The sequence below is a fragment of the Halorubrum sp. SD690R genome (assembly GCF_005435035.1).
GTDB classification, from domain to species: domain Archaea; phylum Halobacteriota; class Halobacteria; order Halobacteriales; family Haloferacaceae; genus Halorubrum; species Halorubrum ezzemoulense.
Map to the genome: position 1 here is coordinate 54,739 of NZ_SGTV01000002.1, position 53,424 is coordinate 108,162.

The 53,424-nt window shown below is 71.1% G+C and carries 60 protein-coding genes (2 of these 60 cut by a window edge); 35 read left to right on the forward strand and 25 right to left on the reverse strand.

All coding sequences use genetic code 11. The features are described from left to right. Window positions 1–820: the 5' portion of an asparaginase gene (locus tag EXE41_RS01650; RefSeq protein ID WP_137690140.1), read on the reverse strand. Its footprint begins 302 nt before the window's first position; 820 of the gene's 1,122 nt are visible here — the first part of the coding sequence; its start codon is at window positions 818–820; its stop codon lies off the left edge, out of view. A 305-nt stretch (window positions 821–1,125) separates the two neighbouring features. Here EXE41_RS01650 and EXE41_RS01655 point away from each other — a divergent pair, with 305 nt between their 5' ends. From EXE41_RS01655 to EXE41_RS01665, 3 genes are all read left to right on the forward strand, one after another. Continuing rightward, the gene (locus EXE41_RS01655) at window positions 1,126–1,347 is read left to right on the forward strand and encodes a hypothetical protein (protein WP_049930415.1); all 222 of its coding nucleotides are present in this window, start codon (window positions 1,126–1,128) and stop codon (window positions 1,345–1,347) included. Between the two features lie 189 nt (window positions 1,348–1,536). Beyond that, window positions 1,537–3,195: a DUF255 domain-containing protein gene (locus EXE41_RS01660; RefSeq protein WP_137690141.1), complete on the forward strand. Its 1,659-nt coding sequence runs from the start codon at window positions 1,537–1,539 to the stop codon at window positions 3,193–3,195. A 122-nt stretch (window positions 3,196–3,317) separates the two neighbouring features. Continuing rightward, the gene (locus EXE41_RS01665; RefSeq protein WP_049930418.1) at window positions 3,318–4,124 is read left to right on the forward strand and encodes a TrmB family transcriptional regulator; all 807 of its coding nucleotides are present in this window, start codon (window positions 3,318–3,320) and stop codon (window positions 4,122–4,124) included. A 40-nt stretch (window positions 4,125–4,164) separates the two neighbouring features. Here the strand turns inward: EXE41_RS01665 and mptA are convergent, their stop codons facing one another. Next, window positions 4,165–5,091, reverse strand: a complete 927-nt coding sequence (gene mptA, locus EXE41_RS01670; RefSeq protein WP_049930419.1) for a GTP cyclohydrolase MptA — start codon at window positions 5,089–5,091, stop codon at window positions 4,165–4,167. 194 nt (window positions 5,092–5,285) lie between these two features. Here mptA and EXE41_RS01675 point away from each other — a divergent pair, with 194 nt between their 5' ends. The 3 genes from EXE41_RS01675 (at window position 5,286) to EXE41_RS01685 (ending at window position 6,445) form a co-directional block, all read left to right on the forward strand. Continuing rightward, window positions 5,286–5,579 (forward strand): 50S ribosomal protein L21e, encoded by a 294-nt coding sequence (locus EXE41_RS01675; protein ID WP_049930420.1) that lies wholly within the window; start codon window positions 5,286–5,288, stop codon window positions 5,577–5,579. Window position 5,580: 1 nt separating this feature from the next. Beyond that, window positions 5,581–5,937 (forward strand): RNA polymerase Rpb4 family protein, encoded by a 357-nt coding sequence (locus EXE41_RS01680; RefSeq protein WP_086216979.1) that lies wholly within the window; start codon window positions 5,581–5,583, stop codon window positions 5,935–5,937. Between the two features lie 73 nt (window positions 5,938–6,010). Then, a complete protein-coding gene (locus EXE41_RS01685; RefSeq protein WP_049930422.1) occupies window positions 6,011–6,445 on the forward strand; it encodes a universal stress protein in 435 nt (144 codons plus the stop codon). 43 nt (window positions 6,446–6,488) lie between these two features. On the opposite strand, the gene EXE41_RS01690 is transcribed toward EXE41_RS01685, so the two are convergent. Both EXE41_RS01690 and EXE41_RS01695 read right to left on the reverse strand, forming a co-directional pair. Next, window positions 6,489–7,229, reverse strand: coding sequence for a class I SAM-dependent methyltransferase (locus EXE41_RS01690; protein WP_049930684.1), 741 nt, complete (start codon window positions 7,227–7,229; stop codon window positions 6,489–6,491). Next, the gene (locus EXE41_RS01695) at window positions 7,187–7,990 is read right to left on the reverse strand and encodes a hypothetical protein (RefSeq protein WP_137690142.1); all 804 of its coding nucleotides are present in this window, start codon (window positions 7,988–7,990) and stop codon (window positions 7,187–7,189) included. The genes EXE41_RS01690 and EXE41_RS01695 overlap by 43 nt, the downstream gene beginning before the upstream one ends. Window positions 7,991–8,092: 102 nt before the next feature. On the opposite strand from EXE41_RS01695, the gene EXE41_RS01700 reads away from it, so the two are divergent. The 8 genes from EXE41_RS01700 to EXE41_RS01735 all read left to right on the forward strand — a co-directional run bounded on the left by EXE41_RS01700 (window position 8,093) and on the right by EXE41_RS01735 (window position 15,022). Continuing rightward, window positions 8,093–8,743 (forward strand): DUF655 domain-containing protein, encoded by a 651-nt coding sequence (locus tag EXE41_RS01700; protein ID WP_086215641.1) that lies wholly within the window; start codon window positions 8,093–8,095, stop codon window positions 8,741–8,743. A gap of 115 nt (window positions 8,744–8,858) precedes the next feature. Then, on the forward strand, window positions 8,859–9,758 hold the full coding sequence (locus EXE41_RS01705; RefSeq protein ID WP_137690143.1) for a 16S ribosomal RNA methyltransferase A: 900 nt from the start codon (window positions 8,859–8,861) through the stop codon (window positions 9,756–9,758). Window position 9,759: 1 nt separating this feature from the next. After that, the gene (locus EXE41_RS01710) at window positions 9,760–10,956 is read left to right on the forward strand and encodes a mechanosensitive ion channel family protein (protein WP_049930427.1); all 1,197 of its coding nucleotides are present in this window, start codon (window positions 9,760–9,762) and stop codon (window positions 10,954–10,956) included. Next, a complete protein-coding gene (locus EXE41_RS01715; RefSeq protein ID WP_094553121.1) occupies window positions 10,953–11,546 on the forward strand; it encodes a HemK2/MTQ2 family protein methyltransferase in 594 nt (197 codons plus the stop codon). Before EXE41_RS01710 ends, EXE41_RS01715 begins: the two co-directional genes overlap by 4 nt. 81 nt (window positions 11,547–11,627) lie before the next feature. After that, entirely contained in the window at window positions 11,628–12,644 is a 1,017-nt protein-coding gene (locus EXE41_RS01720) for a 5-methyltetrahydropteroyltriglutamate--homocysteine methyltransferase (RefSeq protein ID WP_137690144.1), read from the forward strand. Further along, the gene (locus tag EXE41_RS01725) at window positions 12,644–13,717 is read left to right on the forward strand and encodes a methionine synthase (RefSeq protein ID WP_137690145.1); all 1,074 of its coding nucleotides are present in this window, start codon (window positions 12,644–12,646) and stop codon (window positions 13,715–13,717) included. Before EXE41_RS01720 ends, EXE41_RS01725 begins: the two co-directional genes overlap by 1 nt. 233 nt (window positions 13,718–13,950) lie before the next feature. After that, window positions 13,951–14,157, forward strand: a complete 207-nt coding sequence (locus EXE41_RS01730; protein ID WP_233125165.1) for a hypothetical protein — start codon at window positions 13,951–13,953, stop codon at window positions 14,155–14,157. Between the two features lie 115 nt (window positions 14,158–14,272). Then, window positions 14,273–15,022: a sugar phosphate isomerase/epimerase gene (locus EXE41_RS01735; RefSeq protein ID WP_137690146.1), complete on the forward strand. Its 750-nt coding sequence runs from the start codon at window positions 14,273–14,275 to the stop codon at window positions 15,020–15,022. A 9-nt stretch (window positions 15,023–15,031) separates the two neighbouring features. Here the strand turns inward: EXE41_RS01735 and EXE41_RS01740 are convergent, their stop codons facing one another. The 3 genes from EXE41_RS01740 to EXE41_RS01750 form a co-directional block, all read right to left on the reverse strand. Continuing rightward, the gene (locus EXE41_RS01740) at window positions 15,032–15,847 is read right to left on the reverse strand and encodes a hypothetical protein (RefSeq protein WP_137690147.1); all 816 of its coding nucleotides are present in this window, start codon (window positions 15,845–15,847) and stop codon (window positions 15,032–15,034) included. Window positions 15,848–15,924: 77 nt separating this feature from the next. Continuing rightward, window positions 15,925–17,178, reverse strand: a complete 1,254-nt coding sequence (gene eis, locus EXE41_RS01745) for an enhanced intracellular survival protein Eis (RefSeq protein WP_137690148.1) — start codon at window positions 17,176–17,178, stop codon at window positions 15,925–15,927. Between the two features lie 92 nt (window positions 17,179–17,270). After that, window positions 17,271–18,371 (reverse strand): NADH:flavin oxidoreductase/NADH oxidase, encoded by a 1,101-nt coding sequence (locus EXE41_RS01750; RefSeq protein WP_137690149.1) that lies wholly within the window; start codon window positions 18,369–18,371, stop codon window positions 17,271–17,273. Between the two features lie 113 nt (window positions 18,372–18,484). Here EXE41_RS01750 and EXE41_RS19180 point away from each other — a divergent pair, with 113 nt between their 5' ends. Continuing rightward, on the forward strand, window positions 18,485–18,646 hold the full coding sequence (locus EXE41_RS19180; RefSeq protein ID WP_167373079.1) for a hypothetical protein: 162 nt from the start codon (window positions 18,485–18,487) through the stop codon (window positions 18,644–18,646). A gap of 57 nt (window positions 18,647–18,703) precedes the next feature. Here EXE41_RS19180 and EXE41_RS01755 read toward each other — a convergent pair whose 3' ends face one another. The 5 genes from EXE41_RS01755 to tbsP form a co-directional block, all read right to left on the reverse strand. Continuing rightward, on the reverse strand, window positions 18,704–19,282 hold the full coding sequence (locus tag EXE41_RS01755) for a response regulator (RefSeq protein ID WP_086219550.1): 579 nt from the start codon (window positions 19,280–19,282) through the stop codon (window positions 18,704–18,706). 300 nt (window positions 19,283–19,582) lie between these two features. Next, the gene (locus EXE41_RS01760; protein ID WP_086215652.1) at window positions 19,583–20,860 is read right to left on the reverse strand and encodes an aminotransferase class V-fold PLP-dependent enzyme; all 1,278 of its coding nucleotides are present in this window, start codon (window positions 20,858–20,860) and stop codon (window positions 19,583–19,585) included. Window positions 20,861–21,045: 185 nt separating this feature from the next. After that, window positions 21,046–21,384: a cupin domain-containing protein gene (locus EXE41_RS01765; RefSeq protein ID WP_086219552.1), complete on the reverse strand. Its 339-nt coding sequence runs from the start codon at window positions 21,382–21,384 to the stop codon at window positions 21,046–21,048. A gap of 99 nt (window positions 21,385–21,483) precedes the next feature. Beyond that, the gene (locus tag EXE41_RS01770) at window positions 21,484–23,175 is read right to left on the reverse strand and encodes a YcaO-like family protein (RefSeq protein WP_137690150.1); all 1,692 of its coding nucleotides are present in this window, start codon (window positions 23,173–23,175) and stop codon (window positions 21,484–21,486) included. 103 nt (window positions 23,176–23,278) lie between these two features. Then, entirely contained in the window at window positions 23,279–24,100 is an 822-nt protein-coding gene (gene tbsP, locus EXE41_RS01775) for a transcriptional regulator TbsP (protein ID WP_137690151.1), read from the reverse strand. 242 nt (window positions 24,101–24,342) lie between these two features. On the opposite strand from tbsP, the gene glyA reads away from it, so the two are divergent. Then, window positions 24,343–25,590 carry a serine hydroxymethyltransferase gene (glyA, locus tag EXE41_RS01780; RefSeq protein WP_137690152.1) on the forward strand — a complete coding sequence of 416 codons (1,248 nt, stop codon included), beginning with the start codon at window positions 24,343–24,345 and terminating at the stop codon, window positions 25,588–25,590. A 93-nt stretch (window positions 25,591–25,683) separates the two neighbouring features. Beyond that, entirely contained in the window at window positions 25,684–26,094 is a 411-nt protein-coding gene (locus tag EXE41_RS01785) for a DUF3054 domain-containing protein (protein ID WP_049930450.1), read from the forward strand. On the opposite strand, the gene EXE41_RS19850 is transcribed toward EXE41_RS01785, so the two are convergent. Further along, window positions 26,095–26,220 carry a hypothetical protein gene (locus EXE41_RS19850; RefSeq protein WP_256370411.1) on the reverse strand — a complete coding sequence of 42 codons (126 nt, stop codon included), beginning with the start codon at window positions 26,218–26,220 and terminating at the stop codon, window positions 26,095–26,097. A gap of 152 nt (window positions 26,221–26,372) precedes the next feature. On the opposite strand from EXE41_RS19850, the gene EXE41_RS01790 reads away from it, so the two are divergent. From EXE41_RS01790 to EXE41_RS01805, 4 genes are all read left to right on the forward strand, one after another. Next, window positions 26,373–26,627: a hypothetical protein gene (locus EXE41_RS01790; RefSeq protein ID WP_137690153.1), complete on the forward strand. Its 255-nt coding sequence runs from the start codon at window positions 26,373–26,375 to the stop codon at window positions 26,625–26,627. An 89-nt stretch (window positions 26,628–26,716) separates the two neighbouring features. Next, a complete protein-coding gene (locus EXE41_RS01795; RefSeq protein WP_137690154.1) occupies window positions 26,717–27,718 on the forward strand; it encodes an ornithine cyclodeaminase family protein in 1,002 nt (333 codons plus the stop codon). 36 nt (window positions 27,719–27,754) lie between these two features. Next, window positions 27,755–28,285 (forward strand): YfcE family phosphodiesterase, encoded by a 531-nt coding sequence (locus EXE41_RS01800; RefSeq protein ID WP_137690155.1) that lies wholly within the window; start codon window positions 27,755–27,757, stop codon window positions 28,283–28,285. Between the two features lie 68 nt (window positions 28,286–28,353). Then, complete coding sequence (locus tag EXE41_RS01805; RefSeq protein ID WP_137690156.1) at window positions 28,354–30,075, forward strand: aldehyde ferredoxin oxidoreductase family protein; 1,722 nt, start codon at window positions 28,354–28,356, stop codon at window positions 30,073–30,075. Between the two features lie 30 nt (window positions 30,076–30,105). On the opposite strand, the gene EXE41_RS01810 is transcribed toward EXE41_RS01805, so the two are convergent. Beyond that, the gene (locus EXE41_RS01810) at window positions 30,106–31,821 is read right to left on the reverse strand and encodes a GAF domain-containing protein (protein WP_137690157.1); all 1,716 of its coding nucleotides are present in this window, start codon (window positions 31,819–31,821) and stop codon (window positions 30,106–30,108) included. Beyond that, window positions 31,818–32,528, reverse strand: a complete 711-nt coding sequence (locus tag EXE41_RS01815; RefSeq protein WP_086215660.1) for a DUF5806 family protein — start codon at window positions 32,526–32,528, stop codon at window positions 31,818–31,820. Before EXE41_RS01815 ends, EXE41_RS01810 begins: the two co-directional genes overlap by 4 nt. Before the next feature lie 90 nt (window positions 32,529–32,618). On the opposite strand from EXE41_RS01815, the gene EXE41_RS01820 reads away from it, so the two are divergent. From EXE41_RS01820 to EXE41_RS01835, 4 genes are all read left to right on the forward strand, one after another. After that, the gene (locus tag EXE41_RS01820) at window positions 32,619–32,987 is read left to right on the forward strand and encodes a universal stress protein (protein WP_049930461.1); all 369 of its coding nucleotides are present in this window, start codon (window positions 32,619–32,621) and stop codon (window positions 32,985–32,987) included. After that, window positions 32,984–33,580 carry a GNAT family N-acetyltransferase gene (locus EXE41_RS01825; RefSeq protein ID WP_049930463.1) on the forward strand — a complete coding sequence of 199 codons (597 nt, stop codon included), beginning with the start codon at window positions 32,984–32,986 and terminating at the stop codon, window positions 33,578–33,580. Before EXE41_RS01820 ends, EXE41_RS01825 begins: the two co-directional genes overlap by 4 nt. A gap of 50 nt (window positions 33,581–33,630) precedes the next feature. Further along, on the forward strand, window positions 33,631–34,254 hold the full coding sequence (locus EXE41_RS01830; protein WP_049930465.1) for an adenylate kinase: 624 nt from the start codon (window positions 33,631–33,633) through the stop codon (window positions 34,252–34,254). Window positions 34,255–34,374: 120 nt separating this feature from the next. Beyond that, on the forward strand, window positions 34,375–35,277 hold the full coding sequence (locus EXE41_RS01835) for a DUF106 domain-containing protein (protein WP_049930467.1): 903 nt from the start codon (window positions 34,375–34,377) through the stop codon (window positions 35,275–35,277). A gap of 60 nt (window positions 35,278–35,337) precedes the next feature. On the opposite strand, the gene EXE41_RS01840 is transcribed toward EXE41_RS01835, so the two are convergent. The 3 genes from EXE41_RS01840 to EXE41_RS01850 all read right to left on the reverse strand — a co-directional run bounded on the left by EXE41_RS01840 (window position 35,338) and on the right by EXE41_RS01850 (window position 38,146). Further along, window positions 35,338–36,360 carry a carbohydrate kinase family protein gene (locus EXE41_RS01840; RefSeq protein WP_137690158.1) on the reverse strand — a complete coding sequence of 341 codons (1,023 nt, stop codon included), beginning with the start codon at window positions 36,358–36,360 and terminating at the stop codon, window positions 35,338–35,340. Between the two features lie 4 nt (window positions 36,361–36,364). Continuing rightward, window positions 36,365–37,606: a DHH family phosphoesterase gene (locus EXE41_RS01845; RefSeq protein WP_137690159.1), complete on the reverse strand. Its 1,242-nt coding sequence runs from the start codon at window positions 37,604–37,606 to the stop codon at window positions 36,365–36,367. A 75-nt stretch (window positions 37,607–37,681) separates the two neighbouring features. Beyond that, window positions 37,682–38,146, reverse strand: coding sequence for a universal stress protein (locus EXE41_RS01850; RefSeq protein ID WP_086219566.1), 465 nt, complete (start codon window positions 38,144–38,146; stop codon window positions 37,682–37,684). 277 nt (window positions 38,147–38,423) lie between these two features. Here EXE41_RS01850 and EXE41_RS01860 point away from each other — a divergent pair, with 277 nt between their 5' ends. Continuing rightward, window positions 38,424–39,062 (forward strand): IS6 family transposase, encoded by a 639-nt coding sequence (locus tag EXE41_RS01860; RefSeq protein WP_089309163.1) that lies wholly within the window; start codon window positions 38,424–38,426, stop codon window positions 39,060–39,062. Window positions 39,063–39,079: 17 nt separating this feature from the next. Here EXE41_RS01860 and EXE41_RS01865 read toward each other — a convergent pair whose 3' ends face one another. After that, a complete protein-coding gene (locus tag EXE41_RS01865; protein WP_137690160.1) occupies window positions 39,080–40,663 on the reverse strand; it encodes a heme-binding protein in 1,584 nt (527 codons plus the stop codon). Between the two features lie 134 nt (window positions 40,664–40,797). Between EXE41_RS01865 and EXE41_RS01870 the strand changes: the two genes are divergently transcribed. Both EXE41_RS01870 and EXE41_RS01875 read left to right on the forward strand, forming a co-directional pair. Continuing rightward, window positions 40,798–41,100: a hypothetical protein gene (locus tag EXE41_RS01870; RefSeq protein WP_137690161.1), complete on the forward strand. Its 303-nt coding sequence runs from the start codon at window positions 40,798–40,800 to the stop codon at window positions 41,098–41,100. A gap of 127 nt (window positions 41,101–41,227) precedes the next feature. Next, entirely contained in the window at window positions 41,228–41,833 is a 606-nt protein-coding gene (locus EXE41_RS01875; RefSeq protein ID WP_086215664.1) for a PadR family transcriptional regulator, read from the forward strand. Window positions 41,834–41,869: 36 nt separating this feature from the next. Here EXE41_RS01875 and EXE41_RS01880 read toward each other — a convergent pair whose 3' ends face one another. Next, the gene (locus EXE41_RS01880) at window positions 41,870–42,673 is read right to left on the reverse strand and encodes an SDR family oxidoreductase (protein WP_199240849.1); all 804 of its coding nucleotides are present in this window, start codon (window positions 42,671–42,673) and stop codon (window positions 41,870–41,872) included. A 116-nt stretch (window positions 42,674–42,789) separates the two neighbouring features. Between EXE41_RS01880 and EXE41_RS01885 the strand changes: the two genes are divergently transcribed. The 4 genes from EXE41_RS01885 (at window position 42,790) to EXE41_RS01900 (ending at window position 45,855) form a co-directional block, all read left to right on the forward strand. Then, on the forward strand, window positions 42,790–43,011 hold the full coding sequence (locus tag EXE41_RS01885) for a hypothetical protein (RefSeq protein WP_049930479.1): 222 nt from the start codon (window positions 42,790–42,792) through the stop codon (window positions 43,009–43,011). Between the two features lie 212 nt (window positions 43,012–43,223). After that, window positions 43,224–44,249, forward strand: coding sequence for an ABC transporter substrate-binding protein (locus tag EXE41_RS01890; protein WP_089308288.1), 1,026 nt, complete (start codon window positions 43,224–43,226; stop codon window positions 44,247–44,249). Beyond that, complete coding sequence (locus EXE41_RS01895; protein ID WP_049930481.1) at window positions 44,249–45,052, forward strand: ABC transporter permease; 804 nt, start codon at window positions 44,249–44,251, stop codon at window positions 45,050–45,052. The genes EXE41_RS01890 and EXE41_RS01895 overlap by 1 nt, the downstream gene beginning before the upstream one ends. Continuing rightward, window positions 45,040–45,855 (forward strand): ABC transporter ATP-binding protein, encoded by an 816-nt coding sequence (locus tag EXE41_RS01900; RefSeq protein ID WP_089308287.1) that lies wholly within the window; start codon window positions 45,040–45,042, stop codon window positions 45,853–45,855. Before EXE41_RS01895 ends, EXE41_RS01900 begins: the two co-directional genes overlap by 13 nt. Window positions 45,856–45,887: 32 nt before the next feature. Here EXE41_RS01900 and EXE41_RS19185 read toward each other — a convergent pair whose 3' ends face one another. Next, entirely contained in the window at window positions 45,888–46,061 is a 174-nt protein-coding gene (locus EXE41_RS19185) for a hypothetical protein (protein ID WP_167373077.1), read from the reverse strand. 58 nt (window positions 46,062–46,119) lie between these two features. After that, window positions 46,120–46,344 (reverse strand): hypothetical protein, encoded by a 225-nt coding sequence (locus EXE41_RS01905; RefSeq protein WP_049930485.1) that lies wholly within the window; start codon window positions 46,342–46,344, stop codon window positions 46,120–46,122. A gap of 157 nt (window positions 46,345–46,501) precedes the next feature. Here EXE41_RS01905 and EXE41_RS01910 point away from each other — a divergent pair, with 157 nt between their 5' ends. Together EXE41_RS01910 and EXE41_RS01915 are read left to right on the forward strand one after the other, a co-directional pair. Beyond that, the gene (locus tag EXE41_RS01910; RefSeq protein ID WP_137690162.1) at window positions 46,502–47,662 is read left to right on the forward strand and encodes a BMP family protein; all 1,161 of its coding nucleotides are present in this window, start codon (window positions 46,502–46,504) and stop codon (window positions 47,660–47,662) included. Further along, complete coding sequence (locus EXE41_RS01915) at window positions 47,662–50,091, forward strand: methyl-accepting chemotaxis protein (protein WP_137690163.1); 2,430 nt, start codon at window positions 47,662–47,664, stop codon at window positions 50,089–50,091. Before EXE41_RS01910 ends, EXE41_RS01915 begins: the two co-directional genes overlap by 1 nt. Window positions 50,092–50,162: 71 nt before the next feature. Here the strand turns inward: EXE41_RS01915 and deoC are convergent, their stop codons facing one another. Continuing rightward, window positions 50,163–50,810 carry a deoxyribose-phosphate aldolase gene (deoC, locus tag EXE41_RS01920; RefSeq protein WP_094583360.1) on the reverse strand — a complete coding sequence of 216 codons (648 nt, stop codon included), beginning with the start codon at window positions 50,808–50,810 and terminating at the stop codon, window positions 50,163–50,165. 198 nt (window positions 50,811–51,008) lie between these two features. After that, window positions 51,009–51,371, reverse strand: a complete 363-nt coding sequence (locus EXE41_RS01925; RefSeq protein WP_049930686.1) for an Hsp20/alpha crystallin family protein — start codon at window positions 51,369–51,371, stop codon at window positions 51,009–51,011. A gap of 244 nt (window positions 51,372–51,615) precedes the next feature. Here EXE41_RS01925 and EXE41_RS01930 point away from each other — a divergent pair, with 244 nt between their 5' ends. Then, the gene (locus EXE41_RS01930) at window positions 51,616–52,956 is read left to right on the forward strand and encodes an aminotransferase class III-fold pyridoxal phosphate-dependent enzyme (protein ID WP_049930491.1); all 1,341 of its coding nucleotides are present in this window, start codon (window positions 51,616–51,618) and stop codon (window positions 52,954–52,956) included. 24 nt (window positions 52,957–52,980) lie between these two features. Here the strand turns inward: EXE41_RS01930 and EXE41_RS01935 are convergent, their stop codons facing one another. Continuing rightward, window positions 52,981–53,424 carry the 3' portion of a non-canonical purine NTP pyrophosphatase gene (locus EXE41_RS01935; protein WP_086220136.1) on the reverse strand. The gene runs 222 nt beyond the window's last position, so the window shows 444 of its 666 coding nt (coding positions 223–666); the start codon falls outside the window, past its right edge; the stop codon is at window positions 52,981–52,983.

The window sequence follows — 53,424 nt, forward strand, 5'->3', positions numbered from 1 at the left end:
GCGCGCGTTCGAGCGCGCCCGCACCGACGCCGGTGCCCGAGTGGATCACCGGGACCTCAGGCACGCCCTCAGCACCCTCGACGGCGTCTGCGAGGGGATCGACCGAGACGCCGCGCTCGGGGGTGCGGACGACGCGCGAGGCGGCGCGGGTGAACGTCGCGACCGGACCCGCGCCCGGCGAGGTCATCGTCGACAGCGCGTTGCTGTGGCCCTTCACGACGTCGCGGGCGGCGTGGAGTTCGTCGTCGAACGCGACGTGGACGCCGCGCGAGAACCGGCTGTCCGCGGCCGCCCGAACCGCGAGCGCGAGGTTCGCCGGTACGTCGCTGGAGGGCTCGTCGAGCCGGCGCTGCGCGCCGGTGACGACGACCGGCACGTCGAGGTCCGTGAGGAGGTCCAGCGCGAACGCGGTGTCCGCCAGGGTGTCCGTCCCGTGGGTGACGACGACGCCGTCGGCAGCCTCGTCCGCGCTCACGCCCGTCCGGTCCGGGCCTTCGCCCACCGCCTCGCGCGCCGCCGCCGCGGTCGCGAGCACGTCGCGCCACCGGACGTCGAACCCCGGCCGCGAGCAGACCTCTCTGGCCGTCACCCGCGCGTGGTCGCTCACGGCCGGCACCGCCGCCACGAGGTCGTCGCCGGTCTTCTCCGGCGCCGCACCGTCCTCGCCCGGTTCCGAGGCGATAGTGCCGCCGCAGGCCACCACCGCCACGCCCGGGCGACCGCCGTCGGTTCGCGCCGCGGGTCGCTCTCGGTCGCTTCCGGTGCCGCCGCGCCGGCCGTTCGAGTCGCCGCGCCGGTCGCGGTGATCGGTCTCGGTCATACCGGTCCTCGCTCCCCGACGGACAAAGCGATTGGTACCGCGGCAGGCGCTCGGCTCGGCGCGCGCCGGACCGCGACCGGGGTCGACTACCGGCGGCTCGCGGCGGTCGGACTGCTCCGCGGGCCCAGACGCTCCGAAACCCTCGGTTCGGCACAGATCTCGAAACAAAGGATTAGCGGAGCCGATAAACAGTTAAAATATCTCTGAGCGGGTTTTAAAACGTCCAAACCGACCGAGAAACGTGGTGAAATTCGTCGAACCCTCGTCGGGCTATATGTGGTCCCCCTTCCTACGGAGAGGTGTCCATGTCAACCCCCGCTCCCACGCAGATCGCCTCCGGCGAACGGCTCGCCGGGCTGATGACCGGCACCGTGAAAGCCGCCGCCTTCTGGGCGGCCATCGCCATCCCGGCCGCGTACCCCGCCCTCCTGTACGCGGGCCTCGACGGCGGCACCGGGCAGCTGTTCGTCGCCCTGCTGTTCGCGAACGCCCTCGCGCTCGCGCTCGGTCACGACCACAAGCGCTGAGACCGCCGCCGCCGACTCGACCGCTCGCCGACCGCCGAGGCGTCGCGTGGACACCGACGCTGCGCCCTCCCGCCCTCCTCCGGGCCGTTCTCCTATCTCCGGGCCCTCCTCCCGGCCGCTCCCGCGCGCTTTCGGGCCGCGCCGTTCCGCTCTCGAAGCGCTTACCCCCGTCCCGGGCCGACTGCGGGTATGAGCGACGAGACCCGCGTCGAGTGGCGCGACTGGGGCCCCGAGGCGTTCGCCGAGGCCGACGAGCGCGACTGCCCGGTGCTGCTCTCGCTGTCGGCCACCTGGTGCGAGGGCTGTCACGAGATGGACGCGATCACCTACGCGGAGCCGCGGATCGCCGCCAACGTCAACGAGGGGTTCGTCCCCCTCCGCGTCGACGTCGACCGCCACCCGCGGGTGCGCGAGCGCTACAACATGGGCGGGTTCCCGACGACCGCCTTCCTCACGCCCGAGGGGAGACTGCTGACCGGCGCGGGCTACCTCGACGTCGACGGGATGCGGCAGGTCCTCGAATCGGTCCGACAGATGTGGACCGACAAGGGCCGCGACGCGGGGCGCGTCCCCCGGGCGCTCGACGCCGACCTGCCGCCCCGCGGCGACGTGACCGACGGGATAGAGAGCCACCTCGCCGGGCAGCTAGAGGCGAAGTACGACGCCGAGAACGCCGGCTGGGGGACAGACGCGAAGTTCCCGCTCCCGCGGACCGTCGAGTTCGCGCTGAAGCGGGACCGGAACCGCGCGCTCCGGACGCTCGACGCGGTCCGCGACCACCTCACCGACGACGTCGACGGCGGATTCTTCCGCTACGCGGGGACGTCCGACTGGGGGGACGTCGCCTACGAGAAGCCGCTCGACACGAACGCCGCCGTGACCCGCGCGTTCGCGAACGCCTTCCTCTACACCGGCGACGAGGCGTACCTCGACCCAGCGCTCGACGCCGTGGACTTCCTCACCGACGACCTCTGGACCGGCTACGGCGTCGGCGGCAGCCTCGGTCCCGGGCTCGGCCGCGCCTACTACGCCGCCCCCGCCGAGGACCGCGCGGACCTCGACGACCCCCGCCGCGACCTGACCGTGTTCGCCGGCGGCAACGCGCTCGCCGCGGACGCGCTGCTCGCGGTGGCCGCCTACACCGACGACGAGGGGGCCCGCGAGTACGCTGACCGGATCCTCGACGGCCTCGAACGCGACCTGATCGACGCCGACAGCGGCGCGGTCACCCACTACCGCGGCAGCGACGAGGCCGGCGAGTCCGACCTGTTGGAGGACGCCGCCCGCGTGGTCGGGGCGTACGTCCGCGCTGCCGGCGTCCGCGGCGAGGGGGCCGACGTGGCCTGCGCGGTCGCGGACCGAGCGATCGACCGGCTCCACGTCGAGGGGTCGTTCGTCGACGGGCCGCGCTCGGGGGCGGGACTGCTCGACCGGTCGTTCCGCCCGCTCGACGCCAACGTCGAGATGGCGACGGCGCTCCTCGACCTCGCGGCGCTCACCGGCGAGGACCGCTACCGCGAGGTCGCCCGCGAGACGGCCGAGGCGTTCGCCGGCGCGACCGAGCGCCTGAGCGTTCAGGTCGCCGCGTACGGGAGCCTCGCCGCCCGGCTCCGGCGCGGCACGACCGTCATCGCGGTCGGGACCGAGCCCGGGAGCGACCTCCACCGCGCCGCGTGGCGGGTCGCCGACCACGAGAAGGTGATCGCACCGAACGCACACGAGGCCGACGCGCCCGCGCCGCGGACGGTGCCGGAAGGAACCGCGGTCGTCCTCGCGGGCGACGAGACCTCCGAGCCGGCGGAAACGCCCGACGAGTTGATGCGTCGCGTCGGCGACGTCCTAGCGTAAGTCGCGCCGATACGCCGGGCAAAAATCGCCGCGTCGCGCCGGTGGCGGCGAGGACGCCCGATCGGTCGGTCCGGATCGTAAACGGGCGACGCGTTTATACGGGTGCCGCGGCATCCCCGGGTATGGCATCTCTCCGCGACCTGGGGCTCTCAGAGTACGAGGCCCGGGCGTACCGCGCGCTCCTCCGGACCGGTCCGACGACGGCGAAGGACCTCTCTCGGGCCAGCGAGGTCCCGATGGGGCGGATATACGACGTGCTCAACAGCTTAGAGCAGCACAGCCTCGTCCGCAGTCAGGCCGCCAGCCGACCGAAGAAGTACGTCGCGGTCGAGCCCGACGCCGCGCTGGACCGCCTGCTTGACGAGAAGAAACAGGAGCTGCGGACGCAGGCCGAGCAGTACGAGTCGGTGGTCGACGACCTCTCCGCCGAGCTCGACGCCGGCGAGCCGGTCGACGGCCAGTTCTGGACCGCGGCGGTCGGCGCCGAGGAGGCGACGGACCTCCTCTTGGAGCGGATCGCCGCCGCGGAGCGCAGGGTGGTCGTGGTCGCGGGCGCGCCGGCGACTGGCTTCGACCTCGGCACGATCGGCGAGCGCGTCACCGCCGAGCTGGAGTCCGCGCTCGAACGCGGCGTGGAGATCCGGGTGCTGCTGTCGCCGGCGACGGTCGACGAGCTCCCGCGGAGCGTTGGCAGCCGGTACACCTCCGAACTCGCCGACATGGACGGGTTCGAGGTCCGGACGTCGCCGAACGTGGACGGGACGTTCAACGTGTTCGACGAGATCGAGGTGTGCATCGAGGTGCCACACCCCCTGTCGGCGGACGAGCCGTTCGCGATGATCGACGTGAAGGACATCGACTTCGCGACGAGCGTGAAAGAGCAGTTCGAGCCGCGGTGGGCGGAGGCGGAGCCGCTGACGTTCGGGTGAGCTGACACCGAGACGGGACGCGGCGCGCGGTGCGAGACGCTTACCGGCCGAGTTCGCCGCGCAGGTCGCCTAGTCTGACCTCGCGTTCGGCGTGGGCGTTGTGCTGGTGGATCGACTCGTCGTTCGACTGTTTCATGCGGATCACGGCGTCGTCCGAGAGGTGCGGGAACTCCTCGACGGTGCCCTCGGCGAGCGCGCGGACGCAGTCCTCGACGAACTTCGCGTCGGCGTGGGCCTCGTAGGTCATGTGGTCCTCGTCGGGCCGCTTCGCCATGTTGTAGATGCGCGCGCTCATCGAGTCCCGGGCGACGTCGATCACGTCGCGGAGGTCGACGTCGGGGTGGCCGTCGGTCGTGATCGTCAGGGTCGCGTGGCCGCGCTGGGAGTGGCCCGGCTGCGGGACGGCGTCCAAGAACTCCTCGGTCGTCTCCTCGTCGATGCCGAGTTCGGCGAGCTTGTCGCGGGCCCGCGACTCGCTCATCCCCTGCGAGCAGGGGCAGACGGTCATCCCCGTCACTTCGGCGCCGATCTCCTCGCGCGTGCCGTCCTCGGTCGCCTCGGCGCTGGCGACGATCGTCGCCGTACTCTGCGTCTCGATGTCGGAGGCGGGCGTGTTCTCGCGGGTGACGAGTTCCGCCGTCATCGACACCTCGGCGGTGGTGGTGTAGTCGTGTTTCTCGAGGAGTCGCTCGGCGGCGTCGCCGCAGACGTCCTCGACGCGGTACGCCTCCTCGCGGGTGATGTCTTCGAGGATCTCGTCGACCGTCGCGAGGTTCCGCGACATGTCGATCCCCTTGCGGCCGCTCGGGAGGTCGACGAACACCTCGAACTCCGCCATGAGGACGATGGGTCGCTTGTCACCGCGCGCCAGCTTCACGAGCTTCTCCACGCCGGTGACCCCGACCTGCGACAGCCCGACGGTGACGTCGGGGGCCGAGGCCTGTACGTCCGGCAGCTGATGACTCATTACGAACATGATAGGGACTCTCGGGATTAGCCCTTTCGGAAGGGGGAGGTACGTCGGGTAGTCGCGCGCGTGCGTCCCGGCCGCGCACGACGCGAAAGTGAGGGGCACCGCCGATCCGCGCGTGTGAGACCTCCACGCCCCGCGGGCCGTAACGCACGATTTATAACGGCGGCAGCGGAAGGTGTTCCAAGACCATGCCGAGTTCCAATGGGCCGCAGAAGGCGACTCGCGACAAGCTCTCGAACAAGCCCCGCAACCGCGGCACCTCCCCGCCGCAGCGAGCGATCCAGGAGTTCGAGGAGGGGTCGCAGGTCCACCTCAAGATCGACCCGAGCGTCCCCAAGGGGCGCTTCCACCCGCGCTTCGACGGCCGGACGGGCACCGTCATCGGCAAGCAGGGGTCGGCGTTCAAAGTCGAGATTCCGGACGGCGGCAAGACGAAGACGCTCATCGTCACCGCCGCTCACATGCGGGCGCAGCAGAACTGAGATGACGATCTTCAAAGAGAAGCTCGACGAGGAGTACGTCACCACCTCCGAGGCGAAGGAGATCCTCGTGGAGATCGAAGACGAGCGCGCGGCCGACGAGGACCGCGATCTCCGCTACGAGCTGGCCCGCGCGATCGAACACGTCAACCGCTTCGCGAACCTCGACGCCGACGAGTCCCGCGAGCTCGTCGAGGAGCTGACCGACCTCGACCAGGTCGACGTGCCGACCGCCGTGAAAATCACCGACCTACTCCCGGAGGACCGCACGGAGCTCCGCTCGGTGTTCGCCCAAGAGCGCTACTCGCTCGACGGCGAGGAGCTCGACGAGATCCTCGACGTCGTCGCGAAGTACGCCTGACCGCGAGATTCTTCCGGCCCGGTGGGGGTCCGTCGCCACGTTTTTTCAGATTTCCGCCCGTATGTCGAGCCGCATGTACCAGACCACCCTCGTTCCGACCGGCGAGGGCGTCGCCGCCCTCGACGCGGTCGACGACGCGATCGACGTCACGGCGGCCGACGGGACGGTACACGTCCTCGGCGTCGTCGAAGAGATCCCGATGTACGACCGGTCCGGCAAGCCGGAGAAGTTCGACGACGACGACCCCGAGCGCCGCGACGAGCTGGAAGCGGCGGTCGACCGGGTCGCGACGGCCGTCGCGGACGCCGGCATCGACAGCGAGACCGCGGTCGAGTCCGGCGTCCCGGCCCACGAGATCGCGGCGTACGCCGACGCCGTCGACGCGGACGCCGTCGTGATGGGCAAACGCGGCCTCGACGCGGCGGCCGGCGACCTGCTCGGGAGCACGACCGAGCGCGTCATCCGGAACGCCGACGCGACGGTCGTCTCCGTCCCGGTCTCCGAGTGAGCACGCGCGGCCGCCCCCGCCCCGCGTCGTCGGCCCCCGTGCGTCACCGGTTCCGGCCGGTCTCAACGGCGATCGTCCCGAAGAGCCGCTGATCGCGCTCCCGGACCGCGGCGCCGTCGTCGAGCGCGCGACGCGCGGCGGCGGTGCGCTCCGCGAGCCTGCCGAGCGGGTCGTCGCCCCGCGCGTCGAAGAGGCGACCGTTCACCGCCACGAACGCCCGGAGCGCGGCGTTCGCCGCTCCGTTCCCCTCCGGGACAAACGCCGCGACGACGACGGCGTCCGCGAGGTCGCACCAGCGGCTCACGACCCGGTACGGGTCGGCGAACAGCGACGTGACGAACGTCGCGAGGACGCCGTCGGCGGCCGCGACGGGCGGGCGCTCGGCGTCGCCCTCGACGAGCGAGACGTTCCCCCAGTCGTGCCGCTCGACGAGCCCGGCCGCGCGGTCGAGCATCCGCGGCGAGACGTCGACGCCGACGACGCGCCCGCTCGGCCCCACCGCGTCGCGGAGCGCGGGGAGGTTCACTCCCGGCCCGCAGCCGAACTCGACGACCGTGTCGCCGGGGGCGAGGTCGAGCGCGCGGACGCAGGCGGCCCGGACGCCGCCGACGGACGCCGTAGCTCGCGCGAACCAGTCGTAGACCCGCGCCCACGCGTCGTAGCCGCGGCGGATCCGACGCAGTCGACGCGGATCCGTTTCCGGATCGCCGGCCACCACGGAGTCGCCGTCACGGTCCCGGGTCACGAGTCGACGCCGACGGCCGCCGGCGGGGTCTTCGGCCACCACCGCGCCGGCCCGTCGCGCGCGACCGTCGAGCGACACCGCTCCGAGTCCGTACAGCCCCGCGGCCGCTGGTAGGCGATCCCCCGCTCGGCCAGGTACGACACGTACCCGTCGTCGACGCGGTCCAGCTTCTCGTGACAGACCCACCGGTCGCCGCACGTCCCGGCGGCGACGCTCCGGTACGGGCAGGTGAACGTCGTCTCCTCGATGCCCGCCTCGGACGCGGTCTCGTCGATCCGCACGCCGACGGAGCGGTACGCCAGCCGGAGTCGCCGGACGACCGCGCTCGGCGACGACGCGCCGAGGAACAGGACGTGCGCGAGCGCGTATCCGAAGTCGTGGAGCAGCCGCTCGCCGCGCGTCAGCGACGCTCGGTCCCCTTCCAGCCGCGTCCGGAGCGTGCCGTACCACTCCGCTATCTCGCGGACCTCGTCGCGCAGCGCCGCCGCCTCCGCGAGCGCCTCTCGCCGCTCCGTCAGGGGCGTCGCCCCGTCGGAGAGACGGAACGACGGCACCGCCTCGACGTGTTCGAGCACGCGCTCGCGGAGGCAGTCGCCGTCCGCGTGCGCCGCGGCTCGACGGCGGAGCTCGGGGTACCAGTCCCGCGTCAGCGCGCCGTACGCGCCGTCGAGGAGCTCGTCGACCCGTGCCGCGTCCTCCGCTCCGCTCGCTCCGCCGCGATCCGTTCCGCCCGCCCCGGCGGTCGCCCCCGGGAACGCCTCGACGAGTCGCATCACCGCCGCCGGCTCCGGTTCTGCCATGGTATTACGTGTCACTCGACGCTATTGAATCCGCCCGGCGGCGGCCGCCGTCGCCGCGGCCCCGGCAGCGGTTTTTTCACCGCTCGGAGCGTTAAACGATACATGGACAACGCCGACGGCGACGGGACGCCGGAGGACGACCGAACGGGCGGCGACGCCGCCGCGGACGCCGGGGAGACGCCGGACGAAGACGCCGCCGGCGACGGAGGGGACGGACCGACCGCCGTCCTCCTCGACGTGCTGCCGAACGGGCGTCCCGACGACGACCGCCCGCAGTCCCGCAAGTCGCCGGTGGCGTACGGGCTCGGCGACGACTCGTTCGCGCTGTACGAGCTGATGCTCGCCGCCGACGCGGACGTCTCCGTCGGCGACCGGCTCGGGCTGGACGGGCCCAACGTCGGCCGCTACCGAGAGGTCTCCTTCGACGGCCTCACCCGGAACGCGGCCGCGGAGATCGAGTACGCGGCCGAGGCGATCGTCGAGGCCGACGAGGAGCGGTTCGTCGACTTCTACAACGAGGCGGGCCCGATCACCCTCCGGCTCCACCAGCTGAATCTGCTGCCGGGGATCGGCAAGAAGCTGCGGAACGACCTGCTCGACGAGCGGAAGCGCGGGCCGTTCGAGAGCTTCGCCGATGTCGAGGAGCGCATCTCCGGGCTCCACCGTCCCCGAGAGGTGATCCTCGAACGGATCGTCGAGGAGATCCGCGAGGACGACCTGAAGTACCGGACGTTCGTCGGCCGCGAGGAGTGAGCGACGGGCGGCCCGTGCCCCCCGCGACCGTGGGCACGACCGGGAGTCGCCGCGATCCGCCGCCGCGACGCCCCCGAAACGAGACTTTTACCCGAACACCGCGTGTATCCCGGCCATGACCGACTCACCGACGGGTGAAGCCGCCGGCTACGGGAGCCGCGATCCCGACGCGCTCGCGCGGCGGGCCGGCGCGCGGGCGGACCCCGACCGCGACCAGCACTTCCTCGTCGACGACCGGGTCCTCGACCGGATCCCCGGCTACCTCCCGGCCGACGCCGACGGGAGTCACCTCCTCGAGATCGGCGGCGGCGCGGGCGCGCTCACGGACCGCCTGCTGGCGGCGGCGACGGCCGACGGGACCGCGGACTCCGGCCGCGTCACCGTGATCGAGCGCGACAGGGCGTTCGCCGACTTCCTCCGCGAGGAGTTCGCCGCCGCCGTCGCCGACGGCCTCCTCGACGTGGTCGAGGGCGACGCGCTCGACGTCGACCTCCCGCCGTTCTCGGCCTGCGTCGCCAACCTCCCGTACGGCGTCTCCTCGGAGATCGCCTTCCGCCTGCTCCCCGAGAAGAAGCCGCTCGTGTTGATGTTCCAGGCGGAGTTCGCCGACCGGATGGTGGCGTCGGCGGGCGAGTCCGAGTACGGCCGCCTCTCGGTGTCGGCGCAGCACTACGCCGACGTAGAGATCGTCGAGCGCGTCCCGAAGGAGGCGTTCGACCCGCAGCCGGCCGTCGAGAGCGCCGTCGTGCGCTGTGCGCCGCGGGACCCCGACTACGTCGTCGGCGACGAGGCGTTCTTCCTCCGGTTCGTGAAGGCGCTGTTCACCCAGCGGCGCAAGACGGTGCGGAACGCGGTGCGGAACACGGCGCACATCTCCGGGCTCGACGAGCCGGAGGCCGTCGTCGACGCGGCCGACGAGGAGCTGTTGCGCAGTCGCCCGGGGAAGCTGGACCCGGCGGCGTTCGCCGCGCTGGCGGAGCTGGCCCGCGAGCGCGGCTCGCCCACGGGGGCGTGACATGACCGGGTGGATCGGCCTCGTGGCGGCGGTTCAGCGCGCGCTCACGGGCAACGCGGAGCGGTTCGCCGCCTCCGCGGGTATCGTCGCCGCCGTGCTGATCGTCCGGTACCTCACGCGACGGCTGCGCCACGGCGACCGAGACCTCTCCTCCACCCAGCGGCTCCTGCTGTCGGCGGGGGTCGGCGTCGCCACCGCCGCAGGGGCGATCACGCTGATCGCGGTGTGGGACCGGAGCGGCGCGCTCTTCGAGACGGCGCAGTCGGCGCTCAGCGCCGATCAGGTGTCGAACGTCGTCCTCAGCGTGATCCTCTTGGCTATCGCGTACGCGCTCACCGACTTCCTCGGGGGCGTCATCCGCGAGATCGGTGCGGAGAGCGCGTCGATCTCGCAACACCAGCAGGAGGTGATCCTGCGAATCACGCAGCTGACCGTCTACACGTCGGCGGTCCTCGCGGTGGTGGGGCTGTTCACCGACAACGTCGGCAGCCTCCTCGTCGGCGCGGGGTTCCTCGGCATCGTGGTCGGCATGGCGGCCCGCCAGACGCTCGGGGCGATACTGGCCGGGTTCGTGCTGATGTTCTCCCGGCCATTCGAGGTCGGCGACTGGGTCGAGATCGGCGACCACGAGGGGACCGTCACCGAGATATCGATCATGAGCACACGGCTCCGGTCGTTCGACGGCGAGGTGATCACGATGCCGAACGACGAGGTCCGGTCGGGGTCGATCGTCGACCGATCGCGGCGGAACCGGCTCCGGGTGGAGGTCGAGGTCGGCGTCGACTACGACACCGACGTCGAGCGCGCGGTCGCGGTCGTCGAGGAGGCGGTCGCGGGCGTCGAGGATGTCGCCGAGATGCCCGAGCCGAACGCCGTGACGAAGCGCTTCGACGACTCCGCGGTCGTCCTCGGCCTGCGCTACTGGATCCGCAACCCGAGCATGCGGAAGCGCTGGCGGACCCGGACCGCCGCGATGAACGCGATGAAGGGCGCGCTCGAGGACGAGGGGATCGTCATCCCGTTCCCGCAGCAGACGCTCTCCGCTCGCGCCGAGGGCGCCTCCGGGCCGCAGTTGGACGCGGCGGTCGAGGGCCGGGCGGCGACGCGGCCCGGCTCCGCCGACCCGAACGGCGCCGATGTCGACGCCGACGACGCCGGCGAAGCGACCGACGGCGACGCCGGGGAGGCCGACCGATGACCGACGACGCGAGCGAGGGCGACCTCGCGGCGCGCCGGGGTCTCGACGACGCCGTCGTCTACCAGCCGGCCGAGGACTCCGGCCTGCTCGCGGAGGCGGCGGTCGCGGAGGCGCGCGGCCGCGTGCTGGAGGTCGGAACGGGGTCGGGCTGGGTCGCCGCGCGGGTGGCGAGCGAGCGCGACCTCGACGTGGTCGGCAGCGACCTCAATCCGCACGCCGCGCGACAGGCGCGCGACCGCGGCGTCGGGGCCGTCGTCGCCGACCTGCTCTCGCCGTTCCGCGCGGACGCGTTCGACACGGTGTGTTTCAACCCGCCGTACCTCCCGACCGACCCCGAAAACGAGTGGAGCGACTGGATGGAACACGCGCTCTCGGGCGGCGAGTCCGGCCGGGAACTCATCGAACCGTTCCTCGCCGACGTGGGGCGCGTCCTCGCGCCGGGCGGGGTCGTCCTCCTGCTCGTCTCCTCGCTCACCGGGTACGAGGAGGTGCTCGCACTCATCGAGGACGCCGGGTTCGACCACGAGGTCGTCGTCGAGGAGTCGTTCCCCTTCGAGACGCTCACGGTACTGGCGTTGCGTCGGGCGTAGCGGGGTCGCTCGGCAACTGATTACTATAAAACATAACGCGCATTAGCAAATATTATACGACGGTATATCCAACGATCGGTGATGACCGAACGTGTCGCGGCGACGCCGGGGCTGTATCCGCTCCCGGACCGGGCGAAAGAGACGCTCTCGGACCTGAAGGGCCACCAGAAGGGGGACCTCCTGAGCGGCGACGAGAGCGAGGCGATCGTGGCGGCGTACGACGAGGTGCGCGCCGAGTACGTCGACGACCAGCTGGACGCCGGCCTCGACCTGATCTCCGAGGGGCAGGGCCGCTGGGACGACATGATCGCGCACCCGCTGACCGTCAGCGACGCCGTCGAGACCGGCGGCATCGTCCGGTACTACGACAACAACAACTTCTACCGGGACCCGCGCGTCGTCGACGAGCTCGACTTCTCGGGCGACGTGGCGGGCGAACTGGAGAAGGCGACCGACCTGCTCGCCGACGCCGACGGGGTCGACGACGCGTCGCTCGCGGCGACGCTTCCCGGGCCGTACTCGCTCGCCGACCTCGCGACCGACGAACACCGCGGCGACGAGGCCGATTTCCAGGCCGCCATCGCCGAGTTCCTCGCGGGCGAGGTCGAGGCGTTCCCCGACCACGAGACGCTGTTCCTCCTCGAACCGTCGCTCGTCACGAACCCGCCCGCCGAGGGCGAGGAGGCGGGCGCGACGGACGCCATCTCGACGGTCGCCGACGCGACCGACGCCGACGTGGTCGTCCAGACGTTCTACGGCGCGCTCGGCGAGAAGCTGTACGCGCACCTCGTCGACGAGGCGGGCGCGGACGCGCTCGGGCTTGACCTCGTCGCCGGCGACCGGGACGACACCGTCTACAACGTCCAGGAGTTCGGCTCGACCGACTCGCTGTCGCTCGGGCTCGTCGACGGGCAGAACACGCTGGTCGAGGAGCCGGAGACGATCGCGGAGCGCGTCGAGTGGTTCGAGTCGCAGATCCCGCTGGAGGGGTTCGACCGGACGTACCTCACGCCGAACACCGAGCTGTTCTACCTGCCGACGAACAAGTACCGCGCGAAGCTGAACGCCCTCGCCGACGCCGCGGAGGTGCTCGATTAATGGTCCGAAACCCGTCCGCCAACCGCGACCAGTTCCGTCCGGACGACCACCCGAACGACGCGTTCCTGCTCACGACCGTCGTCGGCTCGTACCCGAAGCCGAAGTGGCTCAACCGCGCCGACGAGCTCGTCGACGACCCCGACTCGAAGTTCGACGAGTCCGACCTCGAAGAGGCGCACGACGACGCCTGTCGGCTCATCACGCACGAACACGAGCGCGCCGGGCTCGACACGGTCGTCGACGGCGAGATGCGCCGCAACGAGATGGTGGAGTTCTTCGCCGACCGCATCGACGGCTACGAGTTCAACGGGCCGGTGAAGGTGTGGGGCCACAACTACTTCGACAAGCCGAGCGTGGCCGAGGAGGTCGCGTACGACGAGCCGTGGCTCGTCGACGAGTTCGAGTTCACCTCGAACGCCGCAGAGCGCCCGGTGAAGGTCCCGATCACGGGGCCGTACACGCTCGGCTTCTGGGCGTTCAACGAGGCGTACCCCTCCACCGAGGAACTCGTGTACGACCTCGCGGACCTCGTCAACGAGGAGGTCGAGAAGCTGGTCGAGGCGGGCGCGCGCTACATCCAGATCGACGAGCCCGCGCTGGCGACGACGCCGGAGGACCACGCCATCGTCGGCGAGGCGCTCGAACGCATCGTCTCGGGCATCGACGAGGACGTCCGGATCGGCCTCCACGTCTGCTACGGCGACTACTCGCGGATCTACCCCGAGATCAACGACTACCCGATCGACGAGTTCGACGTGGAGCTATGTAACGGCGACTTCGAGCAGATCCCGACGTTCACCGACCCCGAGTTCGAGCCCGACCTCGCGCTCGGCGTCGTCGACGCCCACACCGCCGAGGTCGAGCCGGTCGAGGAGATCAAAGCGAACATCCGACAGGGCCTCCGCGTCGTCCCGCCGGAGAAGCTCACGATCTCGCCCGACTGCGGGCTGAAGCTCCTCCCGCGCGACATCGCGTACGGCAAGACGGAGAACATGGTGACCGCGGTCCGCGAGGTCGAAGCGGAGATCGACGCCGGCGACATCGACCTCGACAACCCGCTCGCGGACGACTGAGGCGTCGTCGAGCGTTCGTCTCGGCACCGCTCCTGTGACTCTCGGTCCGCCCTTCGAGTCGGCGATACCCTCGCCTGTTCACTGCGGGCCGAACGCTGAATTCCCCCGCGCTAAGCCCGGTGCGAGATCGGCTGAGTCCGTTCGAGCACAGTTTCCGAGCGGCCGCTTTCCCCCCCGAAAGCGGTCAGATCGAAGCCAAACGTTTCGTACAGAGACCACATACGACTCCGATCGTGAACACCGTTCGGCTGCTGGCGAACCCCGTCGTTCGATGGGCGATCGCGTTCCTTTACCTCGGCGCGTCGTTGACGTTGCTCATCGTGCTCGGAGACCTCCCGAGGCCGGATCAGATCGTGGTGACGATAACCTGTGTAATCGGCTTCTTCGTGGTTCCAATCGCGCTGAAGGGGTACGTGGATTCGGCGCCGGACCGGTACTGACAGACGCGATTCCGGGTATCCGAGCGGACTGGCCGTGGAGCGGCCGCGTTCGGTCGCAACTGCGCCACCGAACCCACGCCGCTATTTATAAAAGCTCGCCGCACCCACCGCCGACATGGACATCGGCGTGACGGTCGGTGACGACCTCGACCGCCTCGCGGCGTCGCCGGCGCGGTTCGACTTCTGCGAACTCGGCGTCGGCGAGCCGACGCTCGTGCCGGACGAGGTCGACCCCGGCCGCCTGACGGACGCGCTCGGCGGCCGCGACCTGCTCGTCCACCTGCCGTACAGCCAGCGACTGGCCAGCTACGTCCCCGAGGTGAACGACGCCATCGTCGACTACCAGCGCCGGCTCCTGACCGCGGCCGGCGACCTCGGCGCGGAGAAGGCGGTCCTCCACGCCACCTCCGCCGACCGCGACGACGTGGCGTTCCGCGAGACCGCGGCCGACCAGCTCCGGCGCGTCGCCGACGTCGGCCGCGAGGCGGGCGTCGAGGTCGTCGTCGAGAACGTCGGCCACCAGCACGCGGGGCTCCAGCTCTCGGTCCTCGGCGACCTCGCCCGCGAGACCGACACGCCGATCTGCTTCGACGTGGGCCACGCGTACATGGAGGGCGGCAACAAGGCGATCAGGCGGTTCCTCCGCAGCCACGGCGACCGGATCTCGCACCTCCACTGTCACGACGTGCGCCGCCGCGGCGACACCCACCTCCCGGTCGGGGCCGGCGAGGTCGACTACGACCTCGTCGCGTCCGAGCTCGACGGCTTCGGCGGGACGGTCGCGCTGGAGGTGTTCACCGACGATGCGGCGCTGCTCCTCGACTCGGCCGAGCGCGTCGCCGACCGCCTCGGCGCGTCCTTTTGACTTCGCGGCTCAGTTCGCTCCGCCGGCCGCGCCCTCGTCGTCCGCTCCGGGCGCGTCGTCGCTCGCGTCGGCCGCATCGCCGCTCGTCTCGGCCGCGTCGCCGTCGACCTGCTGTTTGATCGACTCCAGCTCGGACTCCACGTCGACCTCCGGCGGCTCGTCGGCGGCGTCACCGCTCGCATCGCCCTCACCGGGCGCCTCGTCGCCCGCGTCGTCGCTCTCGCCGGGTTCGGTCACGTCGATCCGGACGGGGTTCGCGCCGTCGCCTCGGTCGGACCGCTCCTCGGCGTCCCCTCGGCTCCGCGCGTTGCGGTCGCCGTCGGGGTCGCCGCCCAGCCGCCGGTCGCGCGCCGCGTCCGCCTCGCGGCGCCCCTCGTCGATGCGGGACTCGATCTCCGCGGTGAGGTCGCGCGCGTCGGCGATGATCGAGCGCGAGGCGGCGTCCTCGGGGAGGTCGGCCTCCGAGAGCGCGGTCCGCAGCTCCGAGAGGGAGCGCGAGAGCCCGGCAGTCGCGCCGTCGCGCACGTCCGCGAGGCGGTCGCCCGCCCCCTCTGCGCCCTCGGCGACGCTCCGCCCCGGGTCCGCGAGCCGGAGCGTCCCCCGGAGCAGTTCGAGCGACTTGATCGTCGTCTCCAGCAGCGCGATGACCGTCGGGATGGTGTACTGCTCGGTGAACCGCACCAGCTCCGAGAGCCGCGGCGGCCGCGGGGGACCCCGGCGGTCGCGCTCGCTCTCTCGGAGGTCGGCCCGGAGCTCGCCCAGCACGTCCTCGAGCTCGTCGAGCCGCTCCTCGAGATCGTCGTCGCGTCGGTCGCGGGAACTCATGCCACCTGCTACGGCGCGCGCGGATAAAAAGCCCGGCAGCGGTCGCGCCCGGCCCAGACCGGCCGCACCGCCGCCGGTCAGAAGGCCTCGCGCAGGAACGTCGGCCGCGGCGGGAAGAGTGCGCCGAGGTCGGCGGCGAGCCCCTCGCCGAAAGCGTCGTCGCCGACGTCCAGCGCGGCGTGCGCCCGGAGGTCGTCGACGCCGCGGTACCCGGCGTACAGCTGCGAGAGCGGGCCGATTCCCGCCGCTACGTCGGCGTCGTCCGGGCTTCCGGGGTCTCCGCCGGCGTCGACCCGCTCGGCGTCGATCTCGCCGCCCGCGACTGTCACCCGGATCGGTCGGTCGTGCCAGTCGACGAGCGGGTCGTCGACCGCGAGCGTGAACTCGGCGTCGAGATCCGGGTCGGGGGCCAGCTCTCGCAGCGCCGCAGGGACATCGACGAGCCGGAACATCGGTCCGGCGCGAACCTCCTCGGTCACCGCCCGCGGGTCGTCGACGCGGTCGAGGAGGCTCACGTCCGCGGGGAGGCGGAGCCGGACGCGCTCGACCTGCGAGTCGTGGTCCCGACAGAAGCGGAACACCTCGTCCCACGCGGACGGGTCGGCGACGGCGGCGTCGGAGACGACCATCGCCTTCCCGTCGCCGTCGTCGCGCTCGGTGAACGTGTACGACAGCAGCGCGCGGAGGTCGTCGTCCCGTCCGAGGCCGTAGACGAAGGGATCGGTCTGCCACCCGCGGAGGATGTTCTCGCGCCACCACGCCGCCGTCCGCGCCATCGTGAAGTCGTACCGGTCCGCGGTCGCGGCGAGGAGGTCTGCCGCCGCCTCGTAGTCGCCCTCGTCGAGCCGCCGGAATTTCCCCGTTTCGTCACCTCCGTCAGTCGCGTCGGCCGCGAACGCCAACTGTTCCGGCGGCGTCTTCACCCACCGATATCGACTCACCGTCCCCCACCCGTACCGGCGGTAGAAGGGGTGTTCGAACGGCCACAGCACGGAGTACCGAATCTCGTCTTCCCGGTACTCCGTCAGCGACTCGCGGAGGAGCCGCTCGATGTGACCCTGGCGCCGGTGTTCCGGCGGGGAGGCGACCGCGGAGAGGCCGGCGGCGTCACGGTCGCGCCCGCGGATCCGGAGCGTGAAGTCGTGGTGGCCGCACACCGCGACCGCCTCCTCGCCGTCGAACAGCCCCCGGTACTCGGCGAGGTGCTCGCGGTCGTCGTCGTCGGCCTCGGGGTCGTACGGCCCCTGCTCGGGAGAGAAGGCGTACCGCATGAACGCGCTGAACTCGTCCTCGCGCTTCTCCGGGAAGGGCCGGTAGTCGAGGTCGCCCATACGCCGTCGGCACCCGGGAGCCTCATAAGTGTTCCCGGCGCCTGCGTGTGGTTCTCACGCCACCGCCGCCCGCGGCCGGTCGCGCGGCCGGCTTAGTCGAACCGGCCGCGGCGGTACTGGACCGGCCACTCGACGTCCGCGCCGAGTTCGTGGGCGGCCTCTAGCGGCCAGTGCGGATGGCGGAGCAGCTCGCGGCCCAACGCCACGAGGTCGGCCCGCTCGTTCCGCACGAGGGCGTCGGCGTGGGTCGGCTCCGTGATCCCGCCGACCGCGGCGACGGGCACGTCGGTCCCCTCGCGGATCGCCTCGGCGTACGGCACCTGGTATCCCGGCCCCGCGCTCGGGAGCTCCTGGTCCGGGTGGATGCCGCCGCCGGAGACGTCTATCAGGTCGGCGCCGGCGTCGGCGAGGAGGGGGGCCAGCCGCACCGAGTCGTCCACGTCCCACGACTCGCGGTCGGGGAGCCAGTCGGTCGCGGAGATGCGGACGAAGACGGGTTTCCCGTCCGGCCAGACGTCGCGGACGGCCGCGACGACCTCGCGCAGGAGTCGCGTGCGGTCCTCGAAGCTTCCACCGTACTCGTCGTCGCGGTCGTTGGTGACGGGCGAGAGGAACTGGTGGAGGAGGTAGCCGTGGGCCGCGTGGACCTCCGCGACCTCGAACCCGACGTCGCGCGAGCGTTCCGCGGCGGCCGCGAACGCGTCGATCACCTCGTCGATCCCCGCCTCGTCCAGCCGGCGGGTGTCGGCGAGTCCGTCCTCGCCGACCTCCGCGTGGGGGTAGGGCTCGCCGGTCGCGGAGACGGTCTCCCACCCGTCCGCCTCGTCTCCCGGAATGGGGTCGCCCCCCTCGGCCGGCGGCCGGTGTGAGGCCTTCCGACCGGCGTGTGCCAGTTGGATCCCCGGCGCCGCACCCTGCGACCGGACGAACTCGACGATCGGTTCGATCGCCTCGGCGTGCTCGTCGGACCAGATCCCGAGGCAGTCCGGCGTGATCCGTCCGCGGGCCTCGGCCGCGGTCGCCTCCGTCATCACGACTCCGGCGCCCCCGGCGGCGCGGGCGCCGAGGTGGACTCGGTGCCAGTCGGTGGCCAGGCCGTCGTCGGCGGAGTACTGACACATCGGCGACAGCATGATGCGGTTCCGGAACTCGGCGTCGCGAAGCGAAAGCGGCGTGAACAGCGTGTCGGTCACGGATCGGCGCACGACCGCCGCGACGTAAGGCCCTCCGATCCCCCGCCCGGATCGCCGCCGCTGGTTTAGGCCGACCGAAATCTATATGCCCGCCGCTCCCTGAGCGGGGTGTAATGACAACGGGAGACCGGATCGAGCCGGACGCCGAGCCGGCGACCGAGGAGCGACCGACGGTCGCCGCGACCCGCTGCTCGGAGGAGCGGACCGTCTTCGCCGAACAGGGCAACACCGACGCGTGGATCGCGACCGACCTCACCGTCGATCTCGAACGGTAACGCGTCCTCAACGGCGCTCGACCGGCGCGGCGTCTCCTCCCGCCCAGCCCGTCGAGTTCACTCTTCCGAGCGGAGCGTCTCTCCGGTCGAACCGGCGGTCCGCGGCGTCGCAGCCGTTCCCGTGCCCCCTTCTTCCCTGCGCTGCGCGTCGGCGAGCGCGCGGATCCGGTCGAGGATCGCGTCGTATCGCCCGCGGTCGGATCCCTTCTCGAAGTAGGCGTCCGCGCCGGCGCCGAACGCCGCCGCCTCGCACTCCTCGCTCGGACACGTGCTGTGGAACACGACCGGGAGCGCCGGGTCGACCTCGCGCAACCGTTCGGTGAGGTCGACGCCGTGCCCGTCCGGGAGCCGCTGTTCGGTCACGACGCAGTCGACCGCGACCCGCTCGCCGCCGACCTCGATGCCGGTCTCGATGGCGTCGACCCCGTCGGCGAGGCGCTTCACGGACCGGACGTGGACGCGGTCCGTGATCCGCTCGGCGAACGTCTCGAAGAGCTCCGCGGAGCGGGCGTCGGGCTCGATCTGGAGGACGGCGATCGGCGCTTCGCGGTTCTCCTCGCTGACGGTCGTTTCGACTCGGTCGGTGGCTGCGGTCGTGTCCGCGTGTGTTTCGGACGGCGGTGTCTGGTCGGTCATGGGTTGTGGCGCTGGCGACGACTCGTCGAAGAATAACTTACTACGACGGTTGTAATCCTTCTACCAATGGTAGCCGCGGGAACGGTATAATAATTCCGCGATCACCGTTGTCACGCCCATCAAACGTGATTATCCGGTAGTATTAGGTGAAAATTCCCGGACGTACGGAGGATTTCTCTCTCTCTGGGCCGCACGCGGCGCGACGCCGTGGGCGCGCGGCTCACGCCGGAGTGCCCGTTGACGGGATCGAGCGTCGCCGAAGGGCCCGTTACGGCGTCGAACGCCGCCGGCCGAGAGGCCTCAGGCGAACAGGTCGCGCGCCTCCCGGACCGCGTCGACCAGGGCGTCGACCTCCTCGACGGTGTTGTAGAAGTAGAAGGAGGCGCGCGCGGAGGCGGCGACGCCCATCTCGTCGTGGAGCGGCTGCGTACAGTGGTCCCCGGCTCGGATCGCGACGCCGTAGTCGTTGAGGATGCTGGAGAGGTCGTGGGCGTGGACGCCGTCGACGTTGAACGCGACGAGGCCGCCGCGGTCGTCCCCGGGCGGGCCGTATATCTCGACGCCGCCGAGTTCGTCGAGTTCGTCGTAGGCGTACTCGGCCAGCAGGTCTTCGTGGGCCTCGATCCGGTCCATACCGATCGCTTCGACGTACTCGATCGCGGCCGCGAGGCCGATCCCCTGAGCGATGGATGGGGTTCCGGCCTCGAACTTCCACGGCAGGTCCTCCCACGTGGAGTCCTCGAAGGAGACGCGCCGGATCATGTCCCCGCCGTAGAGGTACGGGCTCATCTCGTCGAGGATCTCCTCGCGACCGTAGAGGACGCCGATCCCGGTCGGGCCGCACATCTTGTGGCCGGAGAAGGCGAGGAAGTCGACGTCGAGCTCGTCGACGTCGACCGGGCGCGTCGGCACCGACTGCGCGGCGTCGGCGAAGACGTACGCGCCGTGATCGTTGGCCAGGTCGGCCAGCTCCCCGATCGGGTTCACGGTGCCGAGCGTGTTCGAGACGTGGACGACCGACACCATCTCGGTGTCGTCGTCGACGAGCTCCGCCGCGTGGTCCATGTCGAGCCGCCCCTCGTCGGTGACGTCGATGAAGCGCACGTCGGCGCCCGTCCGCTTGCCGATCTGCTGCCAGGTGACGAGCGAGGCGTGGTGTTCCATCTCGGAGAGGACGACGTTGTCGCCGGGGCCGAGCTCCTCCAGCCCCCAGGCGTACGCGACGAGGTTCATCGCCTCGGTCGTGTTCTTGGTGAAGACGATCTCCTCGCGGCCCGCCGCGCCGATGAAGTCGGCGACCGCGTCGTGGGCCTCCTCGTACGCGACGGAGGCCTCCTGGCTCAGCTGGTGGATCCCCCGGTGGACGTTCGCGTTGTAGCTCCGGTAGTAGTCGGAGATGGCGTCGACGACCGGGTCGGGCGTGTGCGAGGTCGCTGCGTTGTCGAGGTAGACCAGCGGGGTGTCGTCGCCCGCGCCCTCGCCGGCCGTCTCCGGGTCGCCGCCGACCTGCCGATCGAGGATCGGGAAATCGGCGCGGAGCGCCTCCACATCGAACGGGTACTGTTCGTGGACTCCCATTATCTGTTATCAGGCCCCGAGCACTAACACACCTTCGGTCCGGTACGTCTTGCGGGTATCGCAGACGCGCGATATCGGCCGGTCCGCGGCGGGGTACCCCCCGGATCCGCCCCGCGGCGACTTGCGCCTCGGACCGCCCGGCACCTCCTCGGACCCGCCCCCGCTCCGACGACTCCCGCGGCCGTCTACTCCCCCCAGTCCGGATTCGCCCGCGGCGGCGAGAAGATGTCGAAGCCGACGACCGGCTCGTCCGTCCGGTTCTCGGCCGCGTGCGGCTCGCCGCCGGGGATCACGTAGGTGTCGTCGGGGCCGACGACGCGCTCCTCGCCGTCCGCGACGAACGTCAGCCGCCCGGCCGTGATCACGCCGACCTGCTCGTGCGGGTGGTCGTGTTCGGGCACCGTCTCGCCCGGTTCGATCTCGAACCGCTGGATGCTCACGTCGTCGCCGACGGCCCCCTGCGTGAGGAACACGCCGTCGACCGCCTCGACCGCCTCCGCGTCCGCGTCGGGTGCGACGTCCATACGGTCCCCCGCGACCCCGAGCCACCTAAATCCGCGGGCACGGGCAGTCGGCGCCGGGAGGGTCGGACCGCACCATCGGCGTCTCCGACCCAGCCGCAGTCACGGGAACGGGTGGTACGGCCGGTCGAGCGCGGGCTCGAACCCCATCGACCGCGGCACCTCGCGGGCGCGGTCGCCGAAGAACGGGTCGCCGGTGAACAGCGGCTGTGCGCCCGGCACGAGCACCCGCGCGGCCTCGAAGCCCACCGCAGCGAGGTCGCGGGTCGTCACCCGGGCGACGTACGGGTCGAGCCCGACGGCCTCGACGCGGTCGACGACGGCCGACAGCTCGGCCTCGCCCGTCAGCTCCGGCTCCCCGAGCCCCTCGGCCGAGACGGACGCGTCCGGGTCGAAGAACGCGGCCGTCTCCCCGGGCAGGTCGGCGTGGTGGCCGATCGCCGCCCCCTGCTCGTCGGCCGCCTCCCGCCCCATCGAGCGGAGCTCGGTCCAGTTCTGGAGCGCCTCGGCGAGCGCGCTCCGCGCCGCCGCGGCCGGGTCGAGGTCGGCGCCCGACCCCGCGGCGAACCGCGGCCAGTCGCCCTCGCGGCTGACCCCGACCGCGACGACGGGCACGTCCACGTCGGTCGTGACGAGCAGCGGCGTCACCGACAGCGACTCCGCCCGCGCTCGCTTCTCCAGTTCGGCGAAGCCCGGGTCGTTGACGTCGAGCCCGAGCGGCTCCGTCGTGGAGTACCAGCTCGTCATCGTCGCGTCGCGCTCGATCGCCTCGTACAGCCCGGAGAGCGCGGCGTCCGGACCCGAGCTACCGAGGCCGAGCCCGGTCGTGATCGGCGGCCGGTACCGCCGCTCCGGCGGCGGGAAGTGAACGAACTCCGCCGGGAGGCTCGCCGGTTCGCCCGTCCCGAGTCGTTCGCCGCGGACCCACGGGAGCCGGTCGTCGCGGTCGTACGCCTCGGCGCCGTCGGGGCGGACGAACGCGTCCGGGGTGACCGGGTTCGGAACGTTCGCGGCCGGCGCGCGTGTGAACGACGCCTCGCGGTAGACGCCCGCCGCGTACCGCTCTAGCCCCTCGCCGAGCGCCTTCATGAACGCGGCGTCCCAGTCGGCGGCCGCGCCACCGCCGAAGTCCGCCGCGTCGGCGTCGGAGAACGGGGTGGTGTCCGCGACCCGCGCGACGTAGTACGGCACGGGGAACGACTCCTGCTCGCCGACCTCCGCCAGCGCGCCGATCCGGCGGTCGACGGCGCGCTCCGCCCGGTCGATCGCCTCGTCGAGGCCGCGGTCGGCGTGGTCGCGCGGGAGCGCGTCCCCGGGGCCGTCGCCGCAGCCGCACCCCGGTATCGGGAGGAGGGTCCGCTCGCCGCCCGGCACCTCGACGACCGTGTCCGCCACCGGGTCGCCCGCCAGGAGCCGGATCGTCCGGCGTCCGGCCACCGCGCCGGCGTAGCGCACCGCGGACCGGCGGCCGGTCGGCGCGTCGGCGGGCTCCGCCCCGCCGCTCTCGACCCGGGCGCGCAGGCAGTCGTAGCAGGCGTCGTCGAAGACGGTCACGGCGGCGTCGAGGTCGGCGAGGGGAACGCCGCCGAGCCCACCCACCTCGACCGCGACCCACCGATCGAGCATGTCGTCCGCGGCCCCGAACGTCGCCGACCCGGCGGTGTCGACGACGACCGCGGCGTCGAATCCGTCGAGGAGGTCGGCCTCGACCGGCATCGCGTTCACGTCGACGTCGCCGAGCGCGGCCTCGGCGGCCTCGACCGCGGGGCCGTCGCCGACAAGTCCGATGTCCATACCCGGTCGACGCGAGGCGGCGAAAAAAAGCCGCGGGTCCGCGGCGCGCGGCGGCTCGTTCGGCGCGTCCGCGGAGGGAGTCCGAGAGCGCTCGCGGGCGCGCTCAGGCGGGCGTCGCCGCCAGCATCTCGGCGGCCTCGGCGGCCAGCTCCGCGGCGTCGATGTCCCGGAGCCGGTCGTCGCCGAGCTTCAGGCGGAGCCGCGGTCGGCCGACGTCGATCGGGACCTTCTCCGTGTCGATGATCCCCTGATCTTCGAGGCGCGTCTTCGTCCGGGAGAACGTCGCCTTCGAGGCGATACCGACGTCCTCGCCCCACTTCGAGATGTCGTAGAGGAGCACGTCGTTCTTCGCCGCGACGAGCAGCGAGACGGTCACCTCGTCGAGGTCCACCCCGTCGTCGCGCTCGGTCGCGTCGAGGACGGCGTCGAAGTCCGACCGGGCCTCCTCACCGATCTCGGACTCCAGCGTCTCGCGGACCCGGGCGATCGCCGGCGTGCGGAGCGCGTACGCCTCTGCGTCGTCGAAGGCGGCGCGCTGGGTCTCGTACACCTCCTCGACGAACTCCGCGTCGTCGGTCGAGAGCGCGGCGACGCCCTCCCCCGCGGTGACCAGGGCGACGACCCGAGAGGGCGAGACGAACAGGGCGTTGTCGACCTCCCCGTCCAACACTCGGATGTCCAGGCCGCCGTCGGCGACGAGGTCCGCGGCCCGGGACGCGACGACGAAGTCGTCGAGCACATCCTTCAGGGTGCGTTCGTCGGCGAGCATCGACAGCTTCGGGAGGTCGTCCCACCCGACGGCCGTCTCGACCAGCGATACGATCGTCTCTGCGGCGGGGTCCACGACGAGCAGCTCGTCGTCGTCCCCGTCGAAGGCCGCTTCGAGCGCGGCCTCGACGTCGGCCGCCAGTAAATTCGATACCATTTGTCTCTCGGTATGAAAGCCGGTTGCGTATTTAATATTAACGGGGTTCATGGAACGAATAACCCGATAAGCGTGCTTGAGGCGGGTAAATTCGGTAGATCGGGGTTACCCAAGCACAGTCGACGCGAGGCGGCCTCGCGTCCGGTCGCCGCGGGTCGCGCGCTCGGGGCAGCGGACGCGAGCGGGGTCGCACGTGCGCCGGCGACGGAAGGATTAATGCGCGGTCGCGCCCGGGTTCGCACATGGACCACGAGCACGTCCGGGAGGTCGATCCGGCGGTCGCCGACGCGCTGGCGGGCGAGCGCGACAGACAGGAGCAGACGCTCGCGATGATCGCGAGCGAGAACCACGTGAGCGAGGCGGTGCTGGAGGCGCAGGGGAGTGTCCTCACCAACAAGTACGCCGAGGGCTACCCCGGGTCGCGCTACTACGCCGGCTGCGAGTACGCCGACGAGGTCGAGGAGCTGGCCATCGAGCGCGCGAAGGAGCTTTGGGGCGCCGACCACGTCAACGTCCAGCCGCACTCCGGCACGCAGGCGAACCAGGCGGTGTACTACTCCGTCCTCGAACCGGGAGACAAGATCCTGTCGCTGAAGCTCAACGACGGCGGCCACCTCTCGCACGGCCACCCCGCGAACTTCACGGGGCAGCTGTACGAGGTCGAGCAGTACGAGGTCGACCCCGAGACGGGGTACATCGACTACGAGGGGCTCCGGGAGGTCGCCGAGGAGTTCGACCCCGACATCGTCGTCTCGGGCTACTCCGCGTACCCGCGCGCCGTCGAGTGGGAGAAAATCCAGGCGGCGGCCGACGCGGTCGACGCCTACCACCTCGCGGACATCGCCCACATCACCGGGCTCGTCGCGGCGGGCGTCCACCCCTCGCCGGTCGGCGTCGTCGACTTCGTCACGGGCTCGACCCACAAGACGATCCGCGCCGGCCGCGGCGGGATCGTGATGTGCGACGCGGAGTTCGCGGACGACATCGACTCGGCCGTCTTCCCCGGCGGGCAGGGCGGCCCGCTGATGCACAACGTCGCCGGCAAGGCGGTCGGGTTCAAGGAGGCCTTAGAGCCCGAGTTCGAGAAGTACGCCCAGCAGGTCGTCGACAACGCGGAGGTGCTCGCCGAGACGCTTCAGGAGCACGGGCTCTCTTTAGTCTCCGGCGGGACCGACAACCACCTCGTGTTGGCCGACCTGCGCGACTCCCACCCCGACCTCTCCGGCGGGGACGCGGAGGACGCGCTCGCGGCCGCGAACATCGTCCTCAACGGGAACACGGTCCCCGGCGAGACGCGGTCGGCGTTCGACCCCTCGGGGATCCGCGCGGGCACCGCCGGGCTCACCACCCGCGGCTTCGACGCCGACGCGATCGAGGAGGTCGGCGACCTGATCTACCGCGTCGTCGACGACGTCGACAGCGACGACGTCATCTACGAGGTCGGCGAGCGCGTCGTCGAGCTCTGCGAGGCGCACCCGCTGTACGAGTAACCGACCGCTCCGATGCGGGATCGCCCTGTCGCGAGACCGCACCGGCGCGGACGAATCCGTGCGTAAAAGTGGGGCCGGCTCGCAGGGGTCGGTATGGACGCTCCGCCGTTTCTCGCCGCCCGCCTCGACCGCGGCGCCGCGCCGTTCGCCGTCGGGGACGTGATCGCGTTGATCCTGTTACTGACCGTCGGGACGCTCAACCACCAGACCGTCGAGTTCCTCACCGCGAACCCGCTGTACTTAGCGGGCGTGTTCGCTCCCTTCCTGATCGGCTGGGTCGTGGTCGCGCCGCTCGTGGGCGCCTACTCCGCCGGCGCGGTCGAGACCGCGAAGTCCTCGGTCCCGCTCGTGATCCGGTCGTGGATCCCGGCCGCGGTCGTCGGACTCGCGCTGCGCGCGTTTGTCTTCCGCGGCGGGGCCGAAGTCACGTTCGCCGCCGTCATGCTCGTGTTGGGATCCGTCGCCCTCGGCGGCTGGCGGGCCCTCTACTTCCGGTTCCGATAGTCACCCGCGCTCTCTGTGCGCCGAGCGCCCGGCCGCGGCGCCTCGCTTCTCGCTGACGCGGTCGACCGGCCGACTGTGGTGTTGCTCTCCTTGCTCGCCGTTCTCCTCCTCGACCTCTCTTCCCACTGGTCCCTCTTCTCGCCGACTACCCATCCCGAGTCGACGGAGCCTCGGGCCAAGCCATAAGTTATGAGTAACATCCGCGTGTTCACGAACGAACTGCTCCCGAACCGCGGGAAAAATTTAATATGGATTTTCGACTACTAGCTAATGGAAGCATGACTGGATACTACGACTACGTGCTTGGGCTCATCCCGGTGGCGTTGATCGGTGTGACCGCCTCGATCACGCTGGTCGGACTGTCGTTGACGTCGGCGCTCCCGGTCGGTGCCGTCGCCGCGGCCACGGTGATGGCTCACGCGATGTTCGTCCGAAATCCAGTCGCGGACAGCGCCCCCGAACGGCGGCCGTTCGACGGCGACGCCGGCGAGCGCTCCGCGGGCGGCGGTTCCTCGGCGGGCACCGCCGACTGAGGCGCGGAGTGATTCCCGGTCGCCGCGGCGTCGCGTTTCCGGTCGCCGCGTCCTGTACCGTTTAGTCCCCGCGCCACGAGTGGCCGACTATGACGGAGACCCTGTTCCTCACTAGCTCCGAGGTCGACGACCTCGCGGACCCGGCCGACTACGTCGCCGCCGTGCGCGACGCGTACCGACAGGTGGGCGAGGGAGCGCCCGCCGAGCCGCGGACGAAGCTCCTCAACCGCGAGCCGCCGGGCATGCTCACCACCTACGCCGCCCTCCTCCCGGAGACGGGCGCGATGGGCGGGTACACCTACTCGGCGGGGTTCGGCGCGGGCGACGCGTGGTTCATGACGCCGCTGTTCGACGCCGAGTCGGGCGAACCGCTCGCGCTGCTCGACGGCGCGTCGATGAACCCGTTCAAGACCGGCGCCGCGGGCGCGGTCGCGGTCGACGCGCTCGCCCGCGACGACGCGACCGAGCTCGCCGTGATCGGCAGCGGCGCGCAGGCGCGCGGACAGGTCGCGACGACCGCCACGGTCCGCGAGTTCGAGGCGGTCCGCGTCTTCTCGCCGACCCGCGAGAACCGCCAGGCGTTCGCCGCTGACTTCGGCGACCGGCTCGCCGCCGACGTGACCGCGGTCGAGAGCGCGAGCGCCGCGCTGGCGGGGGCCGACGTGGTCATCACCGCGACGACCGCCAGCGACCCCGTGATCGCCGACGCCGACGTGGAGCCGGGGACTCATGTCACGGCGATGGGCCAGTACGACCCGGCGAAGAACGAGCTCCCGCCCGAGCTCGTCGCTCGGGCGACGTACGTCCCCGACCTGAGGGCGCGCGCGACGCAGGACGCCGGCTCGTACCTCGCCGCGGTCGAGGCCGGCCTGATCGAGGCGGGCGAGGGGATCGCCGCCGACCTCGGCGCGGTCGTCGCGGGCGACCACCCCGGCCGGGCGAGCGACGACGCGGTGACAGTCTTCGACTCCGGCGGCACCGGCGTCGAGACGGTCGCGGCCGCGCACATGCTGTACGAGCGCGCGAGCGAGAAGGGTCGGGGGCAGACTATCGACTTCGCGCCCGCGAGCGAGGCGCTGACTGGCGAGTAGGCGGGGGTTGAAGTGGCGCGCCGCCGACCGGCCGGTATGCTGATCGGCATCGTCTCAGACACGCACGACGACTCGGCCGCGGTCGAGGCGGCCGTCTCGCTGTTCGAGCGCGAGGGGGTCGACGCGGTCGTCCACTGCGGCGACTTCGTCGCGCCCTTCTCAGTGACCCCGTTCGACGCCGACTTCGCGTTCCACGCGGTCCGCGGGAACAACGACGGCGAGTGGGCGGTCGAGTCGACCGTCGAGGAGTTCGGCACCTACCACGGCGAGGCTGCCGCGCTCTCGTTCGGCGGCGGAGACGGAGCGGGTGACGCCGTCGACGTCGCGGTCACCCACGGCACGAGCGACCTCGTCGTCGACGCGCTCGTCGACTGCGGCGACTACGACTACGTGCTCTACGGGCACACCCACGCGCACGGCGCCGAGGCGCACGGCGGGACCGTCCGGGTGAACCCCGGCGGGCTCCCGATCCCGGTCGACGGCGCGGACGACGCGTTCCGCGTGGCGACGCTCGACACGGCGGCCTCCGGCGTCGACGCCGTGACCCACCACGTCCTCGACCGCTGACGCCCCGTGGTAACGGACGCGCCGCTCGCACCCCGAGTTTTATCGCCGCTCGCTCGCTCCGTACGTCCATGAGACACGCACAGGGCCCGCTCCTCACGATCGACCTGACGGAGCGGACCGCGTCGACGACCCGGATCGACGACCGGCTGGCGTCGTTCGTCGGCGGCCGCGGGCTCAACACGTCGCTCGCGTACGACCGGATCCCGTTCGACGCCGACCCGCTCGGCCCGGAGAACCGCCTCTTCCTCTCGACGGGTCCGATGCAGTACTCGACGACCTCCTACACCGGCCGGATGGCCGCCACGGCCGTCTCGCCGCTCACGAACGGCCTCTGCTCGTCGAACGCTGGGGGATTCCTCTCGCGAAACTTCACCGGCGCGGGGTACGCGGCCGTCGAGATCACGGGCGTGAGCGACGACCTGCTCGCGGTCCACGTCCGCGAGGTCGGGCCGGACGGCGAGCCGGACGTGACCTTCGAGGCGGTCGACGACCTGGAGCAGGCCGAGGTGTCGGCGGTCTCCGATCGGCTCGCCGAGACGCACGACCTCGGTCCCGAACACGTCGCCTGCGTCGGGCCCGCGGGCGAGAACGAGGTCCGCTTCGCGTCGGTCATGACCTCCGACACCCGGGCGTTCGGCCGCGGCGGGCTGGGCGCCGTCCTCGGTGCGAAGGGCGTGAAGGCGCTCACGTTCGCCGGCGACGCGGACGCCGAAATCGAGGTCGACTGGCCCGACGAGGCGGCCGAGGTCCACCGCGAGGCGGCCACCTCCGACTCGATCATGAAACGGCAGGGAACGACGAGCGTGACGGAGCTGGCGAACGAGGTCGACGCCCTCCCGTCGTACTACTTCGCGGAGACCTCCTTCGAGGGCGTCGAGGGCATCTCCGGCGACCGCGTCGAGGAGAAGAAGTACGAGAAGGGGACCTGTTCGCAGTGCGCGTTCGCCTGTAAGCTCCCCACCCGCGACGAGGCGACCGGCGTCGAGACGGAGGGCCCGGAGTTCGAGACGGTGATGGCGTTCGGCTCGAACGCGGGCGTCGACGACGTGGTCGACGTGATGCGCGCCAACGAGCTGTGCGACGAGCTCGGGATGGACACCATCTCCTGTGGCGACGTCGTCTCCATGTTCTTAGAGAGCGAAGACGAGTTCGGCAACGCGGACCTCGTCCACTCGCTCGTCGAGCAGATCGCCTATCGCGAGGGCGTCGGCGACAAGCTCGCGGAGGGCGTCCACCGCGCACACGAGGAGTTCGGCGCGGACGACTGGACGGTCAAGGGGATGGCCTTCTCCGGCCACGACGGCCGCGCGCTCAACGGGCAGGGACTCGCGTTCGCGACCGCGAACCGCGGCGCGGACCACATGTACGGGGAGTTTTACCCGTACGAGTACCCGCTCGTCGACCCCGACGAGGCGTTCGACCCGCAGGGCCTCGACGGGAAGCCGCCGAAGCTCGTCGCGAAGGAGAACCGCAACGCGGTCCTCGACTCGGCGGTGGTCTGTAAGTTCTCGCGGGGAACCGTGACCGACGACCGGCTCGCGGCGCTGCTCGACGCCGACTACGACGACCTCCAGTCGCTCGGCGCCCGGGTCGTCGAGTTAGAGCGCGCGTTCAACAACGCCCGCGGCTTCGACCGGAGCGACGACACGCTCCCGTACGCCGACGCCATCGACGGGTTCGACGCGGCGCTCTCCGAGTACTACGCGCTCCGCGGCTGGAACGACGACGGCACCGTCCCGGGTCACGGCGACGGGCTCGACCCGGCCGGCGCGGCGCCCGCCGACGACTGACGGGCGCGCTCGGCCCGCGCCTCCGCCCGCCTACCCGTCGCCCGGGTCGAGGTCGACGCCGCGGAACTCGAACCGGGCCCCGCCGGCCTCGCTCTCGGCGAGCTCGACCGCCCAGCCGTGCGCCTCCGCGACCTCGGCGACGATCTTCAGTCCGAACCCGGTCCCGTCGTGGTCCGTCGTCACGCCCGCCTCGAACACCTCTCCGCGGTCTCCGGGGTCGACGCCGGGGCCGTCGTCTTCGAGGTAGAAGCCGTCGTCGAGCGCCCCGACCGTGACCGCCACGTCGGGTCCGGCGTGGGCGACCGCGTTGGCGATGAGGTTCTCGAGGGCCTGTCGCAGGCGGCTGCGGTCCGCGGCGACGACGGCGTCCGTCTCGACCGCGATCGTCGCCGACTCGGTGTCGACGGTCTCCCAGCACTCCGCGACGAGGTCGGGCAGCGCGACGGGCTCGGTCTCGTCGATGCTGGCGCCCTGCCGCGCCAGCGCGAGCAGGTCCTCGATGAGTACGTCCATCCGGTCGAGCGAGCGCTCGACCGCGCCCAGCTCCTCCACGTCGACCGACTCCTCCGCGAGCCGCTCCGTGACGATCTCGAGGTTCCCGGTGGCGACGTTGAGCGGACTTCGGAGGTCGTGCGACACGAGGCTGGCGAACTCCTCTAACCGGTCGCGCTCGCGCGCGATCTCCGCCTCGCGCCGCCGGAGCTGCCGCTCGCGCTCGATGCGGACCAGCACCATCGTCACCGTCGCCGCCCAGATGCGCGCCACCGCGAGGTCGGAGTCGTCGAAGGCCTCCGGGGCCGTCGCGCCGACGTTCAACACGCCGTACCGCCCGAGCGGGACGACGAGCTCGCTCCGGATCGTGGCGTCGTCGCTGTGGCGGTCGGGGTCGTCGTGGACGTCCGCGACGTACGTCGGCTCGCCGCTCTCGAAGACCTCCCAGGTGATGCTCGGCTCGTCGGCCGCGAACGTCGGATGCTCGCCGACGACGTCGTCCGCGGTGTCCGTCCAGACGATCGGTTCGAGCGCGTTTTCCCGCTCGTCGTACAGCCATATCGCGGCGATCGGGTGGCCCAGCACGTCGTCGACGTACGACACCGCCGCCTCGGCGGCCGTCTCCCTGTCGGTCGTCTTCAGCAGCTCTCTGGTCGCCTCGTGGAGGGATTCGAGCGTCTTCGTGCGGCGCTGGAGCGCCAGCCGCCGCGTTCGCTCGTTCGTGACGTCGATCGCCGTGACGACCGCGTACGGGTCGCCACCGAGCTCGAACGGGCCGACGCTGACCCGAACCGGGACGAGGACGCCGTCCCCGCGGCGCACGGCCAGTTCGAACCCGTCCGCCATCGACCGCGCCTCGCCGGCGCGCGTCGTCTCGATCAGCGCCGTCACGTCGTGTCGAGACCCGTCTCGTTCGGCTCTCGCCTCCTCGCCGCCAAGGGGGGCACTCTCCTCGCCGTCTCCGGGTGCGCTCCCCTCGGCACCCCCCGGCGCAACCCCCTCCGCGTCTCCGGCTGCGCCCGCTTCGCCGTCGTCTCGGTCGGCGACGGGGGGCGGCGACGCGACGCGTCCCCAGTCCAGTTCGGTCGGATCCTCGAAGACGTCGCCGACCGCTCGGCCGGAGAGGTCGTCCGGATCGAGCCCGAACACTGTCTCAACGCTCGGCGTCCCGGCGTGGACGACCCCGTCGCCGTCGACGACGAGGGTCGGGTCGGGCGTCGCGTTGATCGCTTCCGGAAAGTGGTCCATGGTCACTCTTCTGCCGGCTCGTGGACGTGGCCGCACTCGGGGCAGCGCACCTCCTCGCCCCGGAGGTCGGCCGAGGAGGCGCGCACCTCGCGCATCACCTCGCTGATCCTGTCTTCGGCCTCCAACTCGTCGGCGACGGCGAGGTCGACGCCCTCGACCTCCAGGAGGAACTTCGCGACCTCGGTCACCTCGTACATCATCTCGTCTAAGTCCTCGGCGGTGAAGAACCCGGACATCGCGCCGTAGAGGAACGTCGCCCCCGCCTTCGTCACCTTCTCCTCGAAGGAGTAGCGCGCCTGGTTCACCGCCTGCGGCGTGTACGTGTCGGTCATGAAGGGGATGAGCTCCGGGAGGTTCTCGCCGATCTTCGTCATCTCGACGCCGGTCTCCGTCCGGAAGTCGGCGCAGAGCCGGGCGATCGCCCACTCGCGGGCGGTGATGTACGTCCGGTCGCGGAGGAACTCGTTGACGCGCTCGTAGCGCGCGCCGTCCATCTTCTTGAACCGCTCGTACTTGCGGACATCCCGCGGCACGTCGTCGGTCGCGTCCGCCTCGTCTCCGGACGCCCCCGACGCCCCGGCGGTCGTCTCCGCGTCCGGTTCGTCGCCGGCGTGCGGATCGGGGTCGCCGTCGTCGTCGGAGAGTGACCGGTCCGTGGCGGCGTCGCCGGTCCCGTCGGCCGAGTCGGCCGTCGAGCCGGAGGGATCGCTCATACGTGCGACACTCCGCGGGCGAACAAAAGCCTTGTCGGTGGCGGTCCGCTCGGAGATCCACTTTTGTACCGTCGCGTGGAGGGGTTGGGCATGAAGGTGCTCTGCGGGATCGGCGGCAGCGACGACTCGTTCCGCGCGCTCGACCGGACGGTCGAGCGCGCGGCGGTCGCGAGCGACGACCTGACGATCGCGGTGGTGGACAACGAGGACTCCTCAGTGTCCCCCGACGAGGTCGTCGAGCGCGCCGAGGCGGCGGTCGAGGAGGCGGCGATCGACGCGGAGGTGCGACGCGTCGAGGGCGACCCCGGGAGTCGGCTGGTGGACATCGCCGAGACGGAGGGGTTCGAGGAGATCGTCTTGGGCGGCGGACACACGAGTCCGATGGGGAAGATCACGATCGGGTCGATCGCGGAGTTCGTCCTGTTGAACGCCAAGACATCGGTCACGCTGGTCAGATGAGCGACCGAGGCTACCCGGACGCGGTGGCGGACGAGTTCCCGCCGCCGCCGACCGCGTTCACCGACCGCGAGGACCGCCGGATCGAGGTCCGGCCGTACGAGGGCGACCCGGCGGCCAGGGAGTCGCTCGTCGAGATGTACGACGCCTTCGACCCGGCGGACCGCGCGCAGGGGATCCCGCCCGGCGGCGAGGAGCGCATCCGCGAGTGGCTCGACGCCATCCTCGCCGACGACTGCTACAACGTGATCGCCTGGTGCGACGACGCGGCCGCCGGCCACGCGACGCTCGTCCCCGACGGCGACGCCTACGAGCTGGCGATCTTCGTCCATCAGGAGTACCAGCGTGCCGGGATCGGCACCCACCTCATCCGCGGACTGCTCGGCCACGGGCAGGCGAACGGCGTCGAGAAGGTGTGGCTCACGGTGGAGCGGTGGAACCGCGCCGCCGTCTCCTTGTACAAGAAGATCGGCTTCGAGACCTCCGACGCCGAGAGCTTCGAGCTGGAGATGGGGCTGCGGCTGCGCGCCGACGGGGAGACGGCCGCGGAGGGAGACGCGTCCGCGACCCCCGACGAGTCCGACGCCGACGAGTAGGGTTGGCCGGAATCTTCAAGCCTTTAGGGGCGGCCCGCGACCGCTCCGATATGAGTCACCGAATTCTGCTGCTGGGGGCGCCGGGTGCCGGGAAAGGGACGCAGAGCGCGAAGCTGGCCGACGCGTACGGCGTCGAGCACGTCACGACCGGCGACGCGCTCCGCGCGAACAAGGACATGGAGACGGAGTACGGCACGCCGCGCTCGTTCATGGAGGCGGGCGAGCTGGTGCCGGACCCGGTCGTCAACGAGATCGTCGAGGCCGCGATCGGCGACGCCGACGGGTTCGTCCTCGACGGCTACCCGCGCAACCTCGATCAGGCGGAGTACCTCTCGGAGATCACCGACCTCGACGCCGTCATCCTCCTCGACGTCGACGAGGAAGTGCTCGTCGACCGGCTCACCGGGCGCCGCGTCTGCGACGACTGCGGCGCGAACTACCACGTCGACTTCCAGCCGCCCGAGGAGCCGGGCGTCTGCGACGAGTGCGGCGGCGAGCTGATCCAGCGCGAGGACGACACCGAGGAGACCGCCCGCGAGCGGCTCGACGTGTTCTACGACAACACCGAGCCCGTGATCGACCACTTCCGCGACGAGGGCGTCCTCGTCGAGGTCGACGGCGAGGCGACCCCGGACGAGGTCTTCGCTCGGATCCGCGATGTCGTCGAGAGCTAGTCCGCCGCGTGGCCGGGGACCAATCCGCCGCGTGGCCGGGTGACAGTCCGACCGACGCCGGGGGCCGACCGAGCGACGATCCTACAAGGTTCTTAACCGTCGACCGCTAACCGGCCGCTAATGAGCAAAGTCGAACGGCGAGTCCGCTCGCTGGTCCGCGAGGACGGCGAGATGCGGGACGCCATCGAAACCGTCCTCGACAACGCTAGCGGCGGCGAGGTGCGTTGGGTCGACGTCCGCGACCAGATCACCAGCGGACAGTGGGGCCGGCTCATCGAGAAGGAGATCCTCGTCGACGGCGAGGAGGGCTTCGCGCTTGCCGACCGCGACGACATCGAGGCCGGGATGGAGGACGACTCGGGCGGCGGCGACGTTGAGACGCCGGAGACGACCTCCTGGTCGAAGTGGGATAAGCTGGCCGGGCTGGCGACGCTCGGCGCGTTCGTCGGCTACGCGGTCTCGCCGGTCCGGAACGCGATCGCCGGCGGCATCGACGTCGTCCTCGGCCCCCTTCTGAACGTCGTCCCCTTCTACGTCGTCATCATGGTCATCGCGCTCGGCACGGGGATGTACTCGACGCTGCTGCGCGCCGGGCTCATGGACATGGAGAAGATGGGCGCGTATCAGGAGCGGATGAAGGACATCCAGGAGCGCCGGAAGGAGGCCGAGAAGCGCGACGACGACGAGGCGCTCGACGAGATCCAAGAAGAGCAGATGGAGGCGATGGGCGACCAGCTCGGCATGTTCAAAGAGCAGTTCCGCCCGATGGTGTGGATCATGTTCCTCACCATTCCGGCGTTCCTCTGGATGTTCTGGGTGATCGGCTACCGCGGGTCTGAGGCCGCGTACCCGGCCGTCGCCGCCCAAGAGCTCGTCGTCCCGCTCGCGGGCACCGTCACCTGGGACACGGGGATCGTCGGCCCGATCCAAATGTGGATCCTCTGGTACTTCCTCTGCTCGATGGCGTTCACCCAGCTCGTCCAGAAGAGCCTCAACATCGAGATGTCGCCGTCCGCCTCGTAGGCAGCGCCGCGCTCTCCGCCGCTCCCCCTCCGTTTCCCTTCGACGCCGCCGTTCTCCCTCTCACTCCCGTTCCGCGAGGAGCGCTTCCACCTCCTCGCGCGACGGGATCGACCCCATCCCGCCGACCGACCGGACCGAGAGCGCGGCGGTCGCGTTGCCGAACCCGACCGCCTCGCGGAGCGCCTCCGCGTCGGCTCCGGACTCAGACTCGGCACTCCCCGCGAGCCGCGAGAGCAGGCCCGCGGTGAACGCGTCGCCGGCGCCGGTCGCGTCGACCGCCTCCGCCGGGAACCCGTCGTGCCGGACCGTCGTGGCCCCCCATGGCGCGTCGTCGGTACTGACCGCGAGCGCGCCGTCGCGGCCGAGCGTGACGACGACGGTGTGGGGGCCGAGCGCGAGCAGGTCGCGGGCCAGTTCCCCGCCCTCGCTCGTCGACAGCCCGGCCGCGGCGGCGTCCTCGTCGCTACACAGCACGACGCCGCTCTCGGCGACCGTCTCGCGGACCGCGGTCGACGCCGCCTCCGCCGTCTCCGGCGGCACCAGGTCGGAGCGGTAGTTCACGTCGAACGAGACGGGACACCCGGCGGCGGTCGCCGCCGAGCGGAGCTCGCGGGTGGCCGCCCGCCCCCGCAAGTGCGTCAGCGCCACGCCGCCGAGGTGGACCCACGGCGGCGCGCTCGCGCCCCCCGGCGACGCCGCGCCGTCGTCGCCCGTCAGCGCCTCGGTCGGGACTGCGTCCGGGTCGAACCCGAACGTCGCGTCGCGGTCGCCGTAGAAGGAGAACCGCGGCCCGCCTTCGCCGGGCGGCGACACCACGGCGACCGTCGTCTTCCCCTTGACGCGCTCGACGTGCGTCTCCGGAATCTCCGCCGCGGCGAGCGTCTCGGCGAGGAAGTCGCCGAACGCGTCGTCGCCGAGGCGCGTCCAGAACGCCGGCGGCGAGCCGAGCCGCGCGAGCCCGACCGCGACGTTGGCGGGCGCGCCGCCGGGCCGGTGGGCGTAGCTGTCGACCTCCCGCAGCGTCTCCCCGGAGTCTGGCACGAAGTCGACGAGCGTCTCTCCGGCGACGAAGATGCCGGCCATTGTCCTACTCGGCCGCCGCGGCCTCGTCGGCGCCGCTCGCCTCGGCCTCGACTTCCTCGGCGACGGCCTCGAACGCCGCGAGGATGACGCGCTTACACGCCTGTCCCTCGGTGCTCCAGTGGTGGGCGTAGTCCAGCATGTCGTCGTAGATGTCGGGCTTACAGCCCGCCGCCTGCGGGTGCCCGCCGCCGTTCACTCGGCCGGCGACCTCGTGGGCGTGCCGGAAGTCGTCCGACCCCCGGATCGAGGCGGAGCCGGCGGGCTTGACGATCACGGCGGCGTCGGCCCCCGCCTCGCGGAGGCGCTCCGCGACCTCGTTCTGCGAGCAGCGGCCGTAGGTGACCGCGACGCGCCAGTCGCCGACCTCATGCGTGACCGCGCGGTCGACCGCGAGGTCGATGCGCGCCTCCTTCTCGACCCGGCGCTCCGCGACGAACGACCGCACCGCTTCCGGGAGGTCGACGCCGTACGCGCCGACGACGGCCGCGTACTCCTCGGCGCCGGCCCAGTAGGAGTAGTCGGCGAGGTCGTCGGAGCGAGGGTCCTCCTTGAGCCAGAGGTCGTGGTCGCGCGTGACCTCGGCGAGCTCGGCCCAGCGGTCGTCGAAGGCGTAGTCGAGCGACCGGAGCGTCACGTCGGCGGTACACTCCTCGTCCGACTCGCCGACGACGAGGTCGACGCCGGCCTCGCGGACCGCGTCGGCGGTCTCGTCGTCCCACTGGTGGTGGTCGAACCACCGGATCGCGTCGGTCGAGTCAGCCAGCTCCGCTAACGGCTCCGCGATCCACTCGTAGTCGTCGGGGCAGAGGTCACAGACGAACAGGTCGATCCCGTCGTCGGCGTACTTTTCGACGCGTTCGAGCGCGGTGTCGATCGAGTACGGCCCCGCCGAGACCAGCCCGACCGGGGACTCGGCGTGGGCGTCGCCGAGGGGGTCGTCGTCGCCCTCCCCCTCGTCGTCCGGCTCGTCGCTCCCGCTCTCGCCTTCGAGCCGGGCCGCGACGGCGTCCTCGAAGGGTCCGACGTCGAGGGCGGCGTCGTACGCCTCGCGGATCATCGCGGCGCAGGCGAGACCGTCGGCGTCGCCGTCGGCGATCACGACCGCCTCGCTGCCCTCGATCGCCTCCCTCGCCCGCCGCTCCGCGCGTTCGTCGTCCAGCGAGTCCGGGTAAAAGAAGCCCTTCCCCGGCAGCTTCGTGTACCGCGACCGGGGGGCATCCCCCGTCTCGATGAGGTCGTCGTCCATACCGTCGAGGCGGGCGGCAGCCGGAAAACTCCGCCGCTCTCGCGGCGAGCGGCGGTCGCGTCGCCTTCGCGACGCTCAGATCGTCGTCCGCCGAGGGTCCTCGTCGGTCAGCTGTCGGACCGTCAGCACCGGGACCGGGCAGGTCCGGACGACGCGCTCGGCGACGGAGCCGATGAGAAAGCGGTTCTCGCCGTGGCGGCCGCGGGTGCCCATCGCGACGAGGTCGGCGCCGGCAGACCGGGCGTACGCGTCGATCTCCGAGGCTGGACGGCCCTCGCGGACCTCGATGGTCACGTCGAGGTCGCCGTCGCGGTCGTGGGCCGCGTCCGCGACGCGGTCGAGCGCGTCGCTCCCCTGATCGTCGAGCGCGTCGCGGAGATCCTCCCGGACCGTGTCGGGCGACGACTCCACCTCGCCGGCGTCGACGACGTACACCGCGTGGACCTCGGCGTCGAACCGCGCCGCCACGTCGACCGCGACCGAGACGGCCCGTTGAACGCTGTCGGAGCCGTCGGTCGCGACCACGATGGTGTCGAACATGGCCACCCGTTCGCCGCAACGACACCTAAAACCCGGCGGTCGGCGGAAGCGCACGCGGTCGGCGGACACGCCGACGGTTCGCCGCCGACTATGTATAAAAATCCTCGCCAGTCGGGCGCCGTCGCGTTAAGTTAGAGGATGAGGCGCTCGACTTCAGAGTGTCTATGGCCGAAACCGAGCGCCTCAGCGAACGTATCGCGTGGATTGACTTGTCGTTTGTGGAGCGAGATCGGGTCGCGTTAAGTTAGAGGATGAGGCGCTCGACTTCAGAGTGTCTATGGCCGAAACCGAGCGCCTCAGCGAACGTATCGCGTGGATTGACTTGTCGTTTGTGGAGCGAGATCGAACGCCGCGATGGGCGATTGAAGTAGGGATCCGCTGTCACTTGGCCGGTATGTCACTTCGTGAGGTAAGTAAGCATCTCGAAAGGTTTGGGATCGTTCGGAGCCACGTCGCGATCCATAACTGGGTTCATAAAGCCGATCTACAGCCGATCTCGACCGTCTCAGAGGATCAACTCGCGGTTGACGAAAAGATGATCCGCCTCCACGGCCAGAAGTTCTGGCTGTACGGCGCGGTTGATCCACAGACGAACGAGATCCTTCACGTGAGTCTCTATCCGACCGCAAATAAACAGACGACGCGATGGTTTCTCACCGAGCTCCACCGGCGTTACCAGCTCGATAACGTGGAATTTCTCGTCGATGACGCAGACTATCTCGGATCTGTTCTCGCTGACGACGGCTATCGATTTCAAGTCATTCGACATGGAAATCGGAATGCCATCGAACGTGTCTTTTGGGAAATAGAACGACGAACATCATCGTTTGCGAATAGTTTCAGCAATGTCGCGTTAGAGACAGCTCAAAATTGGCTCGAAGCCCTCGCCGTCTACCACAATTCACGCCAAACTTAACGCGACCTCGGGCGCCGCTACGCCAGGAAGACGTGGCGCGGGCGGTCGGCGAGCACGTCGCGGCCCCACTGGACGGTCTCGGAGAACTCGTCGGAGCGGAAGAAGCCCATCGCGTCCTCCTTCGCGTTCCACTGGCTGGCGATGAACATGTCGTTCTCGTCTTCGGTGTTCAACATCAGGTCGGTCTCGACGTGGCCGTCCATCTCGGCGAGCAGGTCGCCCACGTCGTCGAAGGTGTCGACGAACTCCGTCTGGTAGTCGGGCTTGACGGTGTAGAACATCCCCATCGTGCCGAAGCCGGACTCCTCGCCGGCGCGGGCGACGATGTCGGGCAGCTCCGAGAGGAACCCCGCCGCGGTCTCCGCCGCCGACGCGGTGTCCCAGATCGAGACGACGGCGGCGCGGTCGGTGTGGCGCCCCTCGTACACCGCGGTCTTGACGTGGGTGCCGTAGTGGTCGAAGTTGCCGCGGAGCCCCTCGACCTCGTCGAACAGCTCGTCCACGTCGGCCTCGCTGTACAGCACGGTGGCGTACACGTCCTCGCCGTGCGGCTTCCCGGCGTAGATGTCGAGGTCGGCGAGCTCGCCGCGGATATCCTCGTCCGAGGCCCCGCCGTCGCCCTCGTCCTCGCCGTGGGGGTGGTCGCCCTCGCCGCCGGCCTCCCCCTCGCCGTGGGGGTGGTCGCCGTGCGCGGAGCCGCCGCCCGCACCCGAATGGTCGTGGCCCTGACCGTGACCGTGCGCGTCGTCGCCGTGACCGCCCTCGCCGTGACCGCCCTCGCCGTGCGGGTGGCCGGCGCTGTCCTGCTCGGGGACGCGCCCGGTCGGGACCGTCTCGCCGCCGAGGAAGGCGTCGAGGTCGCGCGGCGGGAACCGCCGGCCGACGTAGAAGTCGCCGAACTCGCCGTAGCGGGAGGAGGCCGGGTCGAACCGCATCTCGTAGACGATGTCCTTGATGTCGGTCGGGTCCGCGCCGAACAGCGTGACGCCCCACTCGTGGTCGTCGAAGCCGACGGAGGAGGCGATCACCTGCTTGATCTTGCCGGCGTACTCCTTGCCGACCTCGCCGTGGCCCGCCATCAGCTCGGCGCGCTCCTCGAAGTCGAGGTCGTACCAGTTGTGTTCCTCGCCGCGGCGCTTGCTCATCGGATAGAAGCTGACGTACTCCTCGTCGGGGATGTCGGGCTTCAGCTTCCCCTCGATGTACCGCTTGAGCCCCTCGTCGACGGCGTCGGCGCCCTCCTCGAAGTAGTCGTCCGAGACGTAGCCAGACACCTCTGTGACGGAGACGTAGGAGGTCTCGCGCTCGGTGAACTTCGCGAGCGCGGTGTCCTCGAAGCGGCGCTCGATCGCGGAGAGGTCGTCGAGCGACGGCCGGAAGTGGAGGAAGAGGAGGTCCGCCTTGTGTCCCAGCACCGAGAACAGCGCCGACTCGCCGTCCTCGGCGTCGGCGACCAGCTCGCGGTGTTTCAGGAAGGCCTCGCCCTCCTCGATCGCTCGCTGCCGCTCGGACTCGGGCGCCTCGCGCCAGGCGTCCCAGTCGATCGATCGGAAGTCGTGCAGCGAGAACCACCCTTCGGCGGTCTGTGGAGCCTCGACCATACGTCGGGTTCGGGCCGCGCGACTTAGGGGTTTGCGGGTCGTCCCGACGCGCTGTAATCCGTCGGCTCGTCCCCGGTCGTGCCCGAGTCGAAGCCGGCACCAGTGGTTTCGAAGCCCCAGCCGCTCGGCAGTACGTGAGTTCTTATGACCGGACGATCGGCACGAACATCCCGAAGCCCCAGTCGGGAGGCGGTCGCACGCTCGCCGCGCTCCTCGTCACTCACTCCGTTCGTTCCTGCGGTGCTCGCGTCGCCTGCGGCCGCCTCCCGACTGCCCCTTCGAGTCCCGCCCGCGACCGCACCTCACACCTCCCCAGCCTCGTCGGGCGCGTCTTCGGGCTCCCGTCGGTCGCCCTCGTCGCCCCCGACTCCCTCGCGCGTGCTCCTCGCGGCCAAGGGCCGCTCGCAGGCACGCGCCACCGCGATTCATATTATTAGCGCATCACACCCGCCCCCGTCCGCTCGGGTCACCGACGCCCGCGAACCGCTCCGGTCGTCGCGACTCGCGCCGCTCGCCGTCGCCGTGACCGAAACCCTTTCGACGCGACCCCGAAAAGTCGGGACGATGCGGAAAAGCGGCCCGCCGAAAGGACTGATCTCGTACCTCGTCTTGGAGCTGCTCGACGAACGCCCGCGATACGGGTACGAGCTGCTCGGCGAGATAACCGAGATCAGCGGCGGCCACTGGGAGCCCTCCTACGGCTCCGTCTACCCGATCCTCTACAAGTTCGAGGAGGAGGGCGTCGCCGAGCGCGTCGAGCGCGCGGACGAGCCCGACCGCAAGTACTTCGCGCTCACCGACGCGGGCCGCGAGGAACTCGCCGAGAAGCGCCGCGAGATCGGCGGCGAGGCGCGGGACTTCGGCGACGTAGTCCTCGGCTTCTACCACCTGTACGCCGCGCTCGCCACAGACGGCCGGTTCGAGGTCGACGACGCGGACGCCGACTGGGCGTTCTCGGAGCGGTACAGCGCGTGGATCGTCGAACAGATGATCCGCCACCACGAGCGCGACTTCGGCGAGTTCGAGCGGATCGACGCCTCCCCAGAGGAGTTCTACGCGCGGGCGGACGATGCGGACGCGCCGTCGGAGTCCGGGGGCGCCCCCGGCGAGGCCGAGACCGCGGACGACGCGGAGGAGTCGGAGGGGGCGTCCGGCGCGGCCGACGACTGATTCCCTGGTCGGCGGTGAGCGGCGACGCCCCGCGACTCACCGGTGAAGCAGCCGCCACAGGAGTCCGCCGGGGAGCCCGGCGCGGACGAGCCGGTCGTACAGCCGGTCGGGGAGGACGCGACCGAGCCGCGGTAGCCACCGCGCTCGGCGGCTCACCCGATACCGTGTTCGCGGTCGGTCGGCGGTCGTCGCCGTCACCACGCGCTCGACGACGGTCTCGACGTCCGTGGCCGCCGGGGAGTACCCCTCGAACGCGCGGTATGCGGCGGCGTACGGCCCGTCGCCGTCGGCGGCCTCGACCGCGGCGGCCGCCCGCTCGTTGAAGCCGGTCCGGACGGGACCGGGCTCGACGAGCGCCACGTCGACCCCGCGGGGCGCGACCTCCCGGCGGAGCGCGTCGACGTAGCCGTCGAGCCCCGCCTTCGCGGCGCTGTACGCGCCGTGGTACGGCAGCGCGACCGACCCGACCATCGACCCGACGACCACGACCCGTCCGCCGCGCTCGCGGAGCGTCGGGAGCGCCGCGGAGACGGTCACGTGGACCGCGGTCAGGTTCGTCTCTAGCTGTCGCCGGAACGCCTCGGCCGAGGCGTCCTCGACTGCCGCGATCTCGTAGCCGCCGACGCAGGAGACGACGGTGTCCAGGGGACGGTCGGCGAGCCGGTCGCGGACGGCGGCCTCGTCGCGGAGGTCGACGACGGCGGTCTCGACCGCCTCGGGCAGGTCGGCGAGCCCGTCCGCGTCGCGGTCGACGCCGAGCACGTCGTGGCCGGCGGCGGCGAGCGAGCGCGCGACGCCGCCGCCGATCCCGCCCGCGGCCCCCGTCACGAGAACGTCCATGACGGGCAGTGCGCGGCGCCCCCAGTAGACGGTGGCGGTTCGCGGCGCCGGCTCCGGGCGCCCGTCTCGACCCGCCGCCCGAAGGCATATATCCGCCACGGGCGATTGTCGGCGTAATGTCCACCGACGAGCCGTCCGTCCCGATCGTGTGCGACGAGTGCGAGACGGAGACCCGCGTGCCCCTCGACGACCTCGCGGACGCGCTCGATAAACACAACGACCAGAAACACGGCGGCGAGGCCGTCGCGGAGGTCGATCCGGCGATCAAAGACCGGCTCGCCGACCTCGTCGCCGAGGACTTGGGGCTGTTCGACGAGGAGCCGGCCGAGGGGGCGTGAGCGCCGCCGCGAGCGACCACCGGGAACCGGAGCGCTCGGCGGCACCCGCCAGCAATATTTGCGTCGTTCGGTGACGAGTGTTTTCGGCGTATCTCCGGTATACGGGGCTTTGAACCCTCGAAACGCCACTTCCGTCGTCTTCCGCCGTCACCGGAACGCGCTTCCGTTGCTGGTGACGCGAGAGTGTTGCCCGCGGGGCCGCTTCCGTAGGTATGTACGACTCAACGCGGACAGCGTCGCGGCGGTCGTTCCTCGCGGCCGCGGGCGGAACTGCGACGGTCGGCCTCGCCGGCTGCCTCGGCGGCGGGAGCGGCGGGCTCGACGAGATCACGGTCGCGCACATGCCGATCTACCCCGACCTCCAGTGGTACGTGATGGAGGGCGAGGGATACTTCTCCGAGGTCGACGCCGAGGTCACCGGCCAGGAGTTCGGCAACGGCCCCGACATCGTTCAGGCGCTCGGCGGCAGCGACATCGACATCGCGATGTTCGGGATCGTACCCGCGATGATCGCGATCGACCGCGGTATCGCCGCGCGGGTGACCGCCGCGAACATCCGGGAGCCGATGGGGATCATGGCCGAGTCCTCGTTCCACGAGACGTTCGAACAGCAGGGCGCCGACGCGTTCGCGGCGTGGGAGGAGGAGCAGGGCGAACCGTTCACCTTCGGCACGTTCCCACAGGGGAGCGTCCCCGACGTGCTGTTGCGCTTCTGGCTCCGCGATGTCGGCGTCGACCTCGCAGCGAACGACAGCGTGGAGATCATCGAGATCAGCGGGGCGAGCTCCGTCTGGCAGGCGATTGCCAACGACGAGATCGACGGCACCTCGATCATGGAGCCGGTGCCGACCATCGCGCAGGCGGAGGGGTCGTCGGTGGAGATGCTGCGGACCGCCGCCGAGGTCCTCCCCGGCCAGCCCGCCGCGGTCACCCTGATGAGCGACGAGGTCCGGGACTCCCCGATCGCGGCGCAGTTCCTCGAACAGCACGTCCGCGCGACCGACTTCATCGAGGAGAACCCCGACGCGACCGCGGGCCACGTCGAGGAGGGAATCGGGATGCCAGTCGACCGCGCGCGGAAGGCGCTCGACTCGCCGCTGTCGAACTTCATCACCGACCCCGCCGAGATCACGGACGCGACGCAGGTGTTCGCCGAGTTCGCGGCCGATAACGGCCAGACCGACGAACAGCTGTCGAACGACCAGATATTCGACCTCGGGGTGTACGACTCGCTCTGATGGCGACCGAAACCGCATCGCGCGTCGACGAGGACGGCGCGTTCGCCGGCGTCGGGCTCGGAGACGGGCGGCGGCTCCTCCGGGGCGCCGCGGGGGTCGTCGGGTTCCTCCTCGTCTGGCACGCCGTCTCGCTCACCCAGGATCCGTTCGTCCTCCCCTCGCCGGTCGCGGTCGCCGGGGCGTTCGCCGGCGAGCTCGCGTCGGGAGACATGACGACGGCGCTGTATCAGAGCGTCCGCCACTGGATCCCCGGCACCGTCGCCGGAACGGGTCTCGGCGTGGCCGCCGGCGTCGCGTTCGCTTGGAGCGGCCTGCTGGACGACCTGACGGCGCCGCTCGTCCGCACCCTGCGCCCCGTCCCGCCGCTCGCGCTGATCGGCTTCGCTATCGCCTGGTTCGGGATCAACGACTGGGGCGCGGCGTTCATCATCGCGGTCGGCGCGTTCTGGATCAACTTCTACGCGGCGTACGGCGCCGTGGAGGGCGTGAGCGAGGACCTCCTCGACGTGGGGCGGACCCTCGGCGTCCGCGGCGACCTCGACGCGGTCCGGTCGATCGTCCTGCCGGCGTCGCTGCCGGGGATCATGACCGGGATCCGGACCGGACTGGGACGGTGTTGGATGCTCGTCGTCGCCTCGGAGATATTCGGCGTCCCCGGGGTCGGCCGCGAGATCATCCGCGCCAGCAACAACCTGCGCGTCGACCGGGCGATCGCGTACATCCTCGTGTTGAGCCTGATGTACCTGCTCGTCGACGTCGCGTTCCGCGCGGTCGAACGGAGGGCGTTAGCGTGGCGGGCGTGAACGGAGACGGCGCGGCCGGACGCGACGGGGAGACTCCCCCCACCGCGGCGGCCAGCGTCGCGCTCGACGGGGTCGGGAAGACGTACCCCGGCGACGGCGAGGGCGGCTCGGTGCGCGCGCTCGACGACGTGTCCTTCTCGGTCGCCGACGGGGAGTTCGTCTGTCTCGTCGGCCCGTCCGGCTGCGGGAAGACGACGCTGTTCCGGGTCGTGGCCGGGCTGACCGAGGCGACCGACGGCCGCGTCCTCCTCGACGGCACCGAGGTCACGGGGCCGACGACGGACATGGGCGTCGTCTTCCAGGAGTACCACCTGTTCCCGTGGCTCACGGTCGAGGAGAACGTCGGGTTCGGGCTCGAACGGAGCGACCGATCGGCCGCCGAGCGCGAGGCGCGCGTCGACGAGATGCTCGACCTCGTCGGGCTGACCGAGTTCCGCGGCGCCTACCCGAAGTCGCTGTCGGGCGGGATGAAACAGCGCGTCGCCATCGCCCGGTCGCTCGCGGTCGACCCGGACCTGCTGCTGATGGACGAGCCGTTCGGCGCGGTGGACGCTCAGACCCGCGAGATGCTCCAGCGGGAGCTACTCGACGTGTGGGAGTCGACGGGGAAGACCGTCCTCTTCGTCACGCACGACGTCGCGGAGGCGGTGACGCTCGCCGACCGGGTCGTCGTGATGGCCGCCGAGCCCGGCCGCGTCCGCGAGGTCGTCGATGTCGACGTCGAGCGCCCGCGCGACCGCGGCGACGCCGCGTTCGCGGAGTACGTCGGCCGCGTGCGAGAGCTGATCGGCGCCCACCCGTAGCCCCGTCCCCTTCGCGCCCGGCGTCTCACACCCTACTCCTCGCCGTCCGCCTGATCCTCGACGCTCGCCGACAGCTCGTCCACGTGAGTACGGAGCATCGCGAGCGTCGCGTCCGCGTCGGCGTACCCCTCGTCGTAGTCGTCGAAGGCGGCCGTCGCCCGGTCGAGAAATCGCTCTACCGCCGCGTCGGTCGGCTCGTCGGTCATGGGTCACGCTCCGCCGGCGAGCGGTTTATGTCTCCCGGCGGGGAGCGCGCGGCGACCGTCAGCGCCGACGGAGGGCGTACGTCGTGTAGCCGACCGCGACGACGAGCGCGCCGTACAACAGCGTTCCGAGCAGGGCGGGCGACGCGGTGACGTACTCGCCGAACGGGTCGGTCAGCGCCAGCACGGCCACGGTGAGCGCGGCGGAGATGGCGATCCCGACCGCGCCGAACGCCTTGAACGCCGCGTCGAGGTCGAATCCACGCGATCCCGGTTGGTGGCTCATACCCCTTCGTACGCGCTCAGGTTATAAATCCGTCCGACTGGATTCTCAGCCTCGGGGAACGGTGGTGACCGGACCGCCGGGGCTGTGAGCGCGGTTTACTATTATCATTGATAATTTGCTCCGAGGCGTTTTAGCCCTCGGTCGAAACCGGTGCGACATGACGCAGACGGGACCCACGACGCTCTCTCGACGGCGGCTCGCCGCCGGTCTCGGGGGGGCTGTGGCGGGCGCGCTGGCCGGGTGCCTCGGCGACGAGGCCCCCGGTTCGGCGTCGATAGACACCGGCAACGACGAACCGGCGGACGACGAGGCCGACGGGGGAGACGCGATCCGGAACGCGGCGGACGCCAGCGCGACGGTCGGGATGATCTACGCGCTCGGCGGGCTAGACGACCGGTCGTTCAACGACGCCGCGAACCGGGGCATCCAGCGCGCGCGCCTCGATCACGACGTGGCGTTCGCGAACGAGGAGCCGACCTCGATCCCGGAGTTCGAGACCGCGCAGGACGCCCTCTCGTCGTCGACCGATCCCGCCTACGACCTGATCTGCTGTATCGGCTTCCTCCAGGCGGACGCGCTCTCGACGGTCGCGGGCGAGCACCCCGACCAGCGGTACGCAATCGTCGACTCGGTCGTCGACCGCGACAACGTGGCGAGCTACGTGTTCCGCGAACACGAGGGGTCGTTCCAGGCCGGCCACCTCGCCGGGCTGGTGACGGACCGCGACGTGTCCGTCGGCGCGGGGTCGACCGTCCCCGACGAGCGGACCGTCGGCTACGTCGGCGGCGTCGACTCGCCGCTCGTCCGCAAGTTCGAGGCCGGCTACCGCGCCGGCGTCGACCACGCGACCACGGACGTGTCGGTGCTGTCAACGTACCTCGGCGCGTTCGACGACCCCGAGGGCGGGTACGCCGCCGCCGCGGAGATGTTCGAACAGGGGGCCGACGTGGTGTACCACGCGGCCGGCGGGAGCGGACTCGGCGTGTTTCAGGCGGCCCAGGAGTACGGCCGGTACGCGATCGGCGTCGACTCCGACCAGTCGCGCAGCAACCCGCGGTACGCCGACGTGATCCTCGCGTCGATGGTGAAGCGGGTCGGCACCGCGGTGTACGACGCCGTCGAGGAGACGATCGACGACGACCTCGCCACCGGCTCCACGACGGCGCTCGGGCTCGCCGAGGACGGCGTCGCGCTCGTCTACGGTACGACGCTCGGGCCGGTGATCCCCGACGACGTGCGCGCCGCGATCGTCGACTCCGGCGAGCGGATCGTCGCCGGCGACCTGTCGGTCCCCACGGACCCGGAGGCGGTGAACTGATGGCACCCGACTCGTTCGAGCGCCTCGTGCGCGCGGTCCGGCGGCTCCTCCCGAACGCGGTGCGCCGCCGGTACGCCGCGAAGTTCGCGCTGGCGTTCCTCGTGGTCGCGGCGGTCGTCGTCGCCGGGGGCGCGTTCACCTACCTCCAGACCGAACAGACCGTGGAGTCGGACGCGACGACGCAGCTCGCCGAGACCGGCGGCCTCCAGGCCGACGCGATCGGGTCGTGGACCGAGCGGATGAGCACCGAGACGCGGTCGATGTCGGCGGCCGACGCGCTCCGGTCCGACCGGCGCGCGCCGGCGTACGTGCTGTTGAAAGACCAGCTGCTCTCCGAGGACATCGTTAGCATCCACCTCGTCGACGCGGCGCAGGACCGGGTCGTCGCCAGCACCGAACGCCCCTTAGAGGGGCGCGCGCCGAGCGACCTCGACGCGCCGTGGAGCGACGCGGACGTCCCCGAGGGGGTCGGCGAGGACGACCGGGTCTGGCGGTCGGACCGCTCGTACCGGTCGCCCGTGCTCAACGACCGCCCGGTGATGGCGTTCGCCAGCTCGGTGCCGCGGGCCGACGGCCGGTACCTCGTCGTGGTCACCCGCATCCAGCCGCAGCTCGAACGCATCCAGAACAGCGACACCGGGGAGGAGACGATGATCCTCAACGCCGCCGGGCAGACCGTCCTCGACATCGACGGCACGGTCGACGAGGCGGAACACGCCGACGGCGTCGAGGCGATCCGGGAGGGCAACGCCACGACCGCGACGCGGATCGGCGACGGTCAGGTCCACGCGTACGCCTCCGTTCCCGACACTGACTGGGTGGCCGTCACGAGCGTCGACCAGTCGACCGCGTTCGCCGTCCGCAACGACGTGGGGAACTCCGTGCTGCTCCTCATCCTCCTCACGCTCGCGTCGCTGGGCGTCGTGGGCGCCGTCCTCGGAACTCGAACGGTGCTCCCGCTCTCGCGGCTCCGCAACCGCGCCGAGCGGATCGAGTCGGGGGACCTCGACGTCGACCTGTCGACCGGACGGATCGACGAGATCGGCCGCCTGTTCAGGAGCTTCGGGGAGATGCGGGACTCGCTCCGGGACCGGATCGCCGAGGCCGAGACCGCCGCCGACGAGGCCGAGGCGGCCCGCGAGGAGGCGGAGGCCGTCACCCGCGACATGGAGGCGCGTGCGGCCGACTACAGCGAGGTGATGGGCGCGGTCGCGGACGGTGACCTCACGCGCCGGATGGACCCGGACGCGGACCGCGAGGCGATGCGCGAGATCGCCGAGGAGTTCAACGACATGGTGGCCCAGCTGGAGCGGACCACCGCGCGGGTCGCCGCCTTCGCCGGCGAGGTCGACGGCGCGAGCGCGGAGCTCGCGGCCGGCGCCGACGAGGTCGAGACCGCGAGCGGGACCGTCAGCGAGCAGATCCAGGAGATCGCCGACGGCGCGATCAGTCAGGACGAGCGCCTCGACGAGGTGAGCGACGAGATGAGCGACCTCTCCGCGAGCATCGAGGAGGTCGCCTCGTCCGCCGCGTCCGTCGCGGAGACCGCCGAGGCCGCCGCGGAGCGCGGCGAGTCCGGCCGCGAGGCCGCCTCGGAGGCGCTCGACGAGATGGACGCGATCGAGGCGCGCTCCGCGGCCGCGGTCGAGCAGATGGAGGCGCTCGACGAGCGCATGGACGAGATCGACGAGGTGGTGGAGTTCATCACCGACGTGGCCGAGCAGACGAACATCCTCGCGCTGAACGCCTCCATCGAGGCCGCTCGCGCGGGCGAGGCCGGCGAGGGCTTCGCGGTCGTCGCCGACGAGGTGAAAGAGCTCGCGGAGGAGACGCAGGAGGCCGCCGCCGAGATCGAGTCGCAGATCGCGACCGTCCGCGAGGAGACCGACGCGACGGTCGATGACATCCGCGAGACGAACGAGCGGATCGACGAGGGGGCGGACACCGTCCGCGAGGCCTCGTCGTCGCTCGAAGCGGTCGTCGACGCCGTCGAGGAGACGAACCACGGCGTTCAGGAGATCAGTGAGGCGGCCGAGGACCAGGCGCGGTCGACGCAGCGCGCGGTCGAGGGCGTCGAGGACGTCGCCGAGGTGAGCGGGGAGGTCGCCGCCGGCTCCGAGCAGGTGTCCGCCGCCGCAGAGGAGCAGACCGCGACCGTCGCCACCATCGCGGAGAACGCCGACCGGCTCCGGGGACAGGCCGAGTCGCTCTCCGAGTCGGTCTCCGCCTTCGATGTCGACGTCGACCCCGAGGAAATCGAGAGCGCGGAGTCCGACGGCGTCGACGGGGCCGAGGGCGACGACGCGGTCGGAGGCGACGAGCGACGCGACGCCGGGAACGGGACCGTCGGGGACGCCGACAGATCGCCGTCCGGTGACGGGCTCGCCGCCGACGGCGACGGGCGTCCCCCGTCGTCGGACGAACGTTAGCCCTGCTTCGGGCTCGCTATTGACGAACGAGCGCGAGGGCGACCTTTCGACTGCGTACCGACGAACGAGCGTTACTCCCCGCTCTCCGGGTGTCCCTCGACGATAGCCACGCCGGACGACGCGCCGATCCGCACCGCGCCGGCGTCGAGCATGGCCGTCGCCTCCTCGTAGGAGCCCACGCCGCCGGAGGCCTTCACGGGAAGGTACTCGCTCATCAGCTCCACGTCGGGGACGGTCGCGCCGCCGTCGGCGAACCCGGTCGACGTCTTCACCATGTCGGCGTCGGCGGCGACCGCGGCCTCGCACGCGCGGCGCTTCTCGGCGTCGTCGAGGAGGGCGGTCTCGATGATCACCTTCACCGGGACGGGCACGGCCGCGACGACGTCCGCGAGCTCGTCGGCGACCGCGCCGCCGTCGCCGGCCTTCAGCCGGCCGACGTTGATCACGAGGTCGACCTCGTCCGCGCCCGCCTCCCACGCCGTGACCGCCTCGTCGCGCTTGACCGTCGGGTCGTGTTGCCCGTGCGGGAACCCCACCACGGTGGCGATCGCCGCGGGCTCGGCCTCATACTCGGCCGCTTCGGCGACGTAGCACGGCGGGATACACGCGTTCATCCCGTGCGCGGCGGCCTCGTCGAGAATGGTCCGCACGCCGTCCCAGGTCGTCTCCGGACCGAGGACGGTGTGGTCGATGCTGGCGGCGAACTCGTCGCGGTTCATGGGTCGACCGTCGCGCGCGGCAGTAAAAGGCGTGCGGGGTCGGCGCGACCGACTTGACGACCGGTTGCTCCGGCACGAACGGGAGCGCGTTCGGAACAACGCGGGAACGGAACTCGCGGGGAGGGGGCCCGGCGCGATGCCGGTCCGTCGCGACTACGGGGCTCGGAGACCGAGGGTCGCGGGCCGAGCGCGGCGGCGTCAGCTCTCGATCTCGATCTCCGTGCCGCTGACGGCGCTCTCGACGGTCACGGGGAGCCGCACCGTCAGGATGCCGTTCCGGTATTCGGCCTCGATACCGTCCTCGTCGATCGCCTTCGGGAAGCGGAACCGACGGTGGTACGTCCGCCGGGTCCCGCGGTGTTCGTCCTCGTGTTCGCCGGCGACGTTAAGCACGCCGTCGTTCCACGAGGCGGTGATCTCCGACGGGTCGAACCCCGGAAGCTCGACCGACAGGACGAACTCGCCGTCCTCCTCGTACAGTTCGTAGTCGTTGCTACCGGATTCGAACAGTCTGCTCGGGAAGTCGAGTCCCTGTGTCCACGTGTTTGCTGGCTCGAGGATGGGCATCGCTGACCACCTCGAACTCATCTAATTATAGGGTTGCGATTCTATAAAAATCTAACGTATCTTGGTGTCGAGTCTCACACAACGGTCGACGGCCCGTCCCACCGAGCGGCGCTCCGTACAACTGCGCCGACGGATTCGGTCGCCGTCTCAGGCGCCGTCTGGCGAACAAGAGTTAGAGATTTCTCCAACGTTCGCGCGTTCGCCACGAATTTATTCCGTCCGCGTGCCACCGGGAGGCATGGATCGCGACACCGCCACGCCTGCCGTCGCCGACCTGCCGGGCGAGCGCGCTCGCGAGTGGGTCGATTACCACCACGAGTCGGCCGCGCCGAGCACCTACGTCTACGAGTTCGTCTGGGACCGCACCGCCCCCGCCGAGGGCCCGTTCTGTACCGACGTCGACGGCAACGTCCTCATGGACTTCACCAGCCACGTCGCCGCCGCGCCGCTCGGGTACAACAACCCGCTGATCATGGACCGGCTCGCGGAGTTCGACCTTGTCGACCCGCTGAAGATCGCCGGGCAGGACTTCTACGCGGCGGGCGGCCCCTCACCCGGCGACGGGATCCCCGGGGCTTCCGGGCTCATGGACCGCCTGACGGACCTGACGAGCCACTACGACATGGACACCGTCTTCCTCTCGAACTCCGGCGCCGAGGCGGTCGAGAATGCAATCAAGATCGCGTACGACGCCTCGGACGGCGCGAAGTACGCCATCACCTTCGACGGGGCGTTCCACGGGCGGACGCTCGGCGCGCTCTCGCTCAACCGCTCGAAGTCCGTGTACCGCCGCGACTTCCCCGAGGTCAGCGGCGTGATGGACGTGCCGTACTGCGACGACCGGACCTGCTCGCCCGAGACCTGCTCGTGCGGCTTCTTCGCCGACGGCGTCTCCCGGCTCCGCCGGAAGCTCGACCCGGAGCGCGGGAACGTCCACCCGGACGACGTGGCCTACCTCATCCTCGAACCGATCCAGGGCGAGGGCGGCTACCGCTTCCCCTCGGACGCGTTCACCGACGAGATCGCGGCGCTCGCCGACGAGCACGACATCACGGTCATCGCCGACGAGATCCAGTCCGGGGTCGGCCGCACCGGCGAGATGTGGGGTTCGGACCACTACGCGTACGACCCCGACGTGATCACGAGCGCCAAGGGGCTCCGCGTGGGCGCGACCGTCTCCCGGAGCGACGTGTTCCCCGAGGAGAGCGGCCGCCTCTCCTCGACGTGGGGCGCCGGCGACCTGATCGCCTCCGCGCAGGGCGCGCTCACGCTCGACGCCATCGAGGAGGCGGACCTCATGGACAACGCCGTCGTCCGCGGTCGGCAGTTCAAGGAGACGCTGCGCGACGCCGACCTCGACCCCGTCGCGGACGTCCGCGGGAAGGGACTGCTGCTCGCTGTCGAGTTCGACACGAAGGAGCGCCGAGACGCGGTCGTGGAGAACGCGTTCGAGCGCGGGCTCCTCACGCTCGCGTGCGGCCACAAGGTCCTCCGGATCCTCCCGCCGCTCGACGTCACCGAACGCGAGATCGACCTCGGCTGCGACCTCCTCACCGACGCGATCGCGGACGCGGCCTGAGCCGCCGGGGAGAGAAACCGAGCCTCAGCGGTCCGCGTACCACTCCGCGAACTTCTCTAAGGCTCGCCCGCGGTGCGACACCGCGTTCTTCCGGTCGGTGTCCATCTCCGCGAACGTCTCGCCGTCGTGTTCGAAGATCGGGTCGTAGCCGAAGCCGCCGTCGCCCCGCGGCGCGACGATCCGGCCCGGGACGTACCCCTCGAACAGCTTGACCGGGAGCGGCTCCGCGCCGGCTCCGGCCGCGCCGCCCTCGCCGTCGCTCTCGCCCTCGCCCGCCGCGTCCGGTCCCGCCGCCGCGGCCGCGTCGCGGTCGCCTTGGTCGACGGGGTCGGGGCTCGCGGCGAACCCCTCGCCGTCGCAGTAGCCGAGCGTACACCGGAAGGCGGCGCGGCGGTCGTCGAGTTCGCTCGCGACCTCGTGGACGCGCTCGATCCCGAGCGTCTCCTCAACGTACGAGGAGTACGGGCC

Bases quoted from the DNA above. Each gene is read 5' to 3' on its own strand.
- EXE41_RS01755 (WP_086219550.1), bottom strand. From the start codon at position 19,282: ATGACCGACCAGACACCGCCGTCCGAAACACACGCGGACACGACCGCA.
- EXE41_RS01660 (WP_137690141.1), top strand. From the start codon at position 1,537: ATGAGCGACGAGACCCGCGTCGAGTGGCGCGACTGGGGCCCCGAGGCG.
- EXE41_RS01765 (WP_086219552.1), bottom strand. From the start codon at position 21,384: ATGGACGTCGCACCCGACGCGGACGCGGAGGCGGTCGAGGCGGTCGAC.
- EXE41_RS01800 (WP_137690155.1), top strand. From the start codon at position 27,755: ATGCTGATCGGCATCGTCTCAGACACGCACGACGACTCGGCCGCGGTC.
- EXE41_RS01905 (WP_049930485.1), bottom strand. From the start codon at position 46,344: ATGAGCCACCAACCGGGATCGCGTGGATTCGACCTCGACGCGGCGTTC.
- EXE41_RS19185 (WP_167373077.1), bottom strand. From the start codon at position 46,061: ATGACCGACGAGCCGACCGACGCGGCGGTAGAGCGATTTCTCGACCGG.
- tbsP (WP_137690151.1), bottom strand. From the start codon at position 24,100: ATGGTATCGAATTTACTGGCGGCCGACGTCGAGGCCGCGCTCGAAGCG.
- EXE41_RS01770 (WP_137690150.1), bottom strand. From the start codon at position 23,175: ATGGACATCGGACTTGTCGGCGACGGCCCCGCGGTCGAGGCCGCCGAG.
- EXE41_RS01910 (WP_137690162.1), top strand. From the start codon at position 46,502: ATGACGCAGACGGGACCCACGACGCTCTCTCGACGGCGGCTCGCCGCC.
- EXE41_RS01795 (WP_137690154.1), top strand. From the start codon at position 26,717: ATGACGGAGACCCTGTTCCTCACTAGCTCCGAGGTCGACGACCTCGCG.
- EXE41_RS01785 (WP_049930450.1), top strand. From the start codon at position 25,684: ATGGACGCTCCGCCGTTTCTCGCCGCCCGCCTCGACCGCGGCGCCGCG.
- EXE41_RS01915 (WP_137690163.1), top strand. From the start codon at position 47,662: ATGGCACCCGACTCGTTCGAGCGCCTCGTGCGCGCGGTCCGGCGGCTC.
- EXE41_RS01895 (WP_049930481.1), top strand. From the start codon at position 44,249: ATGGCGACCGAAACCGCATCGCGCGTCGACGAGGACGGCGCGTTCGCC.
- EXE41_RS01875 (WP_086215664.1), top strand. From the start codon at position 41,228: ATGCGGAAAAGCGGCCCGCCGAAAGGACTGATCTCGTACCTCGTCTTG.
- EXE41_RS01885 (WP_049930479.1), top strand. From the start codon at position 42,790: ATGTCCACCGACGAGCCGTCCGTCCCGATCGTGTGCGACGAGTGCGAG.
- EXE41_RS01815 (WP_086215660.1), bottom strand. From the start codon at position 32,528: ATGAGCGATCCCTCCGGCTCGACGGCCGACTCGGCCGACGGGACCGGC.
- EXE41_RS01890 (WP_089308288.1), top strand. From the start codon at position 43,224: ATGTACGACTCAACGCGGACAGCGTCGCGGCGGTCGTTCCTCGCGGCC.
- EXE41_RS01865 (WP_137690160.1), bottom strand. From the start codon at position 40,663: ATGGTCGAGGCTCCACAGACCGCCGAAGGGTGGTTCTCGCTGCACGAC.
- EXE41_RS01840 (WP_137690158.1), bottom strand. From the start codon at position 36,360: ATGGCCGGCATCTTCGTCGCCGGAGAGACGCTCGTCGACTTCGTGCCA.
- EXE41_RS01695 (WP_137690142.1), bottom strand. From the start codon at position 7,990: ATGGCAGAACCGGAGCCGGCGGCGGTGATGCGACTCGTCGAGGCGTTC.
- EXE41_RS01930 (WP_049930491.1), top strand. From the start codon at position 51,616: ATGGATCGCGACACCGCCACGCCTGCCGTCGCCGACCTGCCGGGCGAG.
- EXE41_RS01700 (WP_086215641.1), top strand. From the start codon at position 8,093: ATGGACAACGCCGACGGCGACGGGACGCCGGAGGACGACCGAACGGGC.
- EXE41_RS01845 (WP_137690159.1), bottom strand. From the start codon at position 37,606: ATGGACGACGACCTCATCGAGACGGGGGATGCCCCCCGGTCGCGGTAC.
- EXE41_RS01675 (WP_049930420.1), top strand. From the start codon at position 5,286: ATGCCGAGTTCCAATGGGCCGCAGAAGGCGACTCGCGACAAGCTCTCG.
- EXE41_RS01850 (WP_086219566.1), bottom strand. From the start codon at position 38,146: ATGTTCGACACCATCGTGGTCGCGACCGACGGCTCCGACAGCGTTCAA.
- deoC (WP_094583360.1), bottom strand. From the start codon at position 50,810: ATGAACCGCGACGAGTTCGCCGCCAGCATCGACCACACCGTCCTCGGT.
- EXE41_RS01720 (WP_137690144.1), top strand. From the start codon at position 11,628: ATGACCGAACGTGTCGCGGCGACGCCGGGGCTGTATCCGCTCCCGGAC.
- EXE41_RS19180 (WP_167373079.1), top strand. From the start codon at position 18,485: ATGACAACGGGAGACCGGATCGAGCCGGACGCCGAGCCGGCGACCGAG.
- EXE41_RS01835 (WP_049930467.1), top strand. From the start codon at position 34,375: ATGAGCAAAGTCGAACGGCGAGTCCGCTCGCTGGTCCGCGAGGACGGC.
- EXE41_RS01860 (WP_089309163.1), top strand. From the start codon at position 38,424: ATGGCCGAAACCGAGCGCCTCAGCGAACGTATCGCGTGGATTGACTTG.
- EXE41_RS01685 (WP_049930422.1), top strand. From the start codon at position 6,011: ATGTACCAGACCACCCTCGTTCCGACCGGCGAGGGCGTCGCCGCCCTC.
- eis (WP_137690148.1), bottom strand. From the start codon at position 17,178: ATGGGCGACCTCGACTACCGGCCCTTCCCGGAGAAGCGCGAGGACGAG.
- EXE41_RS01760 (WP_086215652.1), bottom strand. From the start codon at position 20,860: ATGGGAGTCCACGAACAGTACCCGTTCGATGTGGAGGCGCTCCGCGCC.
- EXE41_RS01715 (WP_094553121.1), top strand. From the start codon at position 10,953: ATGACCGACGACGCGAGCGAGGGCGACCTCGCGGCGCGCCGGGGTCTC.
- EXE41_RS01735 (WP_137690146.1), top strand. From the start codon at position 14,273: ATGGACATCGGCGTGACGGTCGGTGACGACCTCGACCGCCTCGCGGCG.
- EXE41_RS01710 (WP_049930427.1), top strand. From the start codon at position 9,760: ATGACCGGGTGGATCGGCCTCGTGGCGGCGGTTCAGCGCGCGCTCACG.
- EXE41_RS01680 (WP_086216979.1), top strand. From the start codon at position 5,581: ATGACGATCTTCAAAGAGAAGCTCGACGAGGAGTACGTCACCACCTCC.
- EXE41_RS01830 (WP_049930465.1), top strand. From the start codon at position 33,631: ATGAGTCACCGAATTCTGCTGCTGGGGGCGCCGGGTGCCGGGAAAGGG.
- EXE41_RS01790 (WP_137690153.1), top strand. From the start codon at position 26,373: ATGACTGGATACTACGACTACGTGCTTGGGCTCATCCCGGTGGCGTTG.
- EXE41_RS01880 (WP_199240849.1), bottom strand. From the start codon at position 42,673: ATGGACGTTCTCGTGACGGGGGCCGCGGGCGGGATCGGCGGCGGCGTC.
- EXE41_RS01740 (WP_137690147.1), bottom strand. From the start codon at position 15,847: ATGAGTTCCCGCGACCGACGCGACGACGATCTCGAGGAGCGGCTCGAC.
- mptA (WP_049930419.1), bottom strand. From the start codon at position 5,091: ATGAGTCATCAGCTGCCGGACGTACAGGCCTCGGCCCCCGACGTCACC.
- EXE41_RS01705 (WP_137690143.1), top strand. From the start codon at position 8,859: ATGACCGACTCACCGACGGGTGAAGCCGCCGGCTACGGGAGCCGCGAT.
- EXE41_RS01665 (WP_049930418.1), top strand. From the start codon at position 3,318: ATGGCATCTCTCCGCGACCTGGGGCTCTCAGAGTACGAGGCCCGGGCG.
- EXE41_RS01825 (WP_049930463.1), top strand. From the start codon at position 32,984: ATGAGCGACCGAGGCTACCCGGACGCGGTGGCGGACGAGTTCCCGCCG.
- glyA (WP_137690152.1), top strand. From the start codon at position 24,343: ATGGACCACGAGCACGTCCGGGAGGTCGATCCGGCGGTCGCCGACGCG.
- EXE41_RS01805 (WP_137690156.1), top strand. From the start codon at position 28,354: ATGAGACACGCACAGGGCCCGCTCCTCACGATCGACCTGACGGAGCGG.
- EXE41_RS01655 (WP_049930415.1), top strand. From the start codon at position 1,126: ATGTCAACCCCCGCTCCCACGCAGATCGCCTCCGGCGAACGGCTCGCC.
- EXE41_RS01820 (WP_049930461.1), top strand. From the start codon at position 32,619: ATGAAGGTGCTCTGCGGGATCGGCGGCAGCGACGACTCGTTCCGCGCG.
- EXE41_RS01725 (WP_137690145.1), top strand. From the start codon at position 12,644: ATGGTCCGAAACCCGTCCGCCAACCGCGACCAGTTCCGTCCGGACGAC.